Source organism: Streptomyces sp. 3-6, assembly GCF_056323165.1.
This window is the reverse complement of the sequence record NZ_JBWHZP010000014.1, coordinates 56,626-112,924: the sequence shown is the minus strand read 5'-3', so window position 1 is coordinate 112,924 and position 56,299 is coordinate 56,626. Positions and strand designations below refer to the sequence as shown.

The following is a 56,299-nucleotide window of genomic DNA, read 5'->3' as shown; positions in this document are numbered from 1 at the left end:
ACCCCGGCGCTATGCGCTGGTCACCACCAGCCGGAGGACTTCCGCGCCGCCTTGGCGCGGGCGGTCTCGGTGATGAGCCGCTGCCGCTCGCCGTGCAGGGCGGTCAGCTCCGCGTTCAGCCGCATCTCGGCCGCGCTGCTGGTGGTGTCGATCTGCTGCTCCGCGCGGCCGGCGTCCCGGCCGCGGGCGGTGCGGTAGACGCCAGTGGCCACCGCACGGGCCATGGCGCGGCGCTCGCGGCCGTTCAACGGCCACACCTCACCCCGCCGCACGGCCTCCAGCTTCTTCGTGGTCACCCGGATCTCACGGTCCAGACGACGGACGTCGGCGTTCCTCAACAGATGCTCCTTTCGGGCCCGTTCGGGCCGTGGTCGGCGCAGGGCACACAGGTGCCGAGCGAGAGAGGGATGACGTATCCGGCATCACGCCGGCACGCCGGGCAGAAACGACGGGCGGCGTTTGCCTTGGCGAGCGCGGCGTGCCGGGCGGGGGTCATGGGTCGGACCGGCTTTGCCTGGTCGATGCGGTAGAGGTAGGCGACCAGCGGGCCCCGCCGTCGGCGGGGGCGCTCCAGTTGTGCGACCACGTCCTGACCACCCGGCCGCAACCCAAGGGCACGGAGTTGGCGACGTGTGGCGTAGCCGTCCGGGGCCAGGTGCCAGCGGTAGACGGGCAGGGTGCTCATGCGGTGCCCCGGCGGCCGGGGCGGCGGCCGGTGAGGTGGGCGAGCAGGCGTCCCAGGGCGGCGCGGCGGACGCGGGAGGGTCCGTGTTTGGCCGCGTACATGGCTTCGTCCGCGCGGCGCAGCAGTGCGGACAGGTCCTCGCCGGGGTGGTCGCCGCGGCGGACCCAGCCCAGCGACACGGTGGTGTGGACGTCGGGTGCGGTTTCCACCGGGCGGGCCAGGACGCGGCCCAGGACGGCCAGTTGGTCGGCGGCGGTGGCGTCGCGGTCGATGAGGACGGCGGCGAACTCATCACCCCCGAGTCGGCCGGCCACCCCGGTCCGGCCCACGGCGTGGGCGAGGCGGGTGGCGGTGGTGGCGAGCAGGGCGTCTCCGGCGGCGTGGCCGTGGACGTCGTTGACCTGTTTGAAGTGGTCGACGTCGGCCAGGACCACCACGGCGTGGGGGTTGCGCAGCAGGCGGCGGGCCCGGCGGGTGAAGGCGTCTCGGGTCCACAGCCCGGTCAGCGGGTCTCGGCGGGCGGTGCGTAACCGGCTCGCCAGCCAGCACGCATGCACCGCCCACAGCACGGCAACGGCCGCCGCACCAGCGGTCAGGGTGAGCGGGCTCATAAGGCGCCCTCCGCCCCGGTCCGCTCAGCGAGCAGCGTCTCCCGCAGCATCCGCGCGTTGGCCGGCGAGGTGCGCACCGCGCGGCGAATGCCCTCGGCGGTCACCTTCTGGTCCGGCCAGTCGGCCGTTGCGGCGCGGGCTTCGGACAGCAGCTGCTCGGGGGTGCGCTTGGTGCGGGTCGGTTTGGCCGCTGCCGGAATCCGGCCCGTGGCCCGACGCGGACGGCTCGATTCGGCGGCCGTGGTGCGCCGCTCGATCGAGGCAACCGTGTCGGGCACCCTTACCAGCGACACCGTGATCGGCGACGGGGTCGATTTAGGCAGGTCAGCCATAGACCGTCCCCGACCGGCCCCGGTCGATTCCTCCACCTTGGCGACCGGCTCGGTCGGGCCCCAGACGGGCAGGTCCCAGCGCGGTGCGGTGTCGGGTGTGACGCGAGCCGTCACGCAGGTCAGTGCCCTGTTGGTGTCCTCGCCCTCCCGGGCGTTCTCGAGCGTCGACCAGGCCGCGGAGAGGGTCTGTGCGGTCTTGGCCTGGACGCGGGCGACGCGGGCTCCGGCGTCCGTCACGGCCGTCAACCGCGTCTCCTCGGTCGCGGCCTCCGCCCGGAGCCGGGCGCGGGCCACGGCCGCCTCATCGCGGGCCTCCTGCTGAATGCCGCGGATCGCGTCCAGCGCGATGGGGGTGAGTGCGGTGCGCTCCCACAGCCCGTGCACCAACCACAGCGCCTTGGCGGCGAGCGGCAGCCAGGCCACGGCCAGCCACGCCCCGACGGCATGGTCGGCGGTCAGGGCGTGGGCGACCAGGACACCGGTGGCGAGCAGGCCGAAGCTCCAGCCGACGGCGGTCACGGCCCGGTTGTGGTCGCCCTGCGCGGCGAGCCGGCGTTCGTAGGCGAGGGTGGCCAGCCATCCCCCGTCGATACCGACCCCGACGACCAGCGCGACCAGCCACGGCATGACCGGGCCCAGCCACATCACCACCACGGCCAGGGTCAGCACCATCGACACCGCCGTCATCGCGACGGCCGGCAGAACGGTCTTCGCCCTCATGCCACACCCCCCGCCCGGCTGTCCGTGGCGGGCGGGGTGGGGGCGTAGGCGATCAGGTCCACCGTGGCGCCGCCGAACCTGCCGGCCGCCCGCAGCACCCGGGTGTGCCTGTCGCCCTGGACGCGGAAGACGACCGCGTCGGGGGCGATGCCGAGGGCGTGCCGCCACGCCTCGAAGGCGGCGAAGCTGTCCCGGCCGTTCCCGTCGGGGCCGGCCGCGTGCAGCGACAGCTCCACCACGTCCGGGACGATCGTCGACAGGCGCACGTCGGCGGCGGGCAGATGCCCGAACTCCAGAGCGAGCAGCCGCAGCGCCCGCATCGACACCGCGAGAGCATCCAGCGTCAGCGGTCCGTTCATGCTGCACCGCCGAACGGGGCCGAAGCCCGGTTCACCTGCGCCACCCGCGCGGCCAGGGCGCGGCGGCGGGCCCGGCGGATGCGGCGGGCGTCCAGCTCGGTCGGCGTGCGGTCGAGGGTGACGATGTGCGCGTCGAGCAGGTCGACGTCCGCCAGGATGACGGGCATCTCCTGCTCGATCGCCTTCAGCTCCCTGGCCGTGGGCTCCATGAACGGCTCGAACGCCGTAACAGCGTCCTGAACAGTGACGATGTGATCCATTGGGTCGTGTTCTCTCTCGTAGGTGGATCGGCCCGAACGCGGCTCCCGGGGTGCCTCCCGGGGGCCGCTCGCCGTTGAACAAAGCCCCCGCCGCAGAGCGCGGCGGGGGCGAAGCGCCCCGGCCGGGAGTCGAACCCGGCCTTCGACCATCGGGGCGGTTGAACGAGATGTGTGCTCAGGCCGCGTGCGGGTGCGGACGCGGCGGACGGACCGGGAGCGGCGGCTTCGTCCGGGCGTGCTCGGTGTCCTCACCGGCCGCCAGCACGGTCAGCCCCTCCTCGGGAACGAGTGACCGGCGGGCGGGTAGAGGGGCACCGCCCGGTCGGTCAGCAGACCTTCCATGACGACCTCCTCGAAGTCCGCGCCCAACTGGGTGGCCTGCTCACGCTCGAACGCCACGTCAGCGGCATCCAGCAGCCGATTCGTGCGGGCGTTGTCCTCGGCCCGCGTCTCATGGCCCAGGCGGAACGGCTTCACCGCTGACCACCGCCCCGGCCCTGCTCACTGCGCTTGTTGGCCTCCTTGACCCGGCGCGACAACTCCTCGCGCTCGGCCTCTGTCAGACTCGTGCACACAGGTGCCTCCCAATCAGGTGCCTGTCTGCGGTCCTCCGGGGTGCCACCCGGGGGACCGCTCATCGTGTGGAACCTCTTCCGGCTCCCCGCACCCCCGCCCGTACGCCCCCGGCGAGACGCGGGGAACGGACGGGCGGGAGAGGCAGCCGGCCGCAGCATCAGCGCTGCGAGACCAGGAAGAGACGGACCGGGAAACGTGCTGCGGCGCTGGCCGGCCGGTCCATCACGGCGGCGCCCAAAGCTGTCGTTGACGCATCACAACCCCATCGATCGAAAGCGGAACGGGACTGCTGCAAGGGGGACCTGTGTCCCCACCCTCCGGCCGTTGCTCGCGGTCACCGGGCCACCTCGCCAGTCGGGCCGAAGCCCTGTCCCCTGGCCTTCAGCGGGATTGCAGCGTCCCCGCCTTCTGCACATGCGGCATGAAGCCGCCTCTCGATCGAGGTGCTGCACTCAATCGATGCGATACCTGTTTTACAGGTACCGCATGAGGGTCCGTCAAGTGCACCGGCGGAACCTCGTGGTTTCGCGCCGTGAACTTTCTGGCGCGCATTCAGCATCGCTGCAGTTCAGGGGAGTTCGTCACCTCACCCGTGGACAGCTTCGAGACTTCTGGCTACGGTCAAGAAGTCCCTAGACGTCCCACCGGAGGTGCAGATGTCGAACGAACGCTTACGCTCCGCTCTCCTCGCCCGTGGCATGACGGTGCAGAGCCTCGCCGAAGTGATCGAGGTGAACCCCAAGACCGTCGAACGTTGGATCACTCAGGGCAAAGTGCCGTATCGACGTCACCAGTACGCGACGGCGGCAGCGCTCAAGGTCGATGTGACCACGCTGTGGGACGACAGCCGGACCAGCGGCAGCGCGGCAGACCTGACGAAAGCCGAGATAGCGACCGTCTACCCGCACCGGCACACTGTGCCGGCCGGACTCTGGCGGGAGCTCTACAGACGCGCTGAGCGGCGCCTGGACGTGCTCGTCTACTCCGGACTGTTCCTCTCCGAAGATCCCCTGTTTCATGACCTGCTCAAGGAGAAGGTGGAAGCAGGGGCACGGGTGCGCATCCTGCTTGGTGATCCTGGGTGCGCGGCCGTCCGGCAACGGGGCATCGACGAGGGGCACCAGATCATGGACGGCAAGATCCGAAATGCCCTCATGCTGTACCGCCCCCTCATGCGGAGTCACCCGGACATTCGTTTCCGGTTGCACGAATCGACGCTCTACAACTCCATTTACCGGGCCGATGACGAGATGCTCGTCAACCCGCACGTCTACGGCATCGGCGCCTACATGGCGCCCGTCATGCACCTGCGACGGCTCCCCGGCGGAAGCCTCTTCGACACGTACGCGAACAGTATTGACCGCACCTGGGAGAGCGCCCGGCCGGTTTCTGACCAGGACATAGCGAGTATCACGGGAGCCTGACCATGGGACGCATCGATTACCTGCACGACCCCGACGCCCCGCCAGCCAACTCAGTTGTGCCGTCCGTCGTCGCCTTCGTGCAGAACGACGCCGGACAAGTGCTGATGATCCAGCGCTCCGACAACGGGCGGTGGGCACTGCCCGGCGGTGGGCACGACGTGGGCGAATCCATCAGTGACACCGTCGTGCGGGAGGTCTGGGAGGAGACCGGCATCCGCGCGGAGGTGATCGACGTATCGGGCCTCTACACGGACCCCGGACACGTCATGCAATACGACGACGGCGAGGTTCGCCAGCAGTTCAGCATCTGCTTCCGCGCGCGGCCGGTCGGCGGTGAACTCCGCACGAGCAACGAAACGACTCAGGTCCGCTGGGTTGCCCCAGCGGACCTGAAGACGTTGGACGTGCACCCCACGATGCGGCTCCGTATCGAGCACGCCATGGACCACACACGGCCAGCGCCCTACATCGGCTGACGCTTCGCGGCGGCGACTCGTTCAAGGACGCGGCACGTGCAGGCGAGGATCTCCGGTTCGGCCCGGCGGATGAACCGACCGATCAGACTGTCGGGGCCGTAGCGTCCAGTGATCTCGTTGATCCGGTCAACCGGGTTGGTCGACGTCCCGTCCGGGGTGGTGTTCATGTCGCAGTAGCAGAGGGCGTCGTTCAGATGCTCGCTCTCGCGCGGGAATTCGCCGACCAATTCGGCGTGCAGGCCGCGCGCTTCAGCCTCCAGCCATGAGCAAGAGTGGTGAGCGACCAGATTGGTGACCCGCTCATCGGCGCCGGCCACGTCTCGGAGGTACCGGGCGCCGTCCAGTGGATGGAAGCCTGTCTTGGCGAGGTCCGGCGCATAACCGATGTCGTGCAGCACCGCCGCGGCCTCCAACAGGTCCGCGTCTCGGTCGAGGATGAGCGCGATGGTGCGCGCCCTCTCGGCGACTCCGAGACAGTGCTTCCAGCGCCGAGGCAGCGGCACGGCGAGCAGCGACTCAGCCAAGGGGTAGGCCCACTCCGTCAACTTCGGCAAGCTACGAACACTCCTCTCGGTTCGGTACGGCACGGACCGTCCGCACCTTTCCCTGTCCTCCACCCGCCAACACGCCGGCGGCCTCCAGCTTGTCTAGAGCCTTGGTCACTGTGGGGCGTGATACCTCGAACCGTTCAGCGAGGTCTGACGCACTCGGGAATGCTGCTCCGATTTCCAGGCTCTCATCCGTGATGATGTCCGCGATGCGCTCCTCAAGCGGTCGACGGTCGACATGCTCCCCGGGCCGGAGGACACGCCAGCGCCCTCCTGGCACAGGTTCGGCTCGTCCTTCGTTCTGAAGAACTTTGAAGGCTCGGAGGACGACACCACGAGAGACGCCGTGATCTTGCATGATCTGTGTGGCAGAGGGCAGCTCCCGCCTGTCCCGTTCCACTGCGATCAGTTCCTTGAGCGCCTCGGCAACCGTCAGGAAGGATCCCCTAGGGCTGGCCTGCTGCGACACCCGCTCTCCCTTTCCAACTGGATTCGCCGTCCGGTCAAGTTTCGCATGCCTTCCTCGTAGCAGCGCTGGCGGCTACGCTTCAGAACTCGGATTGAACCTTGAAACTTCTGGCTTCGACTCAGGAGGGAAGAACGCGGTCGTGGTAAACCACTCCGCTGCCCCTTTCGGGAAAAACTAAAAAGGGGGATCCTCTGAAGCCTGGTGCAGCAGATTGGCAAAATCTTGGTTCCCCCATTTACTGAACTTCTCTATGTACTCGTCGAGATTTCTATAATCCACTCCACGTGCAATCTCTTTCAATATATCCTCCGGGGCGTTGCGGCTTTGGAAGTCGTCGATGATGTTGCTAAGTTGAGGCGGTTTGTTCGAACCAATGCCGTGAAGGATTACTTCCAAGTCATCGGGGCGCCATTTGTTGCGACTGAAATGCTCTACAACTTCGTAGATGCGGTCGTATCTGCGTTTTGCGATTGCTTTGAGGACAAGCTCAACGTCTCTATGTAAAGCCGCCGCCCGTAGTTGAGCCACTGCATTCTCGATAGATGGGGGGAGGAACCAGGTCCCCACTCTGGTCAGGAATTCTTTGACGTAGACGCCAAGGTGCGAGCGCCTCAGACCTACGACAATCGCTGGAGCCGCGCTATCCCCGTGCTGCTGCGCTGAGAATATGATCAGTCTGCCAACGGTATCGATGTTCTGCTGGCTCCTTTCGCTACCCCATGGTCCGTCGACCTCGTACGGAAACTCTTGGTGCAGCGCCGCTACCGTACCTACGACCCCTTGAGGGGAGTCCTCTGCTGCTTTCTTTAAGAAGTCGGTGATAGACATCTCTGCCTGTGTCATGACCCGTAATACTCGCGGCAACCAGTTGCCAACGGGTTTGGATCTGTGATCAAGAATCAAAGCCACTAGGTCGTCCATTTGGGCTCGCCGTAGAGGCTCGATATTCCACTTCATGTTTGGAGTGGTGAAATTGCTTCCTTGGGTCATTCCTTTCTTCTTCAGTCCTGCGGTAACTTCTTTAGATGCGGATACCACTCGCCCCTGCCACACTTCGCGATCTATTTCATGCTTCGGGAGTGGGGTGTCGTGCATTTGGGCGTACTCGGCTAATGCATCCACTATGGACAGGATTTGTGGAAGGTTGATAGCGGCTTTCCCGGAAAGTTTTTCTTGAATGGTGGAGCGCGCCATCTTCTGTGGCCTTCTTTGTCGCGCTATCAGGCGTTCTAGCGTTCGATACGAGGGGCTTCCTGCGCGTACCCGAAGCTCTCGCAGCTGACTAGCTAGATCCATTCAAGTCTCTCCCCCAGTGGCGGCCGGAGTCGTCTGCCCCTGTCCGGTAACGTCCGCGCCTGTCCGGTCCTTGCTGCCACAGGGTAGGTCAACTGGGCTTACTCCGTCCGGATGTTGCTGGGATCGGCCGTCATGGTCGCCGGCAGTGCAGCGGACAGGTTGCATTGGGCACAAGACAAAGCCCCGCCTCACACCAAACGGTGGGAGAGGGGCCCTGGCCCGGAGAGCTTGCTGGTGGCGTACCTCGAAGCTCTCTCAGATTGGAGAAACGAAGTAGATGGAAGCCCATCGCCCTCCAGAGCAGGAGCTTAGTGGCGTCAGTCCTCGGTGGCTCAGAGATCTCTTGATCGTTCTCACCCCTGTCGCCGCGTTCATCGGGTCTGTGGCGGCCTTGATCGCCGCTGTCCGCTCCTAGCCCTTCGGTGGGAGATCGTGTGCTGGCGTTGTCGCCGCCCGGCGCAGCGCTGGCACACTCCCGATCTGAACCGGTCTCACTTGTGGTCTCACTCGCTGCTCGTTCTCGAACCGTCCACTGCTGTCCGCTGGAGTCGGGGAAGCAGCCGTGGCCAGGTACTGCGACAACTTCGCGTATGGCAGCGGACACCTCCGGACCAAGATCAGACAACTCGTAATGCGTAGGTCTCGGGTTCGAATCCCGAAGGCGGCTCCATCGGAAGCCTGGCTCGGACTATCTCTGAGCTGGGCTTCTTCGTTGAGGGGAGCGGGGAACGCCATCCTGACCGGGTGCACGGTACGCGCCCCCTTCTCGGCGGGGAGAGTCTGAGGCGTGAGCCACGGCTGGCGCTCCCGGTACAGGTTGCTCGTGTTGTCGGCCGACCAGTGCCTGCCGATGCCGTGTCGTTCAGACCACCGACAGGGCGTCGGGCGGATGCAGAAGCTGAGCCGGACAGCAGGGAGGGGCGGCGTCGATCGTCGTCCCAAACTGCGTGAAACTCGGCCGACGAGTCGTTATTGGCTGTGCATTCACAGCGTGCATCCCGCTTTCTTCATTCCTTCCGGTAGATACGACTTGGCGAAGTCTTCGAGTTCCTGATGCTTTGGCTCGTCCGTTTTCACGCTCAAGATCACATCCAGGATGTAGTAATCCTGCTTTCCGTATCCGGTGCAGGCGTTCATGGAGATGAGCCAGTCATCGGTGGTTACGGTGTCGTCGCCGACCGCAGCCTTCTTGGGGTTTTTTGCGCTGTCGGGATCGTCATCGACAACGAAATCCCAGACGTCGAATCGATTCTGGCGTCGGTGCTCCTGGAGTATGAGAGATGTATCGTTGTCCACGGATATGCGGCACATGGACTGCACGTGATCGTCATTTCCGGCTACGGCCTCGAATTGCTGACCGGAAGGCAACAATGGTTGCAGTGCGACAGGATCAATTTTTCTGCGCAGATATCATGGGGGAGTTCGTATGCGGTAGAGTTGCTGCATCCGGCTATGGAAAGGAGCGACAACGCGAGAGTCGGCGACAGTAGAAAAGTGGAACGTCGGGATCTGGTGTGCGTTCTGACGTGACTCCGCTGGTCTGCTTGACGCGTCTTTTTCATGCTGTACCCCCGTGGGTGGGCGCCCCCCCCACGTCATTGTGCTGGGCCAGTGAATGTGTGAAATGTGTGCCGCCGTCGGAGAATGTCATTTCGTGCATCCCATACTCCGCATTCCTTCCGGCAGGTAGGCCTTGGCGAATCGCTCCAGTTCGCGAGTTTTCGCTTCGTCGACTGCACCAGCGGATATGATGACGTCCAGAATGTGATACTTTCCCCGCCTGGGGCAGGGGTTCATCGCAATGAGCCAGTCGTCAGAGTTCAAGGCGACCTCGCCGGCGTCGGACTTCACCGGGTTGTTGTATCTCCTGGAGTATTTCCATATGTCAAATTTATTCTGGTCACGAATCTCGTTGATCCTGAGTGCCATGGCGTCGTCCACGTAGATGACGCACTTTGATGCGTTCTCCTTGGTTGACTCCTGGCGAGCCTCGAACTTTCGACCTGAGGGCAGTAGGGGGGCCAGGAGGGACGGGTCTACTTTCCTGTCGCAGACGGCGTCGGGGATCGTGTAATTGGTGGCCGTTTCGCATCCGGTGAGGAAGACGAGGAGAGGTGCGAGACCCAACGTCAGCAGAATCGGTGTCCTTAGTTCATCACATTTCATTCGTGAATCGTTCCCGTTGGGTTCTCTCAGTTTTCGGATCTCGTCTCGGTCGCACTTACTTGGGAGTGATTCCGGCCACTCTGTTGGCGGTGTCATTTCCATTGAAGGCGCTGTTGCCGATCTCCTCCTGCAGCAAACGCCGATCGCCCTCCAATGCCAACTCGTGATCGGGGTTCACGCGAGCCCATTCCGCACCGAGCTCGTTGAGTTGTTCTACGCGTACGCTGAAGTTGCTCCTATTGTCCAGTTCCCGTTTGCCTTCGATGCGTTCTTCTTCGTCTTGTTGCCAGGCGTAGGCCGCCGCATCCACTCCTCGCTGCACGGCGTCACCGACCACCGGGATGAAGTTGGCCGCGCCCCCGAAGCCGTGATAGGCCCATTTCGCCGGCCAGAACGGATCCTCCTTGTCTGTTTCCTTCGTTGGTGTCCGCGTCACTGGCGGTCTGGTGCACGTCTGCGGCAAGGGCTACGACTGGAACCCCCAACCGCGCTGAACTCCGCAGTCGCCCGGCCCCGCCGCTTATCTCCCGCAAGGCCCACCGAACATCAAGGGGCTGGGCAAGCGCCGGTGCGTGGTGGAGCAGACCTCCGCCCTGCTCCACCAGCTCACACGCCTCGCTGGCCGCTGGAACGAACGCTGCACCGAACTGCACGCCGCGTTTGTCTCCCTGCCTGCGGTCTGATCTGTCGGCGATGCCTCAAGAAGGCCCGATCATGATGGTGTTACGAGCTCCTAGTAGGGTGCCGGTCAGATGTTCTGGCTCACTCCGTGCAACCCATCTTTTTCATGCCTTCAGGAAGGTATGAACGAATGAACTGCTCAAGGTGCCTTGACGTTTCCTCGCCGGCCTTTGTTGCCAAGGTCACGTCCACGACGTAGTAGTCCATTTTTCCATGCCCCGTGCATGCGTTCATCGATATCAGCCAGTCATCGGAAGTTACGGTATCGTCCCCCACGGCTGACTTTCTGGGGTTCTTGAAAAGACGGGCATCCGCCATAACAAATTCCATGACGTCGAATCTGTTCTGGTTGCGAAGCTCGCTGATGGCGAGTGTGTCGGCCTTGTCCACGAAGATGTGGCACGCAGACTCAAGATCGTCATCTATCGTGTGCTCCGCCTCAAATTCCGCCCCCGAAGGCAGCAAAGGCTCGAGTGAAGAGGGGTCGATCTTCCGGCCGCAGATCTCGGAAGGGATTTCGTACCCAGCTGCACTGCACCCGGAGATGGTGAGTGACAAGAGAGCGAGGCTCGATGTCAGAATGAGTGCCGAATTGGCCGTCTTGTGCTTCATTCCGGTGTGATTCCTGCTACTCCGTTTGCAGTGAGGTTGCCGCTGAAAGCGCTGCTGCCGATTTCGTGCTTCCAGATCTTTTTGTTTCCTTCTCGGCTAAATTCGTGATCGGGGTTCACGCGGCACCATTCCTCACCCAATGCGTTAAGGTGTCGCAAGCGCATGTCGAAGGTTCTTGTTTTTTCCAGGGCGAGATCTTTATCGATGCGGTCCTCTTCTTCCTGTTGCCAGGCGTAGGTCGCGGCATCCACTCCGCGCTGCGCCGCATCTCCAACCACGGGGATAAAATTGGCGGTACCGCCGATCAGGTGATACCCCCACTTTGCGTCCCAAGAGGGGTCTTCCTTGTCGGTTGATAGTGCCTGGTAGCGAACGGACTCCATGAACCCAACGGTGTGGCCAGCACGGATGAGCTCTTCCCTCGCGTCGCCCTTGTGTTCGGCATGGATATCGGTGACGATCGCGCGGTTGACGCCCTCCATCAGCGTGCCGTAGGCATCTTGATCGCGTGAGACCTGCTTGGAAACTTCCAGGAGGTGCTTGTAATCCAGTGGTCCATCGTCGCCGGGACCCATTGAACTGGCGGTCTGGTGCACGTCTGCCCCCCAGTTCCCCAGGAGGACCGCCATGTCGTCCCGCAGTTCCGGTGGGAAGTCGTCGCCCTGGGCGGCCAGGCGGCTGAGGACGCCGTCGAAGACCTGTCGCTGTGCGTCGGTGTGGTCGTACGACGTGATGACGTGCGGCTGGTCCGGGTTCAGGCCGGTGGCTGCTGCCAGGAGGGCCTTGCCGAGGGCGTTGCGGGACTGGACCGTGCCGTCGCCCTCGTGGTAGGGGCTGTCCTCGTCGTAGTACTCGCGTTCGTTGAGGAGGTAGTCGGCGGCGTCCTCGCGGCCGAACAGCTCGGTGGCGTAGTCGGGGTTGTGCGATACGGCGCGGAGGAAGCCGGCCATCGGGTCGCTGCTGGTCGTTCCGTACTCGCCGTCGGGGCCCTTGGTCGTGTAGTCGAGGTGGGTCCCTGCCATACCGGGGTTGCCCCAGAGCGACGCGGGGTCGAACCCCTTCTTCTCCTCGAAGGCGCGCAGGCCCTTGTAGTAGTCGTCCAGGAAACCCCCGTCGAACTTCCCCTTGACCATGAGATTGCTCATGATCTGGAAGCCGTAGGCCTTGGTCATGATGCCTTCGTGCCCGTACGTCTTGCCACCTGCGGCGATGAGGTCCTTCTTCCACGCCTCCATCTCCGGTGAGGTGCTGTGGGAGGCGGTGGCGAGGGACATGCTGAGGTTCTTCTGGACGTCGCCGAGGAGCTTGGCGCGGTCGCCCTCGGGTGTGTCCTTGGGGTCGGCCAGGTCGCGCCAGAACTGGAGCGTGCCGTCGGGACCCAGGTCGAGGACGAGGTTGTCGGTGAAGGCGGGATTGTCCCGGTGGTTCTTCAGCGTCTCGTTGAAGCGGGCCAGCTTCTCCTCGCTCCAGTCCTGGACGTTGCCCTTGGCGATCTCCCTGCGCCAGTACTCGGCGTCCGCCCTCCCCTGGTCCTGGTCGGCGTCCTTCAGGCCGGTCGACCCCTGGTCGGTGAAGTCGTACTTGTCCTTCGCGAGTTGGCGCAGGGCACGGGCGGCTATCCGGTCGGTCTCTGTCGCCTCCCACAGGATTCTGGTGATCCTGCGCTGGGCGATCTCCAACTCCTTTTCCGTGGGGGGTGGGATGTCGGCCTTACCTGCTGCTCCGGGAGAAGGCGCCGTGGCGATCACCCTGCCTCTGCCCTCGACGTAGATGTTGCGCTTCGCCAGGTCGTCGATCGCGGTCCGCAGGTCCTCTTTGTGCTGCGTCAGCGCGGCGTGGGCGTCACTCAGGATGCCCAGCACGCTCTTCGCCTCGGCGGCCGCGTCGCTGAACTGCGCTGCCGTCCTGGTCACGAACTGCCGGGAGACGGTGGCGTTGACGCCCACCCAGTCCGCCGCGACCGCCTTCTTCTGCAGGTCCTTGGCGCTGACCTGGCCGTCGCCGCCCGTGGCGAGCTTCTCCAGTCGGTCGAGCATGGTCCGCCAGTCGTCCACGGCGGTCTTCAGGGTGCCCAGGCGCAGGCTGTTGAGTTCTTCGACCGTCAGCATGTCGGTTGCCACCTGTCTCAGGCCTCCGCGGACTTGGGGGCGTAGTACTCGTTGATCCGCGACACCGTCATCAGGTCACCCGTGGCGTTCCGCATGCCGGTGACGACGTGTTCCTCGTCCTTGCCGTGCTGGGCCCGGGTGAAGTCCAGGTGGTTGGAGATGTGGGCGCACGCTTCCTTGAGGGTGCCCGACTTGGTGTTCCAGGCGTCGTGCAGTGCGGTGAGCGCGGAGCCCATGTCCAAGCCGTCGTTGAAGAGATCGATGGAGGCCGTGAACGTGCTCGGCCGGGCGAGGTCACCGTCGACCGCCAGCCGCTCGCGCAGGTCGTAGGCCATGTTGCCGAGCTTGCCCAACTGGTCGTCGTGGACCACCAGGTCCGGCGCCCCGCCCCCGCCGCCGGGGCCCGTGTCGGGTGCCACCGCGTTCAACTGCGTCGACGTCGCCTGCTTCTGGGCGACCTCGGCCTTGATCTGCTCCCACTCGTCCCACGCCATGCGGACGAACCCCCTCCCCGTGCGTGTCGACTCCCACCGGGTGAGCACCTACGCGCCCCAGCCGGCTTCGAACACTCTGTCATGTGGTGTGGACGATCACCTGTTTGTGGTCGTCGGTCACGGCATCTTCACAGCTCGGAGGGGTCAGTCGGTCCGGGAAACCGCCGTTCCGGGCGGGAAGCGCGGTTCGTCGGCGGGAGAGGGTCCGGAGTCCGGCGGAGGAGGACTCACTGGGTCCGGCGGAGGAGGACTCACGGGTCCGTTGAGTGCGGAGAGCCACGTCGTGGGGCTGAGGCGACGCGGGTGACCTCAGGGGCTGCCGCGCCGGAAGTGCGGCTTCGAGTCGGCGGTGCTGCACTGAGAACAAGGCTGGTCGACCCCTTGAGGTGATGTCCATGACCGACGGCAGAAGACGGCGCGGACTTGGGTGGCGGGTGCGGCGGTGGTGGGCGGGAGCGGGGTGTGCGGCGCGTGCGGGGGCGTTGCTGGTGGGGGTGCTGGGAGTGTTGTTGCTCTTCGGTCTGGTGGGCGGAGTGCTCGAGACCGTGGGGCCCGGTGGGGGTGAGAGGGAGCCGGATCGGGCACCGTCGCAGAGCCGTGAGCCGGTGCGTGAGACCGGCAAGGGCGGCAAGTCCTCCGAGCCCGCACGGTCCGCACCTGCCGCGGTGAGCAACGACCCGGCCTCCGAGTCACCCGGCAGCTCGGTGCGGCCGACGGCCGAGGTCCGGGTGACGGAGGCTCCCACGGTGACGGCCACGGAGACCGTGGAGGTCACCGAGACGAGGACGCGTACCAGGGGCGAGACGACGGCGCCGGCCCCGGAGGACGACGCCTCCGGGGTGTACTACGAGAACTGCGACGCGGCACGGGATGCCGGGGCGGCCCCCGTGCATGCGGGGGAGCCGGGCTACGGCTCGCATCTCGACCGGGACGGGGACGGCGTGGGGTGCGAGCCGTACGCGGGACCGTGACAGGGGCGGCCGGCTCAGGACCGCAGGTCCCGGCGCATCAGGATGCGGGGGTGGCCGGCGAGGACGGAGGTGGTGTCGGCGGTGTGGACGAAGCCGGCGCGTTCGAAGTTCCTGCGGAGGCCGGCGTAGGCCATGGTCAGGTCGACCCGGGCGTCGCCGTTGTCCAGGGGGTACGCCTCGACGACGGGGGCCCCGTGGGCGCGGGCGAACTCCACGGCGCCGTCGATGAGGGCGTGGGAGATGCCCTGCTTGCGGTGACCGGGACGGACCCGGATGCACCACAGCGACCACACGGGCAGGTCGTCGACGTGCGGGATCTTGCGGTTGCGGGCGAAGGAGGTGTCGGCGCGCGGAGCGACCGCCGCCCAGCCGACCGGCTCGTCACCTGAGTAGGCGATGACTCCGGGCGGGGGATCGGCGCGGCACAGGTCGGCCACGTAGGCGCCGCGGTCCGGGCCGCGCAGGCCGTTGTTGAGTCTGGACGGGATGCGGTAGCTCAGGCACCAGCAGACGCTGGCTGTCGGCGACTTGGGGCCGAGTACGGCCCGCACGTCCTCGAACACCGATGCCGGGCGCACCTCGATCGTCTCGGTGGTCATGGCACCAGCTTGGCACGGCAAGGCTGCGGCGGCAGGTGGTTCCGCCGCGGGCGTCCCACATGCGCACCCGTTGATCACGCCGCACTCTGGTCCCATGGCCGATGCACCGACGATCGTGATCTACCCCCCGGCCTCCGACGGCGGGCGGCGGGTCCGCGCGGGCGGGCAATTCCTGGGCATGGCGTACGGGCTCCTGGACGTCGTCGAGTTCCTGCGCCTCGCGGGGCTGGAGAACGTGGACGACGACTGGGTGCGGCAGACGGCCCTGATCGAGTGGCGGGGCGGGGGCGCCGGGAGTTGGGGGGAGCCCTCTGGCGCGTGACCGGCTGCACTCGCAGGGAGGCGGCACGGATGGCGCGGCTGAGATCCGCGTAGGGCTGCGGGGTGGGGTGGCTGGAACCGTGCGGTGAGAGGGGCGTGTCACGCGTCGCGCGTCGCCGGGGGTCGGTGGCCGGTGGGCCGGTGGGCGGGGGTGCCAGGGAGATGGCCGACGTGCGCGGAGAGCGGTGTGGGGCCGGGGACGAGGGGCCCGGCCGTTCACCTCTGCCGACCGGGAACCCTCGCGACCGGACCGGGCCGCAGCGGCGACACTCCCCCGAGTTGCGCGTGCGACGCGCGCACCCCTGGGCCGGGTCCGATGATGTGATCACATCAGATCTTGCCAACGGATCGCTAACATGGGGCCGATGGTTCAGCGTCGGTCCCCCGTTGCGCCGTCCCGCGCCGGTCGGCCGGCACGGAACGACGGGGCGGGCGAACGGGCCCCGGCTGCCGGGGCGGAAAGGCAGCGGTGCGACGGGGTGGTGCGGTGTGAACTCCGGTTCGGGCTCCTGGGGACGCCGGTGCTCCACCGTCCGGCGCCCGGTACGACCGGGCACTCGGTGCAGGAGGTCGGCAGCCCCAAGCTGCGGATCCTGCTCGCCGCGCTGTTGCTCGGCGCCGGCCGGGTCGTGTCCGTCGGCGCACTGAAGGACGCCCTCTGGGGCGGGGCCCCGCCGCCTTCCGCCCACCCCTCCCTCCACAACCACGTGGCCCGGCTGCGCCGGATGCTGGACGCGCCGGACCGCCTGGTCACCGGGCCGACCGGTTACCTGCTGCGGGTCGGTCAGGGCGAACTGGACGTCCACGTCTTCGACGCCCTCACGGACACCGCCCGCGCCGCCCACACGGCGGGGGACGGGGAACGGGTCGTGCGCGCGTGCACGGACGCCCTCGCGCTGTGGCGAGGCGCGCCCCTGGCCGGACTGCCGCCCGAGGTGGGCGGCCACGCCTTGGCCCGGCGGCTGAGGGAGGCGCGGCTGCTGCTCCTGGAGTGGCGCTACGACGCCGAGTTGGGCTTCGGGGGCGATCAGGGCCGGCTGTCCGACCTCGTACCGGAGTTGACCGCGCTGGCCGCCGAGCACCCGTTGCGCGAGGCGTACCACCGTCAGCTCATGCTCGCCCTGCACCGCACCGGCCGCCGGGCGGAGGCGCTGGCCGTGCACCGGGACCTGCGTGCCCGTCTGGTGGAGGAGCTGGGCATCGAGCCGGGGCCGGAGGTGCGGCGGGCCCATGTGGAGGTGCTGCAGGGGACGGACACCGTCCGGAGCGGAGCATGGACCGGTGCCGCTCGGGTTCCGGCTTCGCCGGGGGTGGGGGCGGGGGTGGCCCTGCGGTCCCGGATGTCTTCGGGGGGAGGACCACCGCCGTCCGGTCCCGGCGGCGGGGATCAGCCGAGGGCCGGTGACCGGGCGCGGACGGGCAGCACCGACGGCGGGGGCCGGCAGGCGTCCGCGGGGGTGGTGCCGGTGAGGGATTCCCGGCCCCGGTCGTCGCTTGCTCCGCTGATCGCCTCCTTCCTGGCCTCGTCCCCGGCCGCCGTGCGTGCTCCGGCTGTGCCGGCCGCCGCCGGCTCCACGACCGCCTCGGCCGCCGCGGTTTCGTCGGCCTCGTCGGCCTCCACCGCCGCGGAGGTGCCGGCCTCCACCGCCGCGGCCTTCTCGGCCTCCACCGCCGCGGCTTTCTCGGCCTCCACCGGTGCAGCTGCCTCATCCTTCCCGGGCGTCTCGGCATCTCCGCCCACGTCAGCGGATGTGCCTGCGTCAGCAGGTCTGCCCACGTCAGCGGATCTGCCTGGGGACGCACACCCCGCTGCGGCAGGGGGCGGCCCCTGGTCCCGGTCCGCCGGCCGGGGCGGTTCCGTTGTGCAGTCGTCGGCCTCGACGCTCCCGGCGGCGTCGCCTGCGGTCCCGTGCCCGGCCGCCTCCTCCCCGACCGAGGACACACGCCGCTGCGCCGCCGACTCCGGGGCGGCACCCGTGACGCGGCCCGCGCAGCTCCTGCCGGCTCCCGTGCCGTTCGTCGGGCGCGCGAAGGTGCGGGACGAGGTGTGCCGGGTCCTTGCCTCTCCGACAAGGCGGAGCGGGGGTTCGGTGTCCTCGAACGCATCCCCGGTGGCGGTCATCAGCGGGACGGTGGGGGTGGGGAAGAGTGCGCTCGCGTGGTGGGTGGCGCAGGAGCTGGCGAAACGTTTTTCCGATGGGCAGCTGTACATCGACCTGCACGGGTCCACCCCGGGGGTGACGCCGCTCGCCCCGGCCCAGGCGCTCACCGCCCTGCTGCGCGATCTCGGGTGTGCTCCCTGCGACATCCCCGACCAGCCGGAAGCCGCCGCCGCGTTGCTGCGTTCGCTGCTCGCACCGACCCGCACGCTGCTGGTCCTCGATGGTGCCGCGCACGCCGCCCAGGTCCGGCCCTTGCTGCCCGCGGGCCCCGGGTGTGCGGTGATCGTCACGAGCCGAACGCCGCTCACGGCGCTCGACGGTGCCGCCCGCTTCCCCCTCGGCCCGCTGTCGGACGAGGACAGTGCCGCCCTGCTGCGTGAGGTCTCGGGCCGGGACGTGCTCGACGCCGGGCACCCGCTCGTGCCCCTCACCGGGCGGCTGCCGCTGGCACTGCGGATCGTCGCGGCCAGGCTGAGGGCCCGCCGGGCGCTCACACCGGAAACCCTGGCGGACCAACTGGCGGAAGGTGCGAGCCGGTTGCCGCACCTGGAGTACGACGACCTGAGTGTCCGCGGGTCCCTTGCGGTCACCCACGACGCACTCGCGGCCTCCGAGCGGGAGACCGACCGGGACGCGGCGCTCGCCCTGCGCCGCATCGGGGGGCTCGACCTGCCCGATTACGGGGTGCCCCTGGTGGCCCGTCTTCTCGGAACCGACGACCTGCGCGCCGAGGCCGCGCTGGCCCGGCTCGTCGACGTGGCGCTGCTGGAGGAGACCGCGTACGGCCGGTACGTTCCGCACGACCTGGTCCGCGACTACGCCCGGGAACTGGCCGACGAGGCGGCCCGCCGCGACCGCGAGCGCCGCCGTGCGGACCATTCCGACCGTGCCCGCGACCCTGCCCACAGTGATCCCGACCGTGCCGGTGACCAGAGTCATGGCAGGGGTCACGGCCAGGACCACCAAGACCATGACCGACGTCGCAACCGTGATCCGGACCGCGGCCATGACCAGGACCGCGGCCATGATCAGGCCCGCGGTCACGACCGGGACCGTGACCATGGGCCCGATGGCGGACGCGTGCCCGGGGCGACGGGGGAGCGGGCCGGAGGACGTACCCGTGTCCATCCCCGCTCGCCCAGGGGGCGCCGGCCCCCGGCCCGGCCCCTCACCGACCGGGCGACGGGCGGCGCGTCCGGCGCCGAGGGCGGCGGCGCGGACCGGTTTCGCTCCCGCTGATCACTTGGCGTCGGCGTAGCACTCCACCACGGCCGTGCTGAAGGGGAACCGCACCGGTGTCTCCCCGAACGTGAGGCGGCCGGCCAGGTCGGCCGCCTCACGGATGGCGGTCACCACCGCCTCCGCCTCCTCGGCCGGGCAGTGGACGATCACCTCGTCGTGCTGGAAGAAGACCAGCTCGGCCGCCCTGTCCGCCAGGGCTTTCCGCAGCGCGGCGAGGAGCAGCAGGGCCCAGTCGGCGGCGGAGCCCTGGACGACGAAGTTGCGGGTGAAGCGGCCCCGGGCGCGGGCGTCGGTCGAGGCGTAGCCGGGTACCCAGGGGCGGGCCTCGGACGTGGGTTCGTCCTCCGCGACCGGGATGCCGGCCTCCTCCACCGCGTCGTCGGACGTACGGGCCGCGGGTGGGCAGGTGCGGCCCAGCCACGTCCGCACGAGTCTGCCCTCCTCACCGGCGCGGGCCGCCTCGTCGACGTAGGCGACGGCACGCGGGAAGCGGCGTCTGAGGGCGGCGAGGTTCTTCAGGCCGTCGCCGGAGGTCTGGCCGTACACCGCGCCGAGAACGGCCAGCTTGGCCTGGTCCCGGTTTCCGGAGAAGGCCCGGTCGGACACCTCCTGGTACAGGTCGGTCGCGCGGCCGGCGACGTCCATCAGCCCGGGGTCGCGGGAGATCGCGGCGAGGACGCGCGGCTCCATCTGGTCGGCGTCGGCGACCACGAGCCGCCACCCGGGGTCGGCGACGACGGCGCGGCGGATGACCTTGGGGATCTGGAGGCCGCCCCCGCCGTTGGTCACCCAGCGTCCGCTGACGGTGCCGCCGGCGAGGAACTCGGGCCGGAACCGCCCGTCCCGCACCCAGTCCTGCAGCCAGGACCAGCCGTGGGCCACCCAGATGCGGTACAGCTTCTTGTACGCGATCAGCGGTTCCACCGCCGGGTGGTCGACGGACTCCAGCTCCCAGCGCCGGGTCGAGGTGACCTTGACGCCGGCGCGGGAGAACGCCTTGATCACGTCGGCCGGCAGGTCGGGTCGGACCCGGTGGCCGAAGGCGTCGGACACCTCCTGCGCCAGGTCGGCGAGGCGGCGGGGCTCGCCGCCGCCGGCGTACCGCTCGCCGAGCAGGTCGTGCAGCAGGGCGCGGTGCACGTCCGCCCGCCAGGGCAGACCGGCCCGGTTCATCTCGGCCGCGACGAGGGTCCCCGCCGATTCGGCGGCCACCAGCAGGCGCATCCGGTCCGGGTGCGCCGTCGCCCCGACGCGGCGCATCTGCTCCGCGTGCACCGCGAGGAGGTCGGTCAGCGGGACGTGGACGCCGTGCGGCTCGAACAGCGAGGACTGCGCGCCCGGCTCGGCCGTGCGCTGCGGCGGGTCGGGCGGTACGGGGCCCCCGCGCAGCCGGGCCAGGGCGGCCGCGGCCGAGCGGGGTTCCCCGTACCGGCCCTCGTGACCGAGCAGCAGCGTCTCGGCGACCTCGATGTCGTGGCACCGCTCCACTCGCACCCCCGTGGCGAGCAGGCGCGGGTAGACCTCGGCGGTCGACCGCCACACCCACCGCGTGACGCCGGGACGGCTCCGCACGGCCTCGGCGAGATCGGGCTCCCGCCGCACCGGCCCGTCGGGCAGCCCGTCCGGACCGAGGCGGGCGACGTCGACGCCACCGTCCTCGGCCGGGGCGAGCGCCCAGTGGCCGGTCATGCTGCGCAGTCTGACAGGGGGGTCGGACATCGCTGCCGATGTGCGGCTCCGGGCGGGGGAGTCCCGGGCGCGGGCGGGACCCGCCGTCCGGCACGCCCGACGCCGTCCGGCATGGCCACCGCCGTCCGGCACGCCCAGCGCCGCCTGGGCTGATCCCGGGACGCCGGCTGTGCACGGCAGCACCGGGCACGGCCACGGTCAGGACGGTCACGACCGCCTCTCGGGCCCGGCTGGCTCCGGGCCCAACTGGCTCCGGGCTCGGCCGTCTCCGAGCCCGGCCGCTCCCCGGCCCAACTGCCTCCGGTCACGACCGCTTCCGGTCACGACCGCGACCGGCAGGTGCCGCTCGGCCGTCGGCGGCCGGCGGTCAGTGTCCGACCTGTGCTGCCTCGCCCGGTCCTGCCGGGCGGGCCGTCAGCGTCCGGTGGTCGGCACGCCTGGCCGGTGCCGCCGGTTGCCGTCGCCCGTTCGTTGCGTCGCTCGACCTTGGCGCATAGCCGTTGTCGCATGGCCCGGTGCCGCCGGCCGCTGCCCGGGCGGGCAGTCGCCGTGCCCGCCTCCTACTTCTCCTCCGCCTGCCTCTTCTCCTGCTTGTGCCCCTCTCCTTCCGCTTCCTCTTCCGTTCCCTCTCCCCCTCCTTCCTCGCGCGTCTCGACGAACTGGGCGAGCAGTTCGACGACGTACCGCTCGACGGTCGCCTTTTCGATGCCGAGGCCGCTGAGCGGGCCGGTCCCGTGCTCGTGTTCCAGCAGCGCGAGCAGCAGGTGTTCGGTGCCGACGTAGTTGTGGCCGAGCCGCAGGGCTTCGCGGAAGGTGAGTTCCAGGACCTTCTTGGCCGCCGGACCGTACGGGATCAGCTCGGGCCCCTCCTCGGCGGCGGGGGGAAGCGCGGCCAGGGCGGCCTCACGGACCGTGTCCGGGGTGACGCCCTGCTCGGTGAGCGCCTTGGCGGCCAGTCCCCCGGGCTCGGCGAGCAGGCCGAGGACCAGGTGCTCCGGCAGGCTCTCGGAGTGGTGCAGGGCCCGGGCCTCCTCGTGCGCGGCCATGACGGTCCGACGGGCGCGGGGCGTGAAGCGGCTGAAGCCCTCGTTCGGGTCGAGGTCGACGCTCTCTTTCGGCACGAAGCGTTTCTGCGCCGCCTGCCGGGTGACGCCCATGCTCCGGCCGATGTCGGTCCAGGAGGCGCCCGACCGTCGTGCCTGGTCCACGAAGTGCCCGATCAGGTGGTCGGCCACGTCACCGAGGTACTCACCCGCGAGCACCGCGTCCTGGAGCTGCTGGAGGGGTTCCTCGTGCACCTCCTTGATGGCCGAGATGAGGTCGTCGAGCCGCACGGATGCCTTGATGGTGGGGTTCGTCGTCATGTGTCAACCGTAAGTTGACGGGCAGGGGGTGTCAACTGTCGGTTGACAGTCGGTCGTCGGGTGGGTTGCGGGGCGTGGCACGATCGGAGCGTGAGTACGTCCAGCACTGTCGACCGCGCCTTCCGTGCCGCCCTCTACGACCCGGCCGACACCGCGCTCGACACCGGTGCCTCCCTGCTCGCCGCCGATCCCACGGCGGACGCCGAACTCGCCCGACGTGGCCGAAAGTTCGTGGCGACGGCGTGGCGGCGGAACTGGCAGCCCGCCGATGTCGTACGGATCGTGCGGCGCGAGTTGGACGAGAGGTGCGTGCGGCTGGTGTCGGCCCTCATCCGCGACCAGGCGTCGCAGGACCGGGCCCGCGGCCCGCGCTGGCAGGCCCAGCTCGACGGCCTGACCGCCGAGCCCGCGCCCCGCACCGACCGTTTCTCGCACGCCACGGCCGTACTGGAGCTCTACCGCCTGCTGCTGCGGCTTCCGGCGTTGGAGGCGCTCGACGAGCCCTCCCCGGCGGGCGCCGCCCCGTCACGCGGTGGGCCGGGAGGCACGGCGGCGCCGGAGTCCCGCATGCTCACCCGCATCCGGGCGCTGCTGGCCAAGGCGGAGGCGACCGGGTACCCGGAGGAGGCGGAGGCGCTGAGCGCCAAGGCGCAGGAACTGATGGCGCGGCACAGCGTCGACGAGGCGCTGCTGGCGGCCGGGGCGCCGTCGGCGGAGGCGCCGGTGGGCTGCCGCATCGGGGTCGAGGCACCGTACGAGCAGACCAAGGCGGTGCTGCTGGACGCGGTGGCCACCGCGAACCACTGCCGGGCGGTGTGGAACGAGGCCCTCGGGTTCAGCACCGTGGTCGGCTTCGCCTCCGACCTGGAGGCCGTGGAACTCCTCTACACCTCCCTGCTCGTGCAGGCCACCACCGCCATGACGAAGGCCGAGGCCGCCCAGCGTGCGGGCGGGCGGAAGCGGACCAAGACGTTCAGGCAGTCCTTCCTCGCCGCCTACGCCCACCGCGTGGGCGCTCGCCTCACGGAGGTCGCCGGCACCCAGGTCACCGACGACCTGCTGCCGGTGCTCGCCTCCCGGGAGGCGGCGGTCACCGAGCGGTTGGACGACCTCTTCCCCGAGACCACGACCACCCGGCTGCGCGGAGTGAGCGACGCGGCGGGCTGGGAGGAGGGCGTCCGGGCGGCGGACGACGCCCGGGTCGGGGCCCGCCCACTGCTCCCCTGAGGCCGCCTCCGTCTCTCTCCGTCTTTCTTCGTCTCCGTCTCTCCGTCTCGGACGGCCGACAGGCGCGGGCGCGTCCCGCCGTTCCGTGGGCCGCCGGCCGCCTTGGACGGTCGCCCATCGCGGGCGCTTCCCCGGGTTTCCTTGAAGCCGCCCCCCGGCCGACCGTCAGTTTCGGGCACGCCCCGAGGCTGCCCGGGGCCGCCGGCCGCCTCGGACGGCCGTCAGTCGCCCGTCTGCTGGTACGTGCTCACCGAGACCTGGTGCCCGCCGTCCTCGGTGGCCGCGATCCCGCCGTAGGTCCAGGGGACCTTCTCGGTGGCCGTCGCGGGGGAGAGGCCGAAGTGCAGGTCGCCGGGGTCGAAGGCGGAGCCGCGCACATAGGTGACGACGAAGGAGGCCGTCCCGTCGTGGGCCAGTGTGACGTCCCGGGGCTTCGACCCCTCGACCAGGGGCACGTCGGTCCTCTCGGAGCCGCTGACGCCTGCCAGGAACACCTCGGGGGTGCCGGGCAGGACACAGGGGTCGCCCTGGTTCAGGACCGTGAAGGGCACCTCGCCGGTGTCGCCGTCGGCCGGAGCGAGGCTCGCGGGACCGGCCTCCAGGCGCACCTGGTCGATCGTGCAGGCGGCGGTGTCCCGCCCCGCGCTCTTCTCGTCGCCCCCGCCGTCGGCCCCGTCACCACCGTCGCCGCCGCAGGCGGTCAGGAGGAGGAGAGCGGCGACGGCGGTGGCGGTGGTGACGACGGGCAAGGCGCGCATGAGGGTCCCCCCAGGGATCAGTGGCGGTGCGCACCGATCATCACGCATGTGATCCGTGGCGTGCCGCCCGACCCGGCGAACTCACCCCACCGGAGTCCCGCCCGGCGCGGGGCGGATCCGGACGCGACGGCCCGGACCCGTGCCCGACGGCCCGAACCCGTGCCCGACGACCCGGCCAGCTCGCTCGACGGGACACCGCTCGCCCACGGCCACCCGCTCGTTCACAGATCCCGCTCGCCCACGGATCCCACTCACCCACGGGCCCTCACTCGCCCCGCGCCTACGAGCCCAGCCCCTCCGTCGGCAGCCCCGTCGGCAGGCTGCCGCCCTCGGCCTTGGTGTACGTCTCGGTGCCGAGCGGCCCGTCCCAGGTGACCTTCAGGGTCGACCCGGTCACGGAGTCGACGGTGCCCTCGGCCCGGTCGTCGTTGCCGTCGCCGCAGTCCAGCGAGACGGTGTAGGTCCCGTCGGCCTTCTGTGCGGTGCCGCTGCAGACGGTGCCGCCGGTCGCGAAGAGTCCCGCCTGCTCCCCGGTGACGACGAGGGCGACGGCCTTGCCCCCGGCCGTGGTGAACCAACTGCCCTCCAGAGCACCGGCCGGGGCGCTGCTCGCCCCGCCCGAGCCGTCCGGTGCGTCCGCACCGCCGGAGTCGGAGTCGGTGGGCGCGGTCGCCGACGCCGTGGCATCGGGCCCGGTGGCGTCACCGGAGTCCCCGTCGGAACTGCACGCGGTGAGGAGGAGGACGGCCGCCAGGCCACCGCCGGCCGCCGCGAGACGCGTGCGCCGCCGGGTGCCGGTGGAGCGGATGCCCGCCTCCCTGGTCGAGATCCCTGTCTGCACCCCTGTCGACACCTCTGACAACCTCGTTGTCGACGGGGACGCGGGCCGTGGGACCGCTGATGTGGACGCTGTCACGGGTGTCACCGACGTCACTGCGAGCCCCTTAGCTGTAGTGGCCTGAGCTGTAGTGGCCTGGGCGGCCGGACACGACGCAGTCAGCTAACAGGAACCGCGCCGGACCCCACCAGAGGCAGTGACGCAGGTCGCATGACGAGGGTGGGCCTCGTCACGCGCGCCGGCGGTCAGAAACGCGCGGAAAGGTAAATTGGGCACGTTCACAGGCATGAGGACGGAACATAAGGAAACACGAGGGAACATGCGGTCCCTTGCGCGCGTCTCACGGGGGAAGCGGGGGCCCGGGGAACGGGTCGGCCCCGGCGCAGGAGACCATCGAACCCGCGTCGAAGGCGCCGGAACCGGGTTCCGCGCAGCTGTAACCACAGGAACACCCGCCGTGCACGTGCATCTGCCCATGCACCTGCACATGAAACAGAGCTATGATCCGGGTCAGTTGACCGATGCATCAATGGCCACTCAGCCAGTGCACCACCGGGGAGCGACCTGTGGACCACGACGTGTACGACGGTGACGTGTACGACGGTGCCGACGCGTCCGGCGTGTACAACGGCATGGCGGCCACCACGCTGGACGGCGTGGCCTGGCAGAAGAGTCGGCACAGCAACTCGCAGGGCTCCTGCGTGGAGTTCGCCCGGCTGCCGGGCGGTGACGTGGCGGTGCGCAACTCCCGTTTCCCCGACGGCCCCGCGCTCGTCTACACCCGCGCGGAGATCGAGGCGATGCTCCTGGGCGTGAAGGACGGCGAGTTCGACCACCTGGTCGTGGGCTGACCTGCCTCCACGCCCGATCGTCCGCCCGTCTGGCCCGCCCCCCGTCCCTCCATTCACCCACCCCGCCTCGTCGACCTCTCGATGGCGCACGGCCGACGTGCGGAAGTCGGCACCGCACGCCGGAAGTCCGCACCCGACCGCACCCGCACCCGGGGAGCCGGGAGCAGGCAACCGCCCCTACCCCCGCCGACGCGGCAGCCGCCCTACCCCCGCCGGCCCCCGCCGGCAACCACCGGCGATCAGTCCCTCAGAAGCCCGTGACGCGCGTAGAAGCGCGGCGCCGTGATGCGGAGGCGTTCGTCATCCGGGGAGGGCGCGCGGGGCGGCGCCCGGACAGGGCAGCCGGAACAGCGCCCAGACCACCTTGCCGTGCAGCGCGCCCGCCATGGGGTGCCAGCCCCAGCCGTCGCTGAACGACTCGACCAGGAACAGTCCGCGCCCCGATTCGGCGGCGAAGTCGTCCGAGTCACGGGCCACCGGGCTGTCGTGGCTGGGATCGCGCACCGCGCACACCAGGCGTTCGGTCCACCGCATCAGGTGCAGCCGGACCGGCGGCTCCTGGCCGCAGAGCCGTGACGCGTCGGCCGGCAGGGCGTGCCGCAGGGCGTTGGTGACCAGCTCGGACACCACGAGGCACACGTCGTCGAACCGGTCGCCGAGCTCCCACTGGTCCAGGGTCGTCCGGGTGAACCTCCGGGCGTCGCCCACCGCTTCGTAACGGGCGGGGAGGGCGCAGGAGGCGGCGTCGGAAACGGCCGCGGGGTCCAGTGGTGGAAGGCCCTGCCGTAACGGCTCGAGCATGGTCGATCCATTCGTCCCCATGCGAGGCACTCCCGGAAATTCGCGGTCCAAGCGAGGCGGCGGTGGTGCGGGACCATGGTTTCGGATGCGAACAGCAGATGCAAGGGCAGATGCACGTGCAGCTGACCGAAATCGCCCTGCCCGTACCGCTTGTTGGGCAATTTTTCCGTCATCTCGCTGTCCACTTCCGGCTGTCCTCTTGCCTCCCGGTTGCTCCTTCCTGAACGGATTCCTTGGCTTGAATCCATTTCCGTAACCGGGCGAGTACAGCTCGGAGTGTTTTAGTGGCAGACTGCGGCGTCTGAAGACGTTGGGGAGGCTGGCGAACGTGAGCGCGGGAGAGCCGGGATCGGTGGTGCGGCGCATGCTGCTCGGATCACAACTCAGGCGACTGCGTGAGGCTCGGGGGATCACGCGTGAGGCGGCGGGCTACTCGATCCGAGCCTCCGAATCGAAGATCAGCCGGATGGAGTTGGGCCGGGTGAGCTTCAAGACCAGGGACGTCGAGGACCTGTTGACGTTGTACGGCATCACGGACGAGCAGGAGCGCACCTCATTGCTCGCCCTCGCCAAGGAGGCCAACGTCGCGGGCTGGTGGCACAGTTACTCGGACGTGCTGCCGACCTGGTTCCCGACCTACGTGGGCCTGGAGGGCGCGGCGTCGCTGATCCGGGCGTACGAGGTGCAGTTCGTCCACGGCCTGCTGCAGACGGAGCAGTACGCCCGTGCCGTCGTCCGGCGCGGGATGAAGGGGGCGGGCGAGGCCGACGTGGAGCGCCGGGTGGCGCTGCGGCTGGAGCGGCAGAAGTACCTGGTCTCCGAGAACGCCCCGGACTTCCACGTGATCCTCGACGAGGCCGCCCTGCGCCGGCCGTACGGCGACCGCGAGGTGATGCGCGGCCAGCTCCAGCACCTGATCGACGTGTCCGAGCACCCCAACGTGCGGTTGCAGGTCATGCCGTTCAGCATGGGCGGCCACTCCGGGGAGTCGGGCGCGTTCACGATCCTCAGCTTCCCCGAGTCCGACCTCTCGGACGTGGTGTACCTGGAGCAGCTGACCAGCGCGCTGTACCTGGACAAGGCCGAGGACGTCGCGCAGTACGAGACGGCGCTCAAGGAGCTCCAGCACGACTGCCCGGGCCCGTCGGAGAGTCGGGACCTTCTTCGAGGACTGCTCCAACTCTCTTGAAACGTAAGTACGATGACGTGCGATCAGACCAGCGGGTCGGTCCGGTGCCGGCTCCGGCAGCGAGGGATTGAGGGATCACATGTCGTCGTACTTCACCGACCTGGCCCAGCAGTACATCGACGGTGAGTGGCGCCCGGGCACGGGCTCCTGGGACATCATCGACTTCAATCCGTACGACGACGAGAAGCTGGCCTCGATCACGATAGCCACGGTCGACGAGGTGGATCAGGCGTACCGGTCGGCGGCCCGCGTGCAGAAGCAGTGGGCGGCCACCAACCCGTACGCCCGCCGGGCGGTGTTCGAGAAGGCGCTGCGGCTGGTCGAGGAGCGCGAGGAGGAGATCTCCGAGGCGATCGTCGCCGAGCTCGGCGGCACGCGGCTGAAGGCCGCGTTCGAACTGCACCTGGCCAAGGAGTTCCTGCGGGAGGCGGTGCACCTGGCGCTGCGCCCCGAGGGCCGGATCATCCCGTCGCCGGTGGACGGCAAGGAGAACCGCGTCTACCGCGTGCCGGTCGGCGTGGTCGGCGTGATCAGCCCGTTCAACTTCCCCTTCCTGCTGTCGCTGAAGTCGGTCGCCCCGGCGCTGGCCCTCGGCAACGGCGTGGTGCTCAAGCCGCACCAGAACACGCCGATCGTGGGCGGCTCCCTGATCGCGAAGATCTTCGAGGACGCCGGGCTGCCGGGCGGGCTGCTGAACGTCGTCATCACGGACATCGCCGAGATCGGCGACGCCTTCCTGGAGCACCCGGTCCCGAAGGTCATCTCCTTCACCGGCTCCGACAAGGTCGGCCGCCACGTCGCCACCGTCTGTGCCTCCCTCTTCAAGCGCTCGGTGCTCGAACTGGGCGGCAACAGCGCCCTGGTGGTCCTCGACGACGCCGACGTGGACTACGCGGTGGACGCGGCCGTCTTCAGCCGGTACGTGCACCAGGGGCAGGTCTGCATGGCCGCGAACCGGGTGCTGGTGGACCGCGCGGTGGCCGACGAGTTCACCGAGAAGTTCGTCGCCAAGGTGAAGTCCCTGAAGGCCGGCGACCCGAGCGACCCCGCGACCGTCATCGGCCCGGTGATCAACTCCCAGCAGGCGGACGCCCTGTCGGGCGTGGTCGAGCAGGCGCTCGCCGAGGGCGCGACGGCCCTGGTGCGGGGGGAGCGGACCGACAACCTGGTCGAGCCGTCCGTGCTCACCGACGTCCCCGCCGACTCGGCGCTGCTGCGGCAGGAGGTCTTCGGCCCGGTGGTCTTCCTCGTCCCCTTCGACGGCGAGGAGGAGGCCGTGCGCCTGGTCAACGACTCCCCGTACGGTCTGAGCGGTGCCGTGCACACCGGGGACACCGAGCGGGGTGTGAACTTCGCCAAGCGGATCGACACCGGCATGTTCCACGTGAACGACGGCACCGTGCACGACGAGCCGATCGTCCCCTTCGGCGGCGAGAAGCACTCGGGCATCGGCCGCCTCAACGGTGACTCCATGCTGGACGCCTTCACCACCATGAAGTGGATCTCGGTGCAGCACGGCCGGAGCGGCTTCCCGTTCTGACGGTGGGACGGGCCGTTCCGGAGTCCCCGGACGCCGACTGCCCGACACCGAACCCCGAAGACCGAACCCCGAAGACCGAACCCGGAAGACCGAACCCGGAAGACCGAATGCCGGATACGGTGCCCGGGCAACCGGGCCGGACCGGGTCCTCCCGCACCGGCCATCGAGGACAGAAGCTGACCTCGATGGCCCGTAGCGTCCTTCGTGTCAGGCGGCAGGGGACTCCTGCACCCCAGCGACGGAAGGCGGACGGTCATGGTCACTCATGTGGGACCCGAGGAGCCCGGTGACGAGCGAGGGGCGCTGCTGGCCTTCGTCGCCGAGCAGCGCGGCGCGATCCGGGGCGCCCTGCTGGGGCTGACCGACGAGCAGGCGTCCTCCCGGCCCAGCGCGAGCGAGCTGTCCCTGGCGGGGCTGCTCAAGCACGTCGCCGAGGTCGAGCAGGGGTGGATCGCCCGGGCGAAGGGTGAGCCGCCGGCGGTCCACCGGGACGAGTCGAACTGGCACGAGTGCTTCCGGCTGACCGGCGACGAGACGGTGGCGGACCAGCTCGCGTACTACGAGAAGGTGGCCGCGGAGACGGAGGCGTTCATCCGCGCGGTCCCGAGTCTCGACGACGCGTTCCTGGTGGCGAAGACGTCGTGGAACCCGAGGGACGAGTGGCTGTCGATGCGGTGGCTGTGTCTGCACCTGATCCGCGAGACCGCCCGGCACGCCGGCCACGCCGACATCATCCGGGAGTCCCTGGACGGCGCGACGGCCTTCGAGCTGGTGGCGCGGGAGCAGGGCGGTGACGACCGGGGGTGAGCCCCGGCGGCGGGCCCGGCAGCCCGGTGCCGGTCCCCGGGCCGGCGGCGCGGGGGCCGGGGCAGCGGCCGGGAGCGCACCCCGGCGCCCTACGCTGGGCGCATGTCAGCGATCCGTCTGCTCGTGCTCGGCGCGGTGCGCCAGCACGGGAGGGCCCACGGCTACCAGGTCCGCAACGACCTCGAGTACTGGGGCGCGCACGAGTGGTCCAACGCCAAGCCGGGCTCGATCTACCACGCCCTCAAGCAGATGGCGAAGCAGGGACTGCTGTACGCGCACGAGACCGCCCCGTCGACGGCCGGCGGCCCGCCGCGCACCGAGTACGAGATCACCGAGGCGGGCGACGCCGAGTTCTACGCGCTGTTGCGCGCGGCCCTGGTCGACTACGACCTCAAGATGGACGTGAAGACGGCCGCCGTCGGCTTCATCGTCGATCTGCCGCGCCAGGAGGCCGCGGAGCTGCTGCGGGAGCGGGTCCGGCGGATCGAGGAGTGGCGGGCGACGGTCGCCGGGGACTACCTGCCGGAGGGCGGACCCGAGGCGCTGGGCCACATCGGCCAGATCATGCGGCTCTGGGACCGCACGGCCGACGCCGAGGCCGCGTGGGCCCGCGAGCTGATCGAGCAGATCGAGTCGGGGGCCTACACCTTCCGCGGGGAGGGCGAACCGTTCGTCGGCGTCCTGGCCGACGGCGAGGAGAACCCGTACGCGACGGGGGAACGGCACCCGGGCGACACGCGCTGACGCGGGCGTCCCGAGGCCGGCAGCGGCGGTCGGCCGCACCGGAGCGGCAGCCGCCGTCCGGCGGTTCCGGCCGTCGACGGCGCTGAGCAGCGGAAACACGCCCCGCGCCGCACGGCCACCACCCCGTAACCGCCGCCGGGACCGGATACCCGGGCAACGAAAACAGAAGCAACGAAAACAGAGGCAACAGACACAACGAAAGCAGCTAATCAAGTTTGACGAGTGGCCCGGTCCGCGTTACCGTCGGCGGCCCGGACGGCATAGTCAAGCTTGACTAGTGGGAAGGAGTGTCAGTGGCCGACGCGGTGATCACCGTCGAACAGGCGCGCAAGACGTACGGCAGGAGCAGGAGCAGGGGCGGGAGGGGAGGAGGTGGCGGGAGCGGACGGGGGAGCGCCGTTCACGCTCTGGACGGGCTCGACCTCACGGTGGCGCGGGGCACGGTGCACGGCGTGCTGGGTCCGAACGGCGCGGGCAAGACCACCCTGGTCCGGATCCTGGCCACCCTGCTGCGTCCCGACTCGGGCCGCGTCGAGGTGGCGGGACACGACGTGGTGCGTGACGCGTACGCCGTGCGCCTGCGGATCGGGCTGCTCGGGCAGCACGCGGCGCTCGACGAAGAACTCGGCGGACGGCAGAACCTGGAGATGTTCGGCCGGCTGCACCACCTCGGCGCCCGCCGCGCCCGCGCCCGGGCCGACGAACTGCTGGAGCGGTTCGACCTGACCCGGACCGGCTCCCGGGCGGTGGGGCAGTACAGCGGGGGGATGCGGCGGCGCCTGGACCTCGCCGCGTCCCTGATCACCGAGCCGGAGGTGCTGTTCCTGGACGAGCCGACCACCGGCCTGGACCCGCGCGGCCGGGCCGAGGTGTGGCAGTCGGTCCGTTCCCTGGTCGGCGGCGGCACGACGGTGCTGCTCACCACCCAGTACCTGGAGGAGGCCGACCAGCTCGCGGACCGCATCAGTGTCGTGGACGCCGGACGGGTCATCGCCGACGGTACGGCCGACGAACTCAAGGAAGCCGTCGGCGGCGACCGCATCGACGTCGTCCTGCGCGACGCCGGGCAGCTGGGCACGGCCGCCGCCCTGCTCCCCGCGGCCCGGGGCACGGTCGCCGTGGACCGTGACCGCCGCCTGCTGAGCGCCCCCGTCACCGACCGGATGGAGGCCCTGACGGCAGTCGTCCGTGCCCTGGAGGAGGCGGGTGTCGAGGCCGAGGACATCGCGCTGCGCAGGCCCACGCTGGACGAGGTGTTCCTGCACCTGACCGGGCCCGCCGACCGAGAGAAGGAGACCGCGTGAACACCTACGCACTGACCGACTCCTGGACCATGACCCGCCGGGAACTCGCCCGTTGGGGACGCCGGCCGGTGACGGTCGTGGTGAACCTGGTCTTCCCGGTGATGCTGCTCCTGATGTTCGGCTACCTGGTCGGCGGCGGGCGGGGCGTCGGCGGCAGCTACCTCGACTTCCTGCTGCCCGGCATGCTCGCGCTCACCATGGCCTTCGGCCTGGAGGGCACCATGGTCGCCGTCACCCAGGACCTCGACAAGGGCGTGGTCGACCGGTTCCGCTCGCTGCCGATGACCGACGGGGCCGTCCTGGTGGGCCGCTCCGCCGCCGACATGCTCCAGTCGGTGCTCGGCCTGGGCGTGCTCCTGGCCGTCGCCGCGGCGCTCGGCTGGCGCCCCCAGGGCGGACCGGCCGCCTTCCTGACCGCGGTGGGGCTGCTGTTGCTGCTGCGGTTCGCCATGCTCTGGATCGGCATCCACCTGGCCCTGGTGGCCGGGAAGCCCGAACTGGTGCAGGCCGTGCAGATCCTGGTGTGGCCGGTCGGGTTCCTGTCCACCGCCTTCGCGTCGCCCCGGTCCATGCCCGACTGGCTCGGCACGGTCGTGCAGTGGAACCCGATCTCCCACACCGCCGAAGCCGCCCGGGACCTGTTCGGCCCGGCCGGGGAGTCCGGCCACGTCGGGGCCGCGGTCCTCTGGCCGCTCGCCCTGCTCGCGGTCTTCTTCCCGCTGGCGGTACGGAGGTTCACGCGGCTCAGCCGCTGACGGGGGCGGTCGCGGGGACGACGGCCGTCGCCGTCCTGCCCGGGGGCGGAGGCACCCGGGCAGGACGGAGGCCGGGCGGCCCCCCGGCCCCCGGCCCCGTCTCGGCCAGGGCCTGCCCGGCACGATCCGCCGGGCGGGCCGTCTCAGTGGTGGAACCCGGTGGCCTCGTTCTTGTCCTGCACCAGGGGCTGCGGCTGCCGGCGCAACTGCGGGAGCAGCCGGCCGAGATCGTCGGCGAACAGGTCGGCGAGGTCCTCGGAGAAGCCGTTGCGGCACACCACCCGCAGCACCGACAGGTCCTCGCGGTTCGCCGGGAAGGTGTACGCGGGCACCAGCCAGCCGTTCTCCCGCATCCGCCGGGACACGTCGAAGACGTCGAACGCCGTGACGTCCGGTGCGGTGGTGAACGCGAAGACGGGCAACTCGTCGCCCCGGGTGAGCAGCCGGAAGTCGCCGAACGCCTCGATCCGCGCGGCGAGCCCCGTGGCCACGTCCCGCGCGGCCTGCTGCACCGCGCGGTAGCCGTTCCGGCCGAGGCGCAGGAACGTGTAGTACTGCGCGACGACCTGGGCGCCGGGCCGGGAGAAGTTCAGCGCGAACGTCGGCATGTCGCCGCCCAGGTAGTTCACCCGGAACACCAGCTCCTCCGGCAGGGCGTCCGCGTCCCGCCACAGCGCCCAGCCGACGCCGGGGTAGACCAGCCCGTACTTGTGCCCGGAGGTGTTGATCGACGCCACACGCGGCAGGCGGAAGTCCCATACCAGGTCCTCGTCGACGAACGGCGCGACCATGGCCCCGGACGCCCCGTCGACGTGCACGGGGATGTCCAGGCCGGTGCGCTCCTGGAGGTCGTCCAGCGCCGCGCACAGGTCCGCGATCGGCTCGTAGGACCCGTCGAAGGTGGACCCCATGACGCCGACGACCCCGATGGTGTTCTCGTCGCACAGCTCGGCCGCCGCCCGCGGGTCCAGGTGGAAGCGGTCGCCCTCCATGGGCACCTGACGGGCCTCCACCTCCCAGAAGGTGCAGAACTTCTCCCAGCAGACCTGGACGTTGACGCCCATGACGAGGTTCGGGCGGGCCTCGCGGGAGGGGTAGCGGTCGGCGTTGCACCGGGCCCAGCGGCGCTTCAACGCCATCCCCGCGAGCATGCACGCCTCGCTCGACCCGGTCGTCGAACAGCCCACGGCCGCCGAGGGATCGGGCGCGTTCCACAGGTCGGCGAGCATCGCCACACAGCGCCGCTCCAGCTCGGCGGTGCGCGGGTACTCGTCCTTGTCGATCATGTTCTTGTCCCGGCACTCCGCCATCAGCAGCCCCGCCTCGGGCTCCATCCAGGTGGTGACGAAGGTGGCCAGGTTGAGCCGCGCGTTGCCGTCCAGCATCAGCTCGTCGTGCACGAGTTGGTACGCCGTCGAGGGGGCCATGGGGGTCTCGGGCAGCCGGTGCTTGGGCGGCGCCTGGGTCATGTCACCGACCGGGTTCGCCGGCCCCAGGAAGGGGTTGACGGACAGGGGACGGTCGTCGTGCTGCGGGTGGTCGTGGAGCGGCATGAACACCTCCGGGTCGTGGGGGGGGGGCAGGGGGGAGTGGGGCCGACGGGGGCCAATGGAGCTGGGGAGTAGGTGAGGTGGGGAGCTGAGGGGCTGGCGGAGTCGGAGAACCGGGGCCGACGGGCCGGCGAAGCCGTGGAACAAGCCGACGCGGGACGGGCAGCCGTGCATCCGGCCGACGCGGGACGACGGGGAGTCGTGGATCCCCCGGGGCGGCGACGTCGTGACGGAGCCGGCGCGGACCAGGGCGAGCGGTCCGGGCGGGCCCGCCACGGCCACGGCTGACGCCTGCCCCACGGCTCACGCCCGCCACGCGGCGCACATCCGCCACGCGGCGCCCGCCCGCCACGCGGCTCACGCTCACGCCCGCCTCCGCCGCCCCGGTCACCGGACCGCCGTCCCGTCCGCCCGCAGCTGCATCTGCGGACGGCCCGTCACCAGCAGCCAGGCGGGCAGGGAGGCGATGCACAGCAGCGCGACGATCCCCGGCGAGGCGACCAGGACGGCCGCGACGAACAGGCTCACCCAGCCCTGCCGGGTGATGGCCAGCAGCAGGCCCAGGACCGCCGCCGAGACCCCCACCGCCGGGTGCACGGGGGGCACCAGGGCGTGCGCGCACAGTCCGAGCGCGGTGCCGACGAACACGGCCGGGAAGATGCGTCCGCCCCGGAACCCGCAGGACGCGGCGACCAGCAGGGCCGCCAGCTTCACCACCGCCATGACGGCGAACTCGCCCGCCGTCCAGCCGTCGGGGTCGCCCGCCAGCTCCGCGATCTCGTGCAGGCCCTTGAACAGCGTCAGATGGCCGCCCACCGCCGCCAGGGCGGCCAGGACGACACCGCCCGCGGGCAGCATCAGCATCGGGTGCCGGAGCCTGCCGAAGGCCCGGTGGACGTACGGGAAGGCCCGCACGGCGGCCATGCCGAGCAGCGCGCCCACCGAGGCGATGACGAGGGCCGCGAGCAGGTCGGCCCAGTCGGGGTGGCCGAAGGACGGCAGGTGCAGGTCGAAGTTGGGCCGGGAGACCAGGGTGACGGTGAGCGCGCCGGCGCCGGCCGCGGTCAGCGGCGCGAAGACGCCGTCCCAGAGCTGTCCCTTGAGCCGCTGCCCGGCCAGTGCCTCGGAGATGATCAGCGCGGCGGCCACCGGCGTGCCGAACAGCGCTCCGATCGTCGCCGCCTCCGCCAGCGCCGCCCAGCTTCGTTCCGGTGCCCTCGGGAACGCCCGCACACCGGCCCAGACGGCCAGGGAGACGTTCACGGCGATGATCGGGTTCTCGGGTCCCAGGCTCGGGCCGCCCGCCAGCATCAGGGCGGTCGCCAGCAGCAGTCCCGGCAGGGCGGCCGGCGGCAGGACGGGGGCGTCGAGTCCGGTGGTGGCGGGGTCGGGGCCCGCGTGACCGGGGGCCTTCCACACCACCAGGCCCACGGCGACGCCGGTGGAGACGAGCATCACGGACATCCACAGCACGGAGTACCGTCCGACGCCGAGCGCGTCGGGCACCGTCCGCCACAGCACACCCTGGAGTTCCTCCGCCCCGGCGTCGACCCCGACCAGGAGCAGACTGGCCGTCACGCCGACCAGCAGCGCCGGGAGGACGGACGGCAGCAGGGCGCGTGCGGGCGTCGCCGGAACGGTGGAGGGGGTGCGGGGGGCGCTGTCCTGGGCCACGCGCACACGATAGACGGGCGAACGCGGCAAAGCGGTATGAAACGGGCGGGAGTGAGGCCGGGGCCCACGGGCTTGCACCTCACGTGACGTGAGGACCCAGGCTGGAGTGCGTACCGAGAAGGGAGCGGAAGTGAGCTACTCCGTGGGACAGGTCGCCGGATTCGCCGGGGTCACGGTGCGCACGCTGCACCACTACGACGAGATCGGCCTGCTCGCCCCGAGCGAGCGCAGCCACGCGGGCCACCGGCGCTACAGCGACGCCGACCTCGACCGGCTGCAGCAGATCCTGTTCTACCGGGAGCTGGGCTTCCCGCTCGACGAGGTCGCCACCCTGCTCGACGACCCGGACGCGGACCCGCGCGCGCACCTGCGCCGCCAGCACGAGCTGCTGACCGCCCGGATCGAGAAGCTGCAGAAGATGGCGGCGGCCGTGGAGCACGCCATGGAGGCACGCAGCATGGGCATCAACCTGACGCCGGAGGAGAAGTTCGAGGTCTTCGGGGAGCACGACCCGGAGCAGTACGAGGAGGAGGTGCGCGAGCGCTGGGGCACCACCGACGCCTACCGCCAGTCCAAGGAACGGGCGGCCTCCTACACCAAGGAGGACTGGCAGCGCATCCAGCGCGAGGGCGACGAGCTCACCCGGCGCTTCGTCGCCCTGATGGAGGCCGGTGAACCGGCGGACTCCGAGGCCGCGATGGACGTGGCCGAGGACCACCGCCGGTGGATGTCGCGCAACCACTACGACTGCGACCACGAGATGCACGCGTGCATCGGCGAGATGTACGTCTCGGACGAGCGGTTCACGCGCTCCATCGACCAGGCGCGGCCGGGTCTCGCCGCCTACGAGCGGGACGCGATCCTGGCCAACGCCGTCCGGCACTCCTGACCGCGGGGGCGCACGTGGCGCGGGGGCATGGGCGGGCGGGGTGCGGGACCCGGGGCCCGGGCGACGGGCCCGGCCGAGGGACCGGCGGACGGCTTCCGGGGCCCGGCGGAAGGCTCCCAGGGGCTCCCCCAGGAGCCGGGTCCGGCAGCCCGGTCCAGGAGCCGCGTCCCGGCGCCGGGCCCGGCAGCCGCGTCCGGGCGCCGGAGCCGTCCCGAGCGCGGCCGGGCAGGCTGCCGGGGGCCCGCCACGCCCCGCGCCGGGCGGGTGGCAAGGTTCCTGGAACCCGGGGCAGGGCGCCCGCGTTGAGACAACGTTGGTACTTTGGGCGCGCCGCCCGGCCCCCTCACTCCAGAAGCCAGGAGCCCCAGCCCCGTGACGACCCTTGCGCTCGGCCCCGAGTGGCTGAGCCCGGACTACCTGATCAGCACGTTCAGCCTGCCCGGCATCCTGCTGATCGTCTTCGCCGAGTCCGGTCTCTTCGCCTTCCTGCCCGGTGACTCCCTGCTGTTCACGGCGGGCCTCTTCGTAGCCGAGGGCAACTACATCAGTCAGCCGCTGTGGCTCGTCTGCACCCTGATCGTGCTGGCCGCGGTCATCGGCGACCAGGTCGGCTACATGATCGGCAAGACCTTCGGCCCGAAGCTGTTCAACCGTCCCAACTCCAAGCTCTTCAAACAGGAGAACCTGGAGAAGGCGCACGAGTTCATGGAGAAGTACGGCCCCAAGGCGATCGTGCTGGCCCGCTTCGTGCCGATCGTGCGGACCTTCGCCCCGATCGTGGCCGGCGCCGGCCGCATGCAGTACCGCACCTTCCTGACGTACAACGTGGTCGGCGGCATCGCCTGGGGATGCGGTGTCACCATGGCGGGCTACTGGCTGGGCCAGATCGACCTGATCAAGGAGAACGTGGAGACGATCCTCATCCTGATCGTGTTCCTCTCCGTGGTCCCGATCATCGTCGAGTACCTGCGCGAGCGGGCCAAGAAGAAGCGCGCCGCCGCCGAGGGCGTCCCGGCCGCCGTCCAGCAGCCCCAGATGCCGCTCCTGGACGACGCCACCACCCAGCTGCGCCGCATCGCCCCCGACGACCGCGGTCCCGCCCCGACGGCCCCGATGGCCCCGCGCCCCCAGCAGGCCGCCCCCCAGCAGGCCGCCCCCCAGCCGTACGGCGGCCCGGCCCCGCAGGGCGGCCCGGCCCACGGCGACCCGTACCCGTACGGCGGCGGCCCCTACGGCCACCAGCCGCCCCACGGCAACGGCGGCGGCCCCCGGCAGCAGCCCCCGCGGCCCCAGCAGCCCCAGCAGCCCTACGGCAACGCGCCGTACCCGCCGCAGGGCCACCCCGGCCAGGCGCCCTGGCCGGGAGACGGTCAGCGCCCGCAGCAGCCGTACAACCAGGGCCACTGAGACCCCGACGGGACGCGGACACGGGGTTCCGGGTCAGAAACCCCGCGTCCGCTTCGCCGCACGGCGCTTCTCGGCGGAGCCGATCTTCAGGGTGATCCGGGAGATCTCCGCACCGAGGTTCACCCCGATGGCGATGGCCATGGCGAGCGCCACCGCCTTGGTGAGGTACGCCAGCCCGGTGTCGACCTCGTTCTGCGCGATGTTCAGCAGACCGAAGTAGGTCGCGGAACCGGGCAGCAGGGGGCCGATCGCCGCCGTGGTGTACGGCAGCGCGGAGGCGAACCGGTACCGGGACAGCAGCTGTCCGAACAGCCCCACCACCCCCGCGGCCACGGCCGTGGACGCCACCGGCGAGATGCCGCCCGCGTGGTGCATCGCGCCGTACACCACCCAGGCGACCCCGCCGTTGAGGGTCACCATCAGCACTGTCGCCCGCTCCTGCTGGAGCAGTACGGCGAAGGCCAGGGACAGCATCATCGACGCGGCGATCTGGATCAGCGGCCGGTCCTCCTGCCCGAGGGCCGCGTCCGGGTTCAGCCCGGCGCCCAGCTGGACGCCGAAGTACAGCACCACCAGCACCCCGGCGACGATGCCGACGAAGAAGTACAGGACCTCCAGCAGCCGGGCGGAGGCGGTGATGTAGAAGCCGGTCAGACCGTCCTGCACCCCGGCCACCAGCGCCCGTCCGGGCAGCAGCGCGAACAGCCCACCGGTGATCACCGCGGACGCCTTCAGGTCCGCGTGGGCGAGGGTGAGCGCGACCCCGATCGCGGCCGGCGGCATCGCGGCCACGGTGAACTGGTAGAACTCCGGCAGTCCGCGGCCCGCGCACAGCCAGGCCAGCCGGTCGCCGAGCATCGCGCCGAGGGCGGCGGCCACGAACACCGGCAGCCCACCGCCGACGAGCACCGACGCCGACCCCGCGAGCAACCCGCTCGCCCCGGTCAGGGCCCAGCCGGGGTAGGGGTGCCGGTTGCGGCGGATCTCCGCCAGCCGCCGGTAGGCCTCCTCCAGCGACACGTGCGTCTCGTCGTCGCTGAGGTCGTCCACCAGCTGGTAGACGGCCGCCAGCCGGGTGTAGTCGGTGCCCCGGCGGCGCACCGTGCGGGAGGCGGTCACCGGGTCGTCCACCAGGGACGGCTGGTGGGAGATCGACAACAGCGTGAAGGTGACGTTCGGCTCGCAGCGGTCCAGGCCGTAGGAGCGGCACACGGCGAACATCGCCGCCTCCACGTCCTCGGCGCCCTCACCGCCGGCGAGCAGCAGTTCCCCGATCCGCAGCGTCAGGTCGAGCACGCGCGGCACGGCCGGGCCGGTGTCGTCGTCGTGCCGCTGCGCGGTCTCGGGGGCCGGGCGCTCGGTCACCGGCATGCGCAGCATGGTGCGCATCCGGTCCTGCCAGGGGACGTCCGTGGTCAGGCGGACGGACGGGATGCCGGCGGGCGGGGTGAAGGCCGGCGGCGCCTGCCGGGCCTGGTAGGTGCTCGGCGGGTTGAACGCCGACCCCTCGGTGTCCGGCGGCGGCTGCGGCGTCACGTCCAGACCGGACGGCAGGGCGAACTCGGAGGTGGTCTCCGACTCCGTCCCGGTCCGGCCGGCCTTCGGGACCGCCAGTCCCTCGGGGAGGGCGAACTCGGAGGTCGTCGACGACTCCGGTTCGGCCGGCACCCCCCGCCCGGCGGGAGGGAGGAAGCCACTCCTCGCCTCGTCCGACTGCGGTTTGCGGTCCTCCGCGTCCCTCACCTGTGCAGCGCTCCCTGTACGACACCGTCCCTCAGCCTGCCCCGTAGATCCTCAGTATGCGCACCGAGAAGCACGACGGGCCGCACGCGCACGCGTGCGGCCCGTCGGAGGGTGGGGCGGGACTCAGTGGCCGCCCTGCTCCTCGAAGCGCTTGTAGGACCGCTCGATCTCGGCTTCGGCGTCGACGCGGCCCACCCAGTTGGCCCCCTCGACCGACTTGCCGGGCTCCAGGTCCTTGTAGACCTCGAAGAAGTGCTGGATCTCCAGGCGGTCGAACTCGGAGACGTGGTGGATGTCGCGCAGGTGCTCCACCCGCGGGTCCGTCGACGGCACGCACAGCAGCTTGTCGTCGCCGCCCGCCTCGTCCGTCATCCGGAACATGCCGATCGCACGGCAGCGGATCAGGCAGCCCGGGAACGTCGGCTCGTCCAGGATGACCAGCGCGTCCAGCGGGTCGCCGTCCTCGCCGAGGGTGTTCTCGACGAAACCGTAGTCGGTCGGGTAGGCGGTCGAGGTGAAGAGTCGACGGTCCAGGCGGATCCGACCCGTCTCGTGGTCCACCTCGTACTTGTTCCGCGAACCCTTCGGGATCTCGATCGTGACGTCGAACTCCACCGGTGGCTCCTCCATGATCAACACATAGTTCTGGTGGTTAAGTGTCCCTCACGCAGGTGTGTGATCGCGAAAGGGGCTGGTGGTCGTGCCAGAGCTGAGGCCTTGGCGGGCCGCGAGACCGCACGTCGTGCGGATCGCGGGCGCCGTACGACCGCGGGCGGCACGGGCGGCGGCCGCCGTACGGCCGCGTCTCACGCGGGCCGCCGCTGCCGCCACCTCACGCCTGGCGCGCTCGGACCGGCCGGGATCACCGCGGGTCACGCGGGTCGACCGGCCGAAGACCTGGCAGTTCACCGCGACCGCCGCCACCGCCGGTCTGGCGCTGGCCGCCGGGGTGGTGACCGCCGCCGGTCCCTGGGACTCCACCGGTCAGCGTACGGCGGAGCGGGACCGGGCCGTGGCCCTGGAGGCCGCGCGTGGCACAGATCACGGCGCCCCGCGCGGCAACGCCGGCACCCCGCCCCGCGGGCCCGACGCGCCGCCCGGCGCCGCCTCCGTACTCGCCGGACTCGGCGGCACCGCCACCACCGGACGCCCGGCGCCCACCGGGAAGGCGCTGGCCGCCCTCCTCGACCCGATCCTGCGGTCCCCCGCCCTCGGACGGCAGTCGGCCTCCGTCGTCGACGCCGCCACCGGCAAGCGCCTGTACGGCACCGCCTCCGGCGACGCCCTGACACCCGCGTCCACGACCAAGATCGCCACCGCGGTCGCCGCGCTCTCCGCGCTCGGCGCCGACCACCGCCTCACCACCCGCGCCGCCTACGAACCCGACACGAAAGAGGTCGTCCTCGTCGGCGGCGGCGACCCCACCCTCACCGCGCGCGAGGACGCCCAGGGCTCGGCGAGCCTGCGCGACCTCGCCGCCCGCACCGCCGCCGCCCTGGCCAAGCGCGGCGTGCGCGAGGTGACCCTCTCCTACGACACCACCCTGTACCGCGGATCCAGCCGGCACCCGATCGGCGTCAACGGCAACCTCGCCGAGGTGACCCCGCTGATGGCCGACGAGGCCCGCACCGACGACTCCACCGGCGGCCCGGTGCGCCGCGTCCAGGACCCCGCCCCGGACGCCGCGCGGACGTTCGGCGGCTTCCTCGCGGACCACGGCATCAAGGCCTCACCGCCCGGCCCGTCGAAGGCGACGACCCGGGCCGCCACCCTCGCCACCGTCTCCTCGCCCCCGCTGTCCGCCCTGGTCGAGCGCATGCTGACGCGGAGCGACAACGACATCGCCGAGGCCCTCGCCCGCCACACCGCGATCGCCGTCGGCCGCCCCGCCGACTTCGCCGGCGCCGGTGCGGCGATCACCGCGCAGCTGAAGAAGCTGGGCCTGCCGGTGAAGGGCGCCGTCATCAGGGACGGCAGCGGACTCGACCGCCGGGACCGGCTCACCGCCGACCTGCTCACCGCCCTGCTGGTGAAGGCGGGCGACCCCGCCCACCCCGATCTGCGCAGCGCGCTCACCGGGCTGCCCGTGGCCGGTTTCACCGGCACCCTCTCCGGCCGCTACGCCGACGGCGCGGCCGGGGTCGTCCGCGCCAAGACGGGCACCCTCACCGGCGTGAACGCGCTGGCGGGCACCGTCGTGGACCGCGACGGGCGGCTGCTCGCCTTCGCCTTCCTGGCCGACGGCACCACCGGCCAGACCGCGGCCGAGGAGGCCCTCGACAAGGCGGCCACGGCGCTGGCGTCCTGCGGCTGCCGGTGACCGCCCCGCGCCCGGCGCCCGCGCGGCGGCGGCCCTCCCGCCCACCCGCCGCACTGCCGTCCGTGACGCCCCTCACGTACCGTTGACGCATGACGAGCATCGGTGGTGCTGCCTCTTCCGGGATGGTCGACTGGAATCTCGCGGTCGCGACGGCGACCCGGCTCATGCGGCCGGGCCCCGACGTGAGCCGCGACGAGGCCCGGGCCGTCGTCGCCGAGCTGCGCCGGCACGCGAAGTCCTCCGAGGAGCACGTCCGGGGCTTCACCCGGCTCGGCACGGAGGAGACCCACGACACCCCCGTCCTCGTCGTCGACCGGCCCGGCTGGGTCCGGGCCAACGTGGCGGGCTTCCGCGAGCTGCTCAAACCCCTCCTGGACAAGATGGAGGAGCGGCGCGGCTCCAACCCGGGCAACGCGGTGCTCGGCGCCGTCGGCGGCAAGGTCACCGGGGTCGAGCTCGGCGTGCTGCTGTCCTTCCTGGCCTCCCGCGTCCTCGGCCAGTACGAGACCTTCGCCCCCGCCTCCCGCGACCTCCCGGCGGGTGAGAACGGCGGCGGCCGGCTGCTGCTCGTCGCGCCCAACGTCGTCCACGTGGAGCGCGAACTCGACGTGGACCCGCACGACTTCCGCCTCTGGGTGTGCCTGCACGAGGAGACCCACCGCACCCAGTTCACCGCCGTGCCCTGGCTGCGCGACCACCTGGAGGGCGAGATCCAGTCGTTCCTGGGGGAGACCGACGTCGACCCCATGACCGTGCTGGAGCGCCTGCGCGACGCGGCCCAGACCCTCGTCGGCGGCCGGCCCGAGGGCGAGGAGGACGACGGCGGGCGCTCCCTGGTCGAGATCGTGCAGACGCCGGCCCAGCGCGAGATCCTCGGGCGCCTCACCGCGGTGATGTCCCTCCTGGAGGGGCACGCCGACTTCGTCATGGACGGTGTCGGCCCCGACGTCGTGCCGAGCGTCGCGGAGATCCGGGAGAAGTTCCAGCAGCGCCGTGCCAAGGGCGCCTCGCGCCTGGACCTGGCGCTGCGCAAGCTGCTCGGTCTGGACGCCAAGCTGCGCCAGTACCGCGACGGCGAGCGGTTCGTGCGCGCCGTCGTCGAGGAGGTGGGCATGGACGGCTTCAACCACGTGTGGACCTCGCCCAACACCCTGCCGACCAAAGCGGAGATCGCCGCCCCGGCGGACTGGATCGCCCGGGTGCACCGCAAGCCGGAAGCCTGACGTCCGGTCGGTGGCGGGCGACGGTGACGGCAGGGGGACGCCGGTCCAATCACCCGTCCGAGGGACCGTCTGTCATGCGTAGGCGTGCAATGCTCGGGGAACGCCCCGGTTCTGTCACCATCTACACACTCTGAGTGACCGATCTCGGGGATCACCCCCGAACCTTCCTGAAGGGAACCGGACATGGGTCCCCATCCTGCGGTCGCGGCGATACGCCTGGCGGTCCGCCACGTCCTGAACGACATCCTCGCCGAACACGGCGCCTCCGGCCGGCCCGCGCCCGCGCCCGCCCCGGCCTCCTCGGCCGCCTCTTCCTCCTCGTCTTCCTCGTCCTCTTCTTCTGCCCCGGCGGCCTCGTCCGCCTCCGCGCCCCCGGCCTCGGACGCCCCCCTCGTCCTGGTGGCCTGCTCCGGCGGGGCCGACTCCATGGCCCTCGCCTCCGCCCTCGTCTTCGAAGCCCCCCGCCTCGGCGTCCGCGCCGGCGGCATCACCGTCGACCACGGCCTGCAGGACGGCTCCGACCGGCGCGCCGCCGAGGTCGTCCTGAGGATGCGCGAACTCGGCCTCGACCCCGCCGAGTCGGTCGCCGTGCGCGTCGGCCGCGACGGCGGACCCGAAGCCGCCGCCCGCGACGCGCGCTACGCCGCCCTCGACGCCGCCGCCGAACGGCACGGCGCCACCGCCGTCCTGCTCGGCCACACCCGCGACGACCAGGCCGAGACCGTCCTGCTGGGCCTCGCCCGGGGCTCCGGCATCCGCTCCCTGTCCGGTATGGCCGCGGTCTCGGGGGCCGACGGCCGCTACCGCCGCCCCTTCCTCCAGCTCGACCGGCAGACCGCCCGCCGGGCCTGCATGGTCCAGTCCCTGCCGGTCTGGGACGACCCGCACAACGCCGACCCCGCCTACACCCGCTCCCGGCTGCGCCACGAGGGCCTGCCCGCGCTGGAGAAGGCGCTCGGCAAGGGCGTCGTCGAGGCCCTCGCCCGGACGGCCCAGCTCTCCCGCGACGACGCCGACGCCCTCGACGCCTGGGCCTCCCGCGCCGAGGACGGCGTGCGCGACCCCGAGGGCCGCCTGGAGTGCGCCGGACTGCACGCCCTGCCGCCCGCCGTGCGCCGCCGCGTGCTGCGCCGGGCCGCGATCGAGGCGGGCGCGCCGGCCGGATCGCTGTTCGCGCGGCACATCGAGGAGGTCGACCGGCTCATCACCGGCTGGCGCGGCCAGGGAGCCATCAACCTCCCCGGCCGGGTCGTCGCCACCCGGCAGGGTGGCAGACTGGTGATTCGGCAAGGCTGAATCCCTCCCCCCGGCAGCGCCGCCGACGGTGAGAAGCAGCCGCTGGGACGACCGAAAGTGATGCGGGTGGACGCGAAAGACATGGGTGCCGACCTCGAGAAGGTGCTCCTCAGCAAGGAAGAGATCGACGCCAAGCTGACGGAACTGGCGGCGAAGATCGACGCGGAGTACGCGGGGAAGGACCTGCTGATCGTCGGCGTCCTCAAGGGCGCGGTCATGGTCATGGCCGACCTCGCCCGGGCGCTGTCCACCCCCGTCACCATGGACTGGATGGCCGTGTCCTCGTACGGGGCGGGCACCCAGTCCTCCGGCGTGGTGCGGATCCTGAAGGACCTGGACACCGACATCAAGGGCCGGCATGTCCTGATCGTCGAGGACATCATCGACTCCGGGCTGACGCTGTCCTGGCTGATCTCCAACCTCGGCTCGCGCGAGCCCGCCTCCCTCAAGGTGTGCACGCTGCTGCGCAAGCCCGAGGCCGCCAAGGTCGCCATCGACGTCGAATGGGTGGGATTCGACATCCCCAACGAATTCGTCGTCGGATACGGCCTCGACTATGCCGAGAAGTACCGCAACCTCCCGTTCGTCGGTACGCTCGCGCCCCACGTCTACGGCGGCTGAACCGCCCGGAGCGGGTTGCCGTACCGAAGATCGGGAACCCCGGCGGTGTCCGCGCCGTTGGAGCATGCGTAGACGCGTTTGTCAGCCGTCCCGCGCAGCTTCGGGGGACAATGCTGGGGTACCGTCCGAAGAACAGTCTTTATCAAACTCACTATGGCAGGAGGGACGGGGCGGCACCGCTCCGTATGGATGGACGTGAAGCGATACTTCCGTGGGCCGGTCATGTGGATCGTGCTGGCCGTCCTTGCCGTGGTCGTGTTGATGCAGGTCGTCGGTTCGTCCGGCGGCTACAAGACGGTGGACACGGGCCAGGTCGTCCAGGCGATCAACGAGAACAAGGTCGAACAGGTCAAGCTGACGACGGGCGACGAGCAGACCATCAAGGCCGAGCTCAAGGACGGCGTCGAGATCAAGGGCAGCTCGAAGATCCAGGCGAGCTACATCGGTGACCAGGGCGTCACCATCGCCAACACGCTGCAGGACAAGTTCCAGAACAAGCAGATCCCGAAGGGCTACACGGTCTCGCCGTCGAAGCAGAACCCCTTCGTCAGCATTCTGCTGTCGCTGCTGCCCTTCGTCCTCATCGTGGTCGTCTTCCTGTTCCTGATGAATCAGATGCAGGGCGGCGGCTCCCGCGTCATGAACTTCGGCAAGTCCAAGGCGAAGCTCATCACCAAGGACACCCCGAAGACGACGTTCTCCGACGTCGCGGGCTCCGAGGAGGCCGTGGAGGAGCTCCACGAGATCAAGGAGTTCCTGCAGGAACCGGCGAAGTTCCAGGCCGTCGGCGCCAAGATCCCCAAGGGCGTCCTGCTCTACGGTCCGCCCGGTACGGGCAAGACCCTGCTCGCGCGGGCCGTCGCGGGCGAGGCGGGCGTCCCCTTCTACTCGATCTCGGGTTCCGACTTCGTCGAGATGTTCGTCGGTGTCGGTGCCTCCCGGGTCCGTGACCTGTTCGAGCAGGCCAAGGCCAACGCCCCGGCGATCGTCTTCGTCGACGAGATCGACGCGGTCGGCCGCCACCGCGGCGCCGGCCTCGGCGGCGGGCACGACGAGCGCGAGCAGACCCTGAACCAGCTGCTCGTCGAGATGGACGGCTTCGACGTCAAGGGCGGCGTGATCCTCATCGCCGCCACGAACCGCCCGGACATCCTCGACCCGGCGCTGCTGCGCCCCGGCCGTTTCGACCGGCAGATCGCGGTCGACCGCCCGGACATGCAGGGCCGTCTGGAGATCCTCAAGGTCCACCAGAAGGGCAAGCCGGTCGCCCCGGACGTCGACCTGTCGGCCGTCGCCCGCCGGACCCCCGGCATGACCGGCGCCGACCTGGCGAACGTGCTCAACGAGGCGGCGCTGCTGACCGCCCGCAGCGATCAGAAGCTGATCGACAACCACATGCTGGACGAGGCGATCGACCGGGTGGTCGCGGGCCCGCAGAAGCGGACCCGGATCATGTCGGACAAGGAGAAGAAGATCACCGCGTACCACGAGGGTGGACACGCCCTGGTCGCGGCGGCCTCACCCAACTCCGATCCGGTCCACAAGATCACCATCCTCTCCAGAGGCCGGGCCCTGGGCTACACGATGGTGCTGCCGGACGAGGACAAGTACTCCACCACGCGCAACGAGATGCTGGACCAGCTGGCGTACATGCTGGGCGGCCGCGCGGCCGAGGAGCTGGTCTTCCACGACCCGACCACGGGTGCCGCCAACGACATCGAGAAGGCCACCGGTCTGGCCCGCGCGATGGTCACGCAGTACGGCATGACCGAGCGCCTGGGTGCGATCAAGTTCGGCGGCGACAACACCGAGCCCTTCCTCGGCCGTGAGATGAATCACCAGCGCGACTACTCGGAAGAGGTCGCCGCGCTGGTCGACGAAGAGGTCAAGAAGCTCATCGAGGCCGCGCACAACGAGGCCTGGGAGATCCTGGTCGAGAACCGCGACGTCCTCGACAATCTGGTGCTGGCCCTGCTGGAGCGGGAGACGCTGGGCAAGGAGGAGATCGCCGAGATCTTCGCCCCCATCGTCAAGCGCCCGCCCCGGCCCGCCTGGACCGGTTCCTCCCGTCGTACGCCGTCCACCCGTCCGCCGGTCCTCTCCCCCAAGGAGCTGGCCCTGACGAACGGGGCGAACGGCGCCACGCCGGCCATCTCCACGGCCAAGAGCACCGTGGCGGAGCCCGCCCCGGCGACGGAGCGGACCCCCGAGGAACGCCCCGAGAGCTGACCCGCTCCCCGGCGGCTCCCGCCGGGCCCGGAATGGATGCCGCGCCCCCCAGGTTCTAGCCTGGGGGGCGCGGTGTTGTGCGTACCCGCAGTTGAGACGCGTGCCCGGCGCGCGTGCAAGCACAGGAACGAGGCACTCCATGACCGACCCCGTGACGCTGGGCCCCGAGTCCCCGATCGGCGAGTTCGACGAGAAGCGAGCCGAGAACGCGATCCGCGAGCTGTTGATCGCGGTCGGCGAGGACCCCGACCGGGAGGGGCTGCGGGAGACCCCGGCACGGGTGGCGCGGTCCTACAAAGAGATATTCGCGGGGCTGCGGCAGAAGCCCGAGGACGTGCTGACGACCACCTTCGACCTCGGTCACGACGAGATGGTGCTGGTCAAGGACATCGAGGTGCTCAGCAGCTGCGAACACCATCTGGTGCCGTTCGTCGGAGTCGCCCACGTCGGGTACATCCCGTCGGCCGACGGCAAGATCACGGGCCTGTCGAAGCTGGCTCGTCTGGTGGACGTCTACGCGCGGCGCCCGCAGGTGCAGGAACGACTCACCACCCAGGTCGCCGATTCCCTGATGGAGATCCTGGAGCCGCGTGGAGTGATCGTCGTCGTCGAGTGCGAGCACATGTGCATGTCGATGCGGGGAGTGCGGAAGCCGGGGGCGAAGACCATCACCTCGGCCGTGCGGGGGCAACTGCGTGATCCCGCCACCCGCAACGAGGCGATGAGCCTGATCATGGCGCGCTGAGGAAGGCCCGGACGGGCCGGGCGCGGCGCACGCGCTGCCGGTGGGTGAGGTCCGGGCGTCCTGGCCGGCTCTGACCTCGCCAGGGCGCCCACGCGGCACCACCGGGCAGCGCGCGGAGCGTGGGACCGGCCCGTCCCGTTGCGTTCTGTGACACCGGTGCGGGCCGCGCCGTCGGGTGGTGCATGGTCCGGCGCGGGGTGCCCGGTGGCCCTGGGGCCGCTGCGACGAGGGGTCAGGCGGCCGGGGCGGCTCCCGGGCCGCCGTTGTCCTCGTCGTCCTCCGGCAGCTTGCAGACGCGCTCCAGGAAGAGGGCGGCCGCTATCACGCCGATGCCCGCCAGGACCGAGGCCCCGGCGTAGATGGCCTGGTCCCGGCGGGCCGGGACGTCGAGGTACTCCAGCAGGAAGACGCCCGTCCCCCCGTACATCCCCGCGACGAGCGCGGCGACCAGGGCGCTGGCCTGGCCGAACACCACGGCCCGGGCCGCCATCATCGGGTCGACGCCCTTGGCGTCGGGACGGCGCTCGCGCTGGGCGATCAGGCGGGACCGGAGGGAGAGCGCCGTGGCCGCGAGGACCACGGCGATCAGGGCCAGGACGATGGGGGCGGCTACCGGCACGCTCGGCAGGGTCCCGAAGGAGTTCCACAGGCGGGCGCCCGCCCAGGACAGGATGCCGGCGACGACGAACACGCCGGCCAGCACCCTGATGCGCAGCTCTCTCACGGTGTCCCTTCGATCTGCCCGGTGGTGCCCCGGAACGGGTCCTGTCGACCTTAACGGCTACTCGGGCAGCCGGAGTTCCAGGTCCGTGCGCGGTGTCACGCCCTCGCGGGTCACCGCGTCGAGCAGGGCCGTCACCGGGCCGCGCCCGGGAAGCTCCGCGTGGGGGTCGACGTCGTGCCAGGGGGCGAGGACGAAGGCGCGCTCGTGGGCCCGCGGGTGGGGCAGGGTGAGCACCGGGTCGTCGGAGAGCCGGTCCGCGTAGGCGACGATGTCGACGTCCAGGGTGCGCGGGCCCCAGCGCTCGTCGCGGACCCGGTGGAAGGCCTCCTCGACGGCGTGCGCCCGCTCCAGCAGCGAGGACGGCGGCAGCGTGGTCCGCAGGACGACGACCGCGTTGAAGTAGGCGGGCTGGCTGCCCGGCTCGACGCCCCACGGCTGCGTCTCGTACACGGGGGAGACGGCCTTGACCCGGATGCCGGGGGTGTCCTCCAGCGCGTCGACGGCGCCCTGGAGGGTCTCCAGGCGGTTGCCCAGGTTGGCGCCGAGGGACACCACGGCCTGCTTCGGGTTCTGCAGGGTGGTGTCGGCGGCGTCGACCCGTTCGACCACGGAGGCCGGGACGGGCTGGACGGTCGGGTCGGTGTGGCCGGTGCTGGACGGCCTGGTCATGCGCGGCTCCGGTTGATGGTGACGGTCACGTCGTCGAAGGGCACGGTGATCGGCGCCTCCGGCTTGTGGACGCAGACATCGACCTCCCGTACCACCTCGTGCTTCAGGCAGACCTGGGCGATCCGCTCGGCGAGGGTCTCGACGAGGTCGACGGGCTCGCCCCGGACGACGGCCACGACCTCCTCCGCCACGACGCCGTAGTGCACGGTCTTCGTCAGGTCGTCGTCGGCCGCGGCCGGCCGGGTGTCCAGCCCGAGGACGAGGTCCACGACGAAGGTCTGGCCCTGCTCGCGTTCCTCGGGGAACACACCGTGGTGCCCACGGGCCCTCAGGCCGCGCAGCGCGACACGATCCACGCGAATCACTCCTGCAGTCGTCGGTCCGGCCGGTGGTGTCGCGTGCGGACGGCACGCCGGCCTCGGTCGAATCTACCCGCGGGGCCGGGCCGGCCCCGGCTGCCGGGGGGCGCTCCCCGCCGGGTGCGGGGAGGGCTCACCCGGCGTTTGCCCAGCGGAGGGCCCGGCCTCACCGGGCCGCGGGCCGTCGGCGTCGCGCCGTCGTGATTCCCGCCACGTGTCCGGCCGTGCGGGTGTCCTGCCTGTGCCTGTGCCTGTGCCTGTGCCTGTGCCTGTGCTCGTGCCCTGCCTGTGCTTGTGCCTGTGCTCGTGCCCTGCCGTGCTCGCCGGGTGTCCGGTCGGAGCGGCGCGGCGCGCCCCGGCCGTCGGGCATCGGCCCGTTCGGGCGGGGCGTCGGACGGTCGGCGCGGGGCGCGTCGGACCTTCACGCCGGGTGTCGGCCCGTTCACGCAGCCCGTCGAACGGTCGGCGCGGGGCCGTCGGCCTGTTCACGCCGGGGCGTCGGCCCGTTCACGCGGGGGTGTCGTCGCCCTCGCCCTCGTCGTCGTCCTCGGCCTCGGCGAGCACCGGGGAGGCGTGGTGCGCCCAGAGCTTCCAGCCGGCCGGGGTGCGCCGGAAGACGTTCGAGGCGACGACGAGCTGGCCGACGAGCGGGCCCAGCTCCTCCCCGGCGGCGGGGGCCGGACCGCCGCTGAGGATGTTCTCGGTACAGGTCACCACGGCGGTGTCGCCGGTGACGGAGACGTGCACGTCGGTGAGGAAGAACTGGATGTAGTCGGTGTTCGCCATGATCAGGGCGTAGGAGCGCAGGACCTCGGCGCGTCCGGTGAGCACCGGCCAGCCGGGGTGCACGCAGGAGACGACGCCGCTGTCGGCGGGGTCGTGGTAGCTCTCGTCGACGCCGAGGTCGGCCGGGGTGAGCCAGAGCGAGGCCACCGCTTCGAAGTCGCCCCGTTCGACCGCCTCGTAATAGGCGGTGTTGGCGGCCTCCACCTGCTCGACGTCGGTGTGGGGTGCGCTCACCGGGTGCCTTCTGCGCCGTGCGCGCCGGCCGGGGCGGCGTCGGGGGTGTGCGCCCGGGCGACGGCGTGGGCGACGCGCACGGCGTCGGCGGTGGCGCGCACCTCGTGGACCCGGACCGCCCAGGCGCCGGCCTGCGCGGCGAGGGCGGAGACGGCGGCGGTGGCCGCGTCCCGCTCCCGGGCGGGCGGTGGCGCGCCGTCGGGTCCGGCGAGGATGTGGCCGAGGAACCGCTTGCGGGACGCGGCGACGAGCAGCGGGTGCCCGAGGGCGAGGACGCGGTCCAGGCGGGCCAGCAGGGCCAGGTCGTGGTCGGCGCCCTTGGAGAAGCCGAGGCCCGGGTCGACGATCACGCGGTCGGCGGCGATGCCGCCCTCCAGGACGGCCGCGACGCGCGCCCGCAGTTCGTCGACGACCTCGGTGACCACGTCGTCGTAGGTGCCCCGCACGTTGGCGCCCTCCAGCAGGCCGCGCCAGTGCATGACGACGAAGGGGGCGCCGGAGTCGGCGACCACCGGGATCATGGCGGGGTCGGCGAGGCCGCCGCTGACGTCGTTGACGAGGGCGGCTCCGGCGGCGAGGGACCGCTCGGCGACGGAGGCGCGCATGGTGTCGACGGAGACCGTGACGCCCTCCGAGGCGAGGCCGCGGACCACGGGGATGACCCGGCGCAGTTCCTCGGTCTCGTCGACCCGGGTGGCGCCGGGGCGGGTGGACTCGCCGCCGACGTCGATGAGGTCGGCACCCTGGGCGACCAGGTCGAGGCCGTGCTTGACGGCGGTGCTCGTGTCGAACCAGCGGCCGCCGTCGGAGAAGGAGTCGGGCGTCACGTTGACGACTCCCATGACCGCACAGCGGTCCCAGTGTGGAAGTCCCGCGACGTGAGGGCGTCCGCTGCGATTGCTCATATGGTCAGCGTAGGCCCAGGGCGGGGGCTCGGGAGAGCGCGGGGAGGGTGTGGCCCGGGCGGAAACCGTGCGGCGGGGCGGCTTCCGCCCGGGCCCGGACCGGGCGCGCGGCGGGGAGCGGTGCGCGCCCGGGCGGGGCGGCGGCGGGCGGGTGCGGTGGCGGGCCGGGGTGCCGCCCCGGGGCGGGGGACGGGACCGTCGGCCGGTCAGGCGGCGCGGACGGCGGTGTCCGCGGTGGCCGGGGTGTGCTCGGGGGTCCGGTGGACGCAGGGGAGCGGGGCGGGTCTGCGGCGGCGCACGGCGCGCGGCAGGGGCAGCGACAGGTCGAGGAAACCTTCCGCCTGGAGGGCGGCGACGCCGATGCGGGGCAGGTCGCCCGGGGCCCGGTACACCACGAACCGGGGTTCCCAGCGGGGCCGGAACTTGGCGTTGAACTTGTACAGGGACTCGATCTGGAACCAGCGGGAGAGGAAGATCAGCAGCCCCCGCCAGGCGCGCAGCACCGGGCCCGCGCCGATCCGCTCGCCCCGGGCCAGGGCGGCCCGGAACATCGCGAAGTTGAGGGAGACGCGCGTGATGCCGAGGGCCGGCGCGGCCTGGAGCGCGGCCACGATCAGCATCTCGTTCATGCCGGGGTCGGCCGAGCGGTCCCGGCGCATCAGGTCGAGGGAGACGCCGTCGGCGCCCCAAGGCACGAAGTGCAGGACCGCTTTGAGGTCGCCGTGTCCGCCCGGTGAGCCGGCGCCGCCGCCGGCGTCGTCGTCCGCCTTGTGCGCGGTGGCGACCAGGCAGTCGCCGTCCGCCGGGTCGCCGACCCGGCCGAGGGCCATGGAGAAGCCGCGCTCGGTGTCGGTGCCGCGCCAGGCGTCGGCGGCGCGGCGGATGCGGTCCAGCTCGGCGTCCCCGAGGTCACCCACGCGCCGGACCCGGGTCTCGTAACCGGCGCGCTCGATGCGCTTGACCATCTGGCGCACGTTGCGCATCGCGCGGCCGGCCAGGGAGAAATCCTTGACGTCCACCACCGCCTCGTCGCCGAGTTCGAGGGCGTCGAGGCCGGTCTCCCGGGTCCAGACGTGGCCGCCGGTCTCCGAGCAGCCCATGACGGCGGGCGTCCAGGAGTGGGCCCTCGCCTCGTCCATGAAGCGCTCGATCGCGCCGGGCCACGCCTCCACGTCACCGATCGGGTCGCCGCTGGCGAGCATCACCCCGCACACCACGCGATAGGTGACCGCCGCCTTGCCGCTCGGGGAGAAGACCACGGCCTTGTCGCGGCGCAGCGCGAAGTGGCCGAGGGAGTCGCGCCCGCCGTGCCGGGCGAGCAGGGCGCGCAGCCGTTCCTCGTCGTCCTCGGTGAGGCGGGCGGCCGGACGCTCGGGACGGAAGGCGAGGTGGAGCGTGGTGACGGCGGTGAGCAGGCCGAGGGCGCCGAGGGAGAAGGCGACCGTCCAGGACGTGTCGCCCCGGTAGTCGAGGGGGCCCTCGAAGCCGAACAGGCCGTACACGACGTGGGTGAGGCGGTCGGCGAGACTCGGGTCGCCGACCAGCAGGCGGGGGTGGGCGTTGACGACGACCAGGCCCAGCAGCAGCGAACCGGTGCCCATCAGCACGAAGTTGGCGAGCGCCCGCCATCTGCTGCGCGGGTCGGGCAGCGCGGCGAACTGGGCGCGGTGGCGCAGCAGGACCGCGAGCAGCGCGAGGGAGAGGACGACGCCCAGGACGGAGTGGCGGTAGGCGAACTGCGCGACCGCGCCGGCCGGCAGCAGGGCGACGGCGGCGCGCCAGGCGCGGCGCTTGCCCCGCTTGAGCCCGTGGGCGAGCAGCAGCAACAGCACGCCCACGCTGAGGGCGAGCGCGGCGGCGAACGGGCCGAGGGCGCCCGGCAGCACCTCCGCGAGGGCGTGCATGCGGCTGTGCCGGAAGCGGGGGAAGACGCCCGCCGCGACGTCCAGGAGGCCGACCAGGGCGCACGCGCGGCCGACCAGGAGGGGAACGGCCTCCGGGCGCGGCCCCCGCAGCAGGCGGCGCGCGGTGCCCGCCGTCCGCCGCACGGCGCCCACGAGGCGCGTGCGGCGCGGCGACCGGGCCGGGCCGGCGGGACCCGCCCCGGGCTCCTGGGTTGTACGGTCCGCCCGGGGATCCTGGGCCGTACGGTCCGCCCGGGGACCCGGGTCCGCACGGCGGTTCGTGCCCGGCTCCTGGCCCGGACGGCGGTTCGTACCGGGCTCCTGGTCCGCACGGTGGTCCGTACCGTCCCCGCGGCCCCCGGGGCGCGGAACCTCGCCCGACATTTCCTCATCTGTCCTGACAGACATCGCATCCCGTGGTTCTGCGAGAGACTCTGGATCCGGTCCCGATTCGGGCATCCGGCGACATTGCGCCCTCTAGGACGGTGTCTCGGGCGGGGAGGTTCACTCCGGGTCCACTCCGCCCGCACGAACCGCTTCCCCGGCCGACGACCGGTCGGCGCCGCCCTCCTGACGCACGGTGGGGGACGGCTGCCGGCGGTCCCGGCCACGAGTGCAGGCAGGTGTCCCCGATGGGTCTGACGAGCGACAAGGTGCTGTGGGCGGCGGTGTCGGTCGCCGTCCTGCTGTTCGTCGGCACCGTCCGGCTGTGGCCGCGGCTGGCCCGGCGCGGCCCGTGGGCGGTGTGCGGACGGGTGGGCCTACTGCTCGCCGTGCAGCTGGCCCTGTTCGCCGCGGCCGGCCTCGCGGCGAACCGGTCCTTCGGCTTCTACGCGAGCTGGGACGACCTGTTCGGCCGGGAGAAGGACCAGGGCGTCGTCGTCGACCACGCGACGGGCGGGGGAGCGGGCGGCGCCCCGCTGGAGGTCGTCGGCAGCGAGCGCCTGGCCGGTGCGCCCGGGGCCCGTGCGGCCGGCGGAACCGTCGAGGAGGTGCGGGTGGTGGGCCGGACCAGCCGCATCGCCTCACCCGCGTACGTGTATCTGCCCCCGGAGTACCACCGGCCCGAGTACCGCACCCACCGGTTCCGCGCGGCGGTGGTGCTCACCGGCTATCCGGGCACCGCGCGGGCGCTGGTGGACAAGCTGCACTATCCGCGCACCGCACGGGACCTGGCCGCCCGGGGCCGGATGGAGCCGATGATCCTGGTCATGCTGCGGCCCACGGTGGCGCCGCCCCGGGACACCGAGTGCGTGGACGTCCCGGACGGGCCGCGGACCGAGACGTTCTTCGCCCGGGACCTGCCCGAGGCCGTCGGCGCGCACTACCGGGTGACCGGCGGCCGGGGCGCCTGGGGCGTGGTCGGCAACTCCACGGGCGGCTACTGCGCCCTCAAACTCGCCCTGCACCACCCGGAGGTGTTCGGTGCCGGGGCGGGGCTGTCGGCGTACTACGAGGCGCCCGTCGACGCCACGACGGGGGACCTCTTCCACGGCGACGTGGAGCGCGAGAACCACGCGAACCTGTGGTGGTACCTCCGGCACGGGCCGGCCGCCGACACGTCGCTGCTCGTCTCCAGCAGCGAGTCGGGCGAGTCCAACTACCGGGACACGCTCCGCTTCGTCGAGCGGGTGAAGGACACCCGCCGGACGCGTGTCTCCTCGATCATCCTGGAAAGCGGCGGACACAACTTCAACACCTGGCGGCGGGAGATTCCGCCGACCCTGGAGTGGATGAGCGGGCGCTTGGCCGCCCGGTGAGCGGGCGCGCGCTCCGTGCGCGGCAAGAGGCCCCTTGGCGAAGGCCTCGTAAATCGGGCCGGCGGCGCGCGGTAAAGGGGCGGACGAACACCGCGCCGGCCCGGAAACGCGCGCCGCCCGTGGTCCGTCCGCCCCGGAAGGGCGCGGGAAGCGGGGCCGGAGAGGGGGCCGCCGGGGTGGTCCGGGGGAACGATCTCGGGGCGAATTCCGGGAGTTGTGCCCATTCACGGCCGGCCCGAGTTCTCCGACGCCCTGTGAAACCCTTGTCATCGCTTTGTTTTT

The 56,299-nt window shown here is 71.1% G+C and carries 55 protein-coding genes; 23 read left to right on the top strand and 32 right to left on the bottom strand.

Annotated features, from left to right (window positions below; translation table 11 throughout):
• Positions 1–20: 20 nt before the first annotated feature.
• From AC02VZ_RS19110 to AC02VZ_RS19080, 7 genes are all read right to left on the bottom strand, one after another.
• A complete protein-coding gene (locus AC02VZ_RS19110) occupies positions 21–338 on the bottom strand; it encodes a hypothetical protein (RefSeq protein WP_476475949.1) in 318 nt (105 codons plus the stop codon).
• Positions 335–685, bottom strand: a complete 351-nt coding sequence (locus tag AC02VZ_RS19105; RefSeq protein ID WP_476475948.1) for an RRQRL motif-containing zinc-binding protein — start codon at positions 683–685, stop codon at positions 335–337. The genes AC02VZ_RS19110 and AC02VZ_RS19105 overlap by 4 nt, the downstream gene beginning before the upstream one ends.
• Positions 682–1,296 carry a GGDEF domain-containing protein gene (locus AC02VZ_RS19100; RefSeq protein ID WP_476475947.1) on the bottom strand — a complete coding sequence of 205 codons (615 nt, stop codon included), beginning with the start codon at positions 1,294–1,296 and terminating at the stop codon, positions 682–684. Before AC02VZ_RS19100 ends, AC02VZ_RS19105 begins: the two co-directional genes overlap by 4 nt.
• On the bottom strand, positions 1,293–2,348 hold the full coding sequence (locus AC02VZ_RS19095) for a hypothetical protein (RefSeq protein WP_476475946.1): 1,056 nt from the start codon (positions 2,346–2,348) through the stop codon (positions 1,293–1,295). Before AC02VZ_RS19095 ends, AC02VZ_RS19100 begins: the two co-directional genes overlap by 4 nt.
• Entirely contained in the window at positions 2,345–2,707 is a 363-nt protein-coding gene (locus AC02VZ_RS19090) for a hypothetical protein (RefSeq protein ID WP_476475945.1), read from the bottom strand. Before AC02VZ_RS19090 ends, AC02VZ_RS19095 begins: the two co-directional genes overlap by 4 nt.
• Positions 2,704–2,967, bottom strand: a complete 264-nt coding sequence (locus AC02VZ_RS19085; RefSeq protein ID WP_476475944.1) for a DUF6284 family protein — start codon at positions 2,965–2,967, stop codon at positions 2,704–2,706. Before AC02VZ_RS19085 ends, AC02VZ_RS19090 begins: the two co-directional genes overlap by 4 nt.
• A gap of 267 nt (positions 2,968–3,234) precedes the next feature.
• Entirely contained in the window at positions 3,235–3,444 is a 210-nt protein-coding gene (locus AC02VZ_RS19080; protein WP_476475943.1) for a hypothetical protein, read from the bottom strand.
• A 755-nt stretch (positions 3,445–4,199) separates the two neighbouring features.
• Between AC02VZ_RS19080 and AC02VZ_RS19075 the strand changes: the two genes are divergently transcribed.
• Complete coding sequence (locus AC02VZ_RS19075; RefSeq protein ID WP_476475942.1) at positions 4,200–4,967, top strand: XRE family transcriptional regulator; 768 nt, start codon at positions 4,200–4,202, stop codon at positions 4,965–4,967.
• A gap of 2 nt (positions 4,968–4,969) precedes the next feature.
• A complete protein-coding gene (locus tag AC02VZ_RS19070) occupies positions 4,970–5,443 on the top strand; it encodes an NUDIX domain-containing protein (RefSeq protein ID WP_476475941.1) in 474 nt (157 codons plus the stop codon).
• Here the strand turns inward: AC02VZ_RS19070 and AC02VZ_RS19065 are convergent.
• The 4 genes from AC02VZ_RS19065 to AC02VZ_RS19050 all read right to left on the bottom strand — a co-directional run bounded on the left by AC02VZ_RS19065 (position 5,431) and on the right by AC02VZ_RS19050 (position 9,052).
• Positions 5,431–5,997 (bottom strand): HD domain-containing protein, encoded by a 567-nt coding sequence (locus AC02VZ_RS19065; protein WP_476475940.1) that lies wholly within the window; start codon positions 5,995–5,997, stop codon positions 5,431–5,433. The genes AC02VZ_RS19070 and AC02VZ_RS19065 overlap by 13 nt on opposite strands.
• A 1-nt stretch (position 5,998) precedes the next feature.
• A complete protein-coding gene (locus AC02VZ_RS19060; RefSeq protein WP_476475939.1) occupies positions 5,999–6,460 on the bottom strand; it encodes a GntR family transcriptional regulator in 462 nt (153 codons plus the stop codon).
• A gap of 174 nt (positions 6,461–6,634) precedes the next feature.
• Positions 6,635–7,654, bottom strand: a complete 1,020-nt coding sequence (locus AC02VZ_RS19055) for a hypothetical protein (protein WP_476475938.1) — start codon at positions 7,652–7,654, stop codon at positions 6,635–6,637.
• Between the two features lie 1,086 nt (positions 7,655–8,740).
• Positions 8,741–9,052 carry a hypothetical protein gene (locus AC02VZ_RS19050; RefSeq protein WP_476475937.1) on the bottom strand — a complete coding sequence of 104 codons (312 nt, stop codon included), beginning with the start codon at positions 9,050–9,052 and terminating at the stop codon, positions 8,741–8,743.
• A 24-nt stretch (positions 9,053–9,076) separates the two neighbouring features.
• Between AC02VZ_RS19050 and AC02VZ_RS19045 the strand changes: the two genes are divergently transcribed.
• Complete coding sequence (locus AC02VZ_RS19045; protein WP_476475936.1) at positions 9,077–9,286, top strand: hypothetical protein; 210 nt, start codon at positions 9,077–9,079, stop codon at positions 9,284–9,286.
• A 117-nt stretch (positions 9,287–9,403) separates the two neighbouring features.
• Here AC02VZ_RS19045 and AC02VZ_RS19040 read toward each other — a convergent pair whose 3' ends face one another.
• From AC02VZ_RS19040 to AC02VZ_RS19020, 5 genes are all read right to left on the bottom strand, one after another.
• Positions 9,404–9,922, bottom strand: coding sequence for a hypothetical protein (locus tag AC02VZ_RS19040; RefSeq protein WP_432054524.1), 519 nt, complete (start codon positions 9,920–9,922; stop codon positions 9,404–9,406).
• Positions 9,923–9,977: 55 nt separating this feature from the next.
• Complete coding sequence (locus tag AC02VZ_RS19035) at positions 9,978–10,358, bottom strand: hypothetical protein (RefSeq protein ID WP_432054523.1); 381 nt, start codon at positions 10,356–10,358, stop codon at positions 9,978–9,980.
• 326 nt (positions 10,359–10,684) lie between these two features.
• Positions 10,685–11,215, bottom strand: a complete 531-nt coding sequence (locus AC02VZ_RS19030) for a hypothetical protein (protein ID WP_432054522.1) — start codon at positions 11,213–11,215, stop codon at positions 10,685–10,687.
• Positions 11,212–13,323 (bottom strand): hypothetical protein, encoded by a 2,112-nt coding sequence (locus AC02VZ_RS19025; protein ID WP_476475935.1) that lies wholly within the window; start codon positions 13,321–13,323, stop codon positions 11,212–11,214. Before AC02VZ_RS19025 ends, AC02VZ_RS19030 begins: the two co-directional genes overlap by 4 nt.
• A gap of 17 nt (positions 13,324–13,340) precedes the next feature.
• A complete protein-coding gene (locus tag AC02VZ_RS19020) occupies positions 13,341–13,817 on the bottom strand; it encodes a hypothetical protein (protein WP_432054520.1) in 477 nt (158 codons plus the stop codon).
• Between the two features lie 605 nt (positions 13,818–14,422).
• On the opposite strand from AC02VZ_RS19020, the gene AC02VZ_RS19015 reads away from it, so the two are divergent.
• Complete coding sequence (locus AC02VZ_RS19015; protein WP_476475934.1) at positions 14,423–14,788, top strand: excalibur calcium-binding domain-containing protein; 366 nt, start codon at positions 14,423–14,425, stop codon at positions 14,786–14,788.
• Between the two features lie 14 nt (positions 14,789–14,802).
• Here the strand turns inward: AC02VZ_RS19015 and AC02VZ_RS19010 are convergent, their stop codons facing one another.
• Positions 14,803–15,387, bottom strand: coding sequence for a GNAT family N-acetyltransferase (locus AC02VZ_RS19010; protein ID WP_437027692.1), 585 nt, complete (start codon positions 15,385–15,387; stop codon positions 14,803–14,805).
• Between the two features lie 94 nt (positions 15,388–15,481).
• On the opposite strand from AC02VZ_RS19010, the gene AC02VZ_RS19005 reads away from it, so the two are divergent.
• Together AC02VZ_RS19005 and AC02VZ_RS19000 are read left to right on the top strand one after the other, a co-directional pair.
• On the top strand, positions 15,482–15,709 hold the full coding sequence (locus tag AC02VZ_RS19005) for a hypothetical protein (protein WP_437027690.1): 228 nt from the start codon (positions 15,482–15,484) through the stop codon (positions 15,707–15,709).
• 520 nt (positions 15,710–16,229) lie between these two features.
• Positions 16,230–19,109, top strand: coding sequence for an AfsR/SARP family transcriptional regulator (locus AC02VZ_RS19000; RefSeq protein ID WP_476475933.1), 2,880 nt, complete (start codon positions 16,230–16,232; stop codon positions 19,107–19,109).
• On the opposite strand, the gene AC02VZ_RS18995 is transcribed toward AC02VZ_RS19000, so the two are convergent.
• Both AC02VZ_RS18995 and AC02VZ_RS18990 read right to left on the bottom strand, forming a co-directional pair.
• Positions 19,110–20,801, bottom strand: a complete 1,692-nt coding sequence (locus tag AC02VZ_RS18995) for a bifunctional 3'-5' exonuclease/DNA polymerase (protein WP_476475932.1) — start codon at positions 20,799–20,801, stop codon at positions 19,110–19,112.
• A gap of 560 nt (positions 20,802–21,361) precedes the next feature.
• Positions 21,362–22,165, bottom strand: a complete 804-nt coding sequence (locus AC02VZ_RS18990; RefSeq protein ID WP_432054514.1) for a Clp protease N-terminal domain-containing protein — start codon at positions 22,163–22,165, stop codon at positions 21,362–21,364.
• A 90-nt stretch (positions 22,166–22,255) separates the two neighbouring features.
• On the opposite strand from AC02VZ_RS18990, the gene AC02VZ_RS18985 reads away from it, so the two are divergent.
• Positions 22,256–23,392: a DUF2786 domain-containing protein gene (locus AC02VZ_RS18985; RefSeq protein WP_476475931.1), complete on the top strand. Its 1,137-nt coding sequence runs from the start codon at positions 22,256–22,258 to the stop codon at positions 23,390–23,392.
• Positions 23,393–23,613: 221 nt separating this feature from the next.
• On the opposite strand, the gene AC02VZ_RS18980 is transcribed toward AC02VZ_RS18985, so the two are convergent.
• Together AC02VZ_RS18980 and AC02VZ_RS18975 are read right to left on the bottom strand one after the other, a co-directional pair.
• Complete coding sequence (locus AC02VZ_RS18980; RefSeq protein WP_476475930.1) at positions 23,614–24,150, bottom strand: DUF4232 domain-containing protein; 537 nt, start codon at positions 24,148–24,150, stop codon at positions 23,614–23,616.
• Positions 24,151–24,430: 280 nt separating this feature from the next.
• Positions 24,431–24,991, bottom strand: a complete 561-nt coding sequence (locus AC02VZ_RS18975) for a hypothetical protein (RefSeq protein WP_432054511.1) — start codon at positions 24,989–24,991, stop codon at positions 24,431–24,433.
• 563 nt (positions 24,992–25,554) lie between these two features.
• Here AC02VZ_RS18975 and AC02VZ_RS18970 point away from each other — a divergent pair.
• Entirely contained in the window at positions 25,555–25,839 is a 285-nt protein-coding gene (locus AC02VZ_RS18970) for a DUF397 domain-containing protein (protein ID WP_192230729.1), read from the top strand.
• A 300-nt stretch (positions 25,840–26,139) separates the two neighbouring features.
• On the opposite strand, the gene AC02VZ_RS18965 is transcribed toward AC02VZ_RS18970, so the two are convergent.
• Positions 26,140–26,661, bottom strand: a complete 522-nt coding sequence (locus tag AC02VZ_RS18965) for an ATP-binding protein (RefSeq protein ID WP_476475929.1) — start codon at positions 26,659–26,661, stop codon at positions 26,140–26,142.
• Positions 26,662–27,004: 343 nt separating this feature from the next.
• Between AC02VZ_RS18965 and AC02VZ_RS18960 the strand changes: the two genes are divergently transcribed.
• The 6 genes from AC02VZ_RS18960 (at position 27,005) to AC02VZ_RS18935 (ending at position 32,979) form a co-directional block, all read left to right on the top strand.
• A complete protein-coding gene (locus AC02VZ_RS18960) occupies positions 27,005–27,829 on the top strand; it encodes a helix-turn-helix domain-containing protein (RefSeq protein WP_432054601.1) in 825 nt (274 codons plus the stop codon).
• A 79-nt stretch (positions 27,830–27,908) separates the two neighbouring features.
• A complete protein-coding gene (locus tag AC02VZ_RS18955; protein WP_476475928.1) occupies positions 27,909–29,369 on the top strand; it encodes an aldehyde dehydrogenase family protein in 1,461 nt (486 codons plus the stop codon).
• 255 nt (positions 29,370–29,624) lie between these two features.
• A complete protein-coding gene (locus AC02VZ_RS18950) occupies positions 29,625–30,176 on the top strand; it encodes a DinB family protein (protein WP_476475927.1) in 552 nt (183 codons plus the stop codon).
• A gap of 102 nt (positions 30,177–30,278) precedes the next feature.
• Positions 30,279–30,920, top strand: coding sequence for a PadR family transcriptional regulator (locus AC02VZ_RS18945; protein ID WP_476475926.1), 642 nt, complete (start codon positions 30,279–30,281; stop codon positions 30,918–30,920).
• Positions 30,921–31,213: 293 nt separating this feature from the next.
• A complete protein-coding gene (locus tag AC02VZ_RS18940; RefSeq protein ID WP_476475925.1) occupies positions 31,214–32,224 on the top strand; it encodes an ATP-binding cassette domain-containing protein in 1,011 nt (336 codons plus the stop codon).
• Entirely contained in the window at positions 32,221–32,979 is a 759-nt protein-coding gene (locus tag AC02VZ_RS18935; protein WP_476475924.1) for an ABC transporter permease, read from the top strand. The genes AC02VZ_RS18940 and AC02VZ_RS18935 overlap by 4 nt, the downstream gene beginning before the upstream one ends.
• Positions 32,980–33,122: 143 nt before the next feature.
• Here the strand turns inward: AC02VZ_RS18935 and gad are convergent, their stop codons facing one another.
• Both gad and AC02VZ_RS18925 read right to left on the bottom strand, forming a co-directional pair.
• A complete protein-coding gene (gad, locus tag AC02VZ_RS18930; protein WP_476475923.1) occupies positions 33,123–34,532 on the bottom strand; it encodes a glutamate decarboxylase in 1,410 nt (469 codons plus the stop codon).
• Positions 34,533–34,916: 384 nt separating this feature from the next.
• Positions 34,917–36,203, bottom strand: a complete 1,287-nt coding sequence (locus tag AC02VZ_RS18925; protein WP_432054492.1) for an ion channel protein — start codon at positions 36,201–36,203, stop codon at positions 34,917–34,919.
• 130 nt (positions 36,204–36,333) lie between these two features.
• On the opposite strand from AC02VZ_RS18925, the gene AC02VZ_RS18920 reads away from it, so the two are divergent.
• Both AC02VZ_RS18920 and AC02VZ_RS18915 read left to right on the top strand, forming a co-directional pair.
• Positions 36,334–37,092: a MerR family transcriptional regulator gene (locus AC02VZ_RS18920; RefSeq protein ID WP_476475922.1), complete on the top strand. Its 759-nt coding sequence runs from the start codon at positions 36,334–36,336 to the stop codon at positions 37,090–37,092.
• 372 nt (positions 37,093–37,464) lie between these two features.
• Complete coding sequence (locus tag AC02VZ_RS18915) at positions 37,465–38,499, top strand: DedA family protein (RefSeq protein ID WP_432054490.1); 1,035 nt, start codon at positions 37,465–37,467, stop codon at positions 38,497–38,499.
• 33 nt (positions 38,500–38,532) lie between these two features.
• Here AC02VZ_RS18915 and AC02VZ_RS18910 read toward each other — a convergent pair whose 3' ends face one another.
• Together AC02VZ_RS18910 and AC02VZ_RS18905 are read right to left on the bottom strand one after the other, a co-directional pair.
• A complete protein-coding gene (locus AC02VZ_RS18910) occupies positions 38,533–40,242 on the bottom strand; it encodes a threonine/serine exporter family protein (protein ID WP_476475921.1) in 1,710 nt (569 codons plus the stop codon).
• A gap of 123 nt (positions 40,243–40,365) precedes the next feature.
• Positions 40,366–40,857 (bottom strand): inorganic diphosphatase, encoded by a 492-nt coding sequence (locus AC02VZ_RS18905; protein WP_145871991.1) that lies wholly within the window; start codon positions 40,855–40,857, stop codon positions 40,366–40,368.
• Between the two features lie 79 nt (positions 40,858–40,936).
• Here AC02VZ_RS18905 and dacB point away from each other — a divergent pair, with 79 nt between their 5' ends.
• The 6 genes from dacB (at position 40,937) to folE (ending at position 48,676) form a co-directional block, all read left to right on the top strand.
• Complete coding sequence (gene dacB / locus AC02VZ_RS18900; RefSeq protein WP_476475920.1) at positions 40,937–42,562, top strand: D-alanyl-D-alanine carboxypeptidase/D-alanyl-D-alanine endopeptidase; 1,626 nt, start codon at positions 40,937–40,939, stop codon at positions 42,560–42,562.
• 89 nt (positions 42,563–42,651) lie between these two features.
• Positions 42,652–43,785 (top strand): zinc-dependent metalloprotease, encoded by a 1,134-nt coding sequence (locus AC02VZ_RS18895; protein ID WP_476475919.1) that lies wholly within the window; start codon positions 42,652–42,654, stop codon positions 43,783–43,785.
• A gap of 183 nt (positions 43,786–43,968) precedes the next feature.
• On the top strand, positions 43,969–45,081 hold the full coding sequence (gene tilS / locus AC02VZ_RS18890; protein ID WP_476475918.1) for a tRNA lysidine(34) synthetase TilS: 1,113 nt from the start codon (positions 43,969–43,971) through the stop codon (positions 45,079–45,081).
• A 60-nt stretch (positions 45,082–45,141) separates the two neighbouring features.
• The gene (gene hpt / locus AC02VZ_RS18885; protein WP_164351310.1) at positions 45,142–45,702 is read left to right on the top strand and encodes a hypoxanthine phosphoribosyltransferase; all 561 of its coding nucleotides are present in this window, start codon (positions 45,142–45,144) and stop codon (positions 45,700–45,702) included.
• 189 nt (positions 45,703–45,891) lie between these two features.
• Positions 45,892–47,931 carry an ATP-dependent zinc metalloprotease FtsH gene (gene ftsH / locus AC02VZ_RS18880; protein WP_432054485.1) on the top strand — a complete coding sequence of 680 codons (2,040 nt, stop codon included), beginning with the start codon at positions 45,892–45,894 and terminating at the stop codon, positions 47,929–47,931.
• A gap of 139 nt (positions 47,932–48,070) precedes the next feature.
• A complete protein-coding gene (folE, locus tag AC02VZ_RS18875) occupies positions 48,071–48,676 on the top strand; it encodes a GTP cyclohydrolase I FolE (protein ID WP_432054484.1) in 606 nt (201 codons plus the stop codon).
• A 232-nt stretch (positions 48,677–48,908) separates the two neighbouring features.
• Here the strand turns inward: folE and AC02VZ_RS18870 are convergent, their stop codons facing one another.
• The 6 genes from AC02VZ_RS18870 to AC02VZ_RS18845 form a co-directional block, all read right to left on the bottom strand.
• Positions 48,909–49,400: a DUF3180 domain-containing protein gene (locus tag AC02VZ_RS18870; protein WP_432054483.1), complete on the bottom strand. Its 492-nt coding sequence runs from the start codon at positions 49,398–49,400 to the stop codon at positions 48,909–48,911.
• A gap of 57 nt (positions 49,401–49,457) precedes the next feature.
• Positions 49,458–50,069: a 2-amino-4-hydroxy-6-hydroxymethyldihydropteridine diphosphokinase gene (folK, locus tag AC02VZ_RS18865; RefSeq protein WP_432054482.1), complete on the bottom strand. Its 612-nt coding sequence runs from the start codon at positions 50,067–50,069 to the stop codon at positions 49,458–49,460.
• Entirely contained in the window at positions 50,066–50,425 is a 360-nt protein-coding gene (folB, locus tag AC02VZ_RS18860) for a dihydroneopterin aldolase (RefSeq protein WP_432054481.1), read from the bottom strand. The genes folK and folB overlap by 4 nt, the downstream gene beginning before the upstream one ends.
• A 510-nt stretch (positions 50,426–50,935) precedes the next feature.
• Positions 50,936–51,448 carry a nuclear transport factor 2 family protein gene (locus AC02VZ_RS18855; RefSeq protein ID WP_432054480.1) on the bottom strand — a complete coding sequence of 171 codons (513 nt, stop codon included), beginning with the start codon at positions 51,446–51,448 and terminating at the stop codon, positions 50,936–50,938.
• Positions 51,445–52,353: a dihydropteroate synthase gene (gene folP / locus AC02VZ_RS18850; RefSeq protein ID WP_432054479.1), complete on the bottom strand. Its 909-nt coding sequence runs from the start codon at positions 52,351–52,353 to the stop codon at positions 51,445–51,447. The genes AC02VZ_RS18855 and folP overlap by 4 nt, the downstream gene beginning before the upstream one ends.
• Positions 52,354–52,559: 206 nt before the next feature.
• Positions 52,560–54,410, bottom strand: a complete 1,851-nt coding sequence (locus tag AC02VZ_RS18845) for a phosphatidylglycerol lysyltransferase domain-containing protein (protein ID WP_432054478.1) — start codon at positions 54,408–54,410, stop codon at positions 52,560–52,562.
• A 479-nt stretch (positions 54,411–54,889) separates the two neighbouring features.
• On the opposite strand from AC02VZ_RS18845, the gene AC02VZ_RS18840 reads away from it, so the two are divergent.
• On the top strand, positions 54,890–56,017 hold the full coding sequence (locus AC02VZ_RS18840) for an alpha/beta hydrolase (protein WP_432054477.1): 1,128 nt from the start codon (positions 54,890–54,892) through the stop codon (positions 56,015–56,017).
• Positions 56,018–56,299 lie beyond the last annotated feature (282 nt).

What these genes read in the sequence shown, in the direction of transcription:
- folK (WP_432054482.1), bottom strand. Translation starts at nt 50,069, where the DNA reads ATGACCAGGCCGTCCAGCACCGGCCACACCGACCCGACCGTCCAGCCC.
- AC02VZ_RS18980 (WP_476475930.1), bottom strand. Translation starts at nt 24,150, where the DNA reads ATGCGCGCCTTGCCCGTCGTCACCACCGCCACCGCCGTCGCCGCTCTC.
- AC02VZ_RS19095 (WP_476475946.1), bottom strand. Translation starts at nt 2,348, where the DNA reads ATGAGGGCGAAGACCGTTCTGCCGGCCGTCGCGATGACGGCGGTGTCG.
- hpt (WP_164351310.1), top strand. Translation starts at nt 45,142, where the DNA reads ATGCGGGTGGACGCGAAAGACATGGGTGCCGACCTCGAGAAGGTGCTC.
- AC02VZ_RS18965 (WP_476475929.1), bottom strand. Translation starts at nt 26,661, where the DNA reads ATGGGGACGAATGGATCGACCATGCTCGAGCCGTTACGGCAGGGCCTT.
- AC02VZ_RS19055 (WP_476475938.1), bottom strand. Translation starts at nt 7,654, where the DNA reads ATGGCGCGCTCCACCATTCAAGAAAAACTTTCCGGGAAAGCCGCTATC.
- AC02VZ_RS19085 (WP_476475944.1), bottom strand. Translation starts at nt 2,967, where the DNA reads ATGGATCACATCGTCACTGTTCAGGACGCTGTTACGGCGTTCGAGCCG.
- AC02VZ_RS19105 (WP_476475948.1), bottom strand. Translation starts at nt 685, where the DNA reads ATGAGCACCCTGCCCGTCTACCGCTGGCACCTGGCCCCGGACGGCTAC.
- AC02VZ_RS19040 (WP_432054524.1), bottom strand. Translation starts at nt 9,922, where the DNA reads ATGAAATGTGATGAACTAAGGACACCGATTCTGCTGACGTTGGGTCTC.
- AC02VZ_RS18955 (WP_476475928.1), top strand. Translation starts at nt 27,909, where the DNA reads ATGTCGTCGTACTTCACCGACCTGGCCCAGCAGTACATCGACGGTGAG.
- AC02VZ_RS18960 (WP_432054601.1), top strand. Translation starts at nt 27,005, where the DNA reads ATGCTGCTCGGATCACAACTCAGGCGACTGCGTGAGGCTCGGGGGATC.
- AC02VZ_RS18995 (WP_476475932.1), bottom strand. Translation starts at nt 20,801, where the DNA reads ATGACCGGCCACTGGGCGCTCGCCCCGGCCGAGGACGGTGGCGTCGAC.
- AC02VZ_RS19090 (WP_476475945.1), bottom strand. Translation starts at nt 2,707, where the DNA reads ATGAACGGACCGCTGACGCTGGATGCTCTCGCGGTGTCGATGCGGGCG.
- AC02VZ_RS18990 (WP_432054514.1), bottom strand. Translation starts at nt 22,165, where the DNA reads ATGACGACGAACCCCACCATCAAGGCATCCGTGCGGCTCGACGACCTC.
- folP (WP_432054479.1), bottom strand. Translation starts at nt 52,353, where the DNA reads ATGAGCAATCGCAGCGGACGCCCTCACGTCGCGGGACTTCCACACTGG.
- AC02VZ_RS18840 (WP_432054477.1), top strand. Translation starts at nt 54,890, where the DNA reads ATGGGTCTGACGAGCGACAAGGTGCTGTGGGCGGCGGTGTCGGTCGCC.
- gad (WP_476475923.1), bottom strand. Translation starts at nt 34,532, where the DNA reads ATGCCGCTCCACGACCACCCGCAGCACGACGACCGTCCCCTGTCCGTC.
- AC02VZ_RS19010 (WP_437027692.1), bottom strand. Translation starts at nt 15,387, where the DNA reads ATGACCACCGAGACGATCGAGGTGCGCCCGGCATCGGTGTTCGAGGAC.
- AC02VZ_RS18895 (WP_476475919.1), top strand. Translation starts at nt 42,652, where the DNA reads ATGACGAGCATCGGTGGTGCTGCCTCTTCCGGGATGGTCGACTGGAAT.
- folE (WP_432054484.1), top strand. Translation starts at nt 48,071, where the DNA reads ATGACCGACCCCGTGACGCTGGGCCCCGAGTCCCCGATCGGCGAGTTC.
- AC02VZ_RS19025 (WP_476475935.1), bottom strand. Translation starts at nt 13,323, where the DNA reads ATGCTGACGGTCGAAGAACTCAACAGCCTGCGCCTGGGCACCCTGAAG.
- AC02VZ_RS19070 (WP_476475941.1), top strand. Translation starts at nt 4,970, where the DNA reads ATGGGACGCATCGATTACCTGCACGACCCCGACGCCCCGCCAGCCAAC.
- AC02VZ_RS19100 (WP_476475947.1), bottom strand. Translation starts at nt 1,296, where the DNA reads ATGAGCCCGCTCACCCTGACCGCTGGTGCGGCGGCCGTTGCCGTGCTG.
- AC02VZ_RS18950 (WP_476475927.1), top strand. Translation starts at nt 29,625, where the DNA reads ATGGTCACTCATGTGGGACCCGAGGAGCCCGGTGACGAGCGAGGGGCG.
- AC02VZ_RS19075 (WP_476475942.1), top strand. Translation starts at nt 4,200, where the DNA reads ATGTCGAACGAACGCTTACGCTCCGCTCTCCTCGCCCGTGGCATGACG.
- AC02VZ_RS19005 (WP_437027690.1), top strand. Translation starts at nt 15,482, where the DNA reads ATGGCCGATGCACCGACGATCGTGATCTACCCCCCGGCCTCCGACGGC.
- AC02VZ_RS18945 (WP_476475926.1), top strand. Translation starts at nt 30,279, where the DNA reads ATGTCAGCGATCCGTCTGCTCGTGCTCGGCGCGGTGCGCCAGCACGGG.
- tilS (WP_476475918.1), top strand. Translation starts at nt 43,969, where the DNA reads ATGGGTCCCCATCCTGCGGTCGCGGCGATACGCCTGGCGGTCCGCCAC.
- ftsH (WP_432054485.1), top strand. Translation starts at nt 45,892, where the DNA reads ATGGACGTGAAGCGATACTTCCGTGGGCCGGTCATGTGGATCGTGCTG.
- AC02VZ_RS19020 (WP_432054520.1), bottom strand. Translation starts at nt 13,817, where the DNA reads ATGGCGTGGGACGAGTGGGAGCAGATCAAGGCCGAGGTCGCCCAGAAG.
- AC02VZ_RS19030 (WP_432054522.1), bottom strand. Translation starts at nt 11,215, where the DNA reads ATGAAGCACAAGACGGCCAATTCGGCACTCATTCTGACATCGAGCCTC.